This is a genomic window from uncultured Thiohalocapsa sp. (assembly GCF_913063425.1).
GTDB lineage: Bacteria > Pseudomonadota > Gammaproteobacteria > Chromatiales > Chromatiaceae > Thiohalocapsa.
Window position 1 is genome coordinate 1 of sequence record NZ_CAJXYK010000028.1, and the last position, 57,671, is coordinate 57,671.

General features: G+C 69.7%; 20 protein-coding genes (1 of these 20 running past the window's edge). 7 read left to right on the top strand and 13 right to left on the bottom strand.

Annotated elements, in window-relative coordinates; genetic code table 11:
- Positions 1-337 precede the first annotated feature (337 nt).
- A complete protein-coding gene (locus tag QZ607_RS15375; RefSeq protein WP_295884341.1) occupies positions 338-1,486 on the top strand; it encodes an integron integrase in 1,149 nt (382 codons plus the stop codon).
- A 374-nt stretch (positions 1,487-1,860) separates the two neighbouring features.
- Here the strand turns inward: QZ607_RS15375 and QZ607_RS15380 are convergent, their stop codons facing one another.
- Both QZ607_RS15380 and QZ607_RS15385 read right to left on the bottom strand, forming a co-directional pair.
- Positions 1,861-2,967, bottom strand: a complete 1,107-nt coding sequence (locus QZ607_RS15380) for an aminotransferase class V-fold PLP-dependent enzyme (protein ID WP_295884343.1) — start codon at positions 2,965-2,967, stop codon at positions 1,861-1,863.
- Complete coding sequence (locus tag QZ607_RS15385; RefSeq protein WP_295884345.1) at positions 2,951-3,508, bottom strand: twin-arginine translocation signal domain-containing protein; 558 nt, start codon at positions 3,506-3,508, stop codon at positions 2,951-2,953. Before QZ607_RS15385 ends, QZ607_RS15380 begins: the two co-directional genes overlap by 17 nt.
- 517 nt (positions 3,509-4,025) lie before the next feature.
- Between QZ607_RS15385 and QZ607_RS15390 the strand changes: the two genes are divergently transcribed.
- Both QZ607_RS15390 and QZ607_RS15395 read left to right on the top strand, forming a co-directional pair.
- Positions 4,026-41,780, top strand: coding sequence for a right-handed parallel beta-helix repeat-containing protein (locus QZ607_RS15390; protein WP_295884346.1), 37,755 nt, complete (start codon positions 4,026-4,028; stop codon positions 41,778-41,780).
- A gap of 59 nt (positions 41,781-41,839) precedes the next feature.
- A complete protein-coding gene (locus QZ607_RS15395; RefSeq protein WP_295884348.1) occupies positions 41,840-42,397 on the top strand; it encodes a cohesin domain-containing protein in 558 nt (185 codons plus the stop codon).
- A 129-nt stretch (positions 42,398-42,526) separates the two neighbouring features.
- On the opposite strand, the gene QZ607_RS15400 is transcribed toward QZ607_RS15395, so the two are convergent.
- The 7 genes from QZ607_RS15400 to QZ607_RS15430 form a co-directional block, all read right to left on the bottom strand.
- Positions 42,527-43,075, bottom strand: a complete 549-nt coding sequence (locus tag QZ607_RS15400) for a hypothetical protein (RefSeq protein ID WP_295884350.1) — start codon at positions 43,073-43,075, stop codon at positions 42,527-42,529.
- The gene (locus tag QZ607_RS15405) at positions 43,059-43,847 is read right to left on the bottom strand and encodes a DnaJ domain-containing protein (RefSeq protein WP_295884352.1); all 789 of its coding nucleotides are present in this window, start codon (positions 43,845-43,847) and stop codon (positions 43,059-43,061) included. Before QZ607_RS15405 ends, QZ607_RS15400 begins: the two co-directional genes overlap by 17 nt.
- Before the next feature lie 5 nt (positions 43,848-43,852).
- Positions 43,853-45,628 (bottom strand): hypothetical protein, encoded by a 1,776-nt coding sequence (locus QZ607_RS15410; protein WP_295884353.1) that lies wholly within the window; start codon positions 45,626-45,628, stop codon positions 43,853-43,855.
- 68 nt (positions 45,629-45,696) lie between these two features.
- Entirely contained in the window at positions 45,697-45,900 is a 204-nt protein-coding gene (locus tag QZ607_RS15415) for a hypothetical protein (RefSeq protein ID WP_295884355.1), read from the bottom strand.
- Positions 45,901-46,156: 256 nt separating this feature from the next.
- A complete protein-coding gene (locus tag QZ607_RS15420) occupies positions 46,157-48,379 on the bottom strand; it encodes an ABC transporter substrate-binding protein (RefSeq protein ID WP_295884358.1) in 2,223 nt (740 codons plus the stop codon).
- 2 nt (positions 48,380-48,381) lie between these two features.
- Positions 48,382-49,260, bottom strand: coding sequence for a prohibitin family protein (locus tag QZ607_RS15425; RefSeq protein ID WP_295884361.1), 879 nt, complete (start codon positions 49,258-49,260; stop codon positions 48,382-48,384).
- Between the two features lie 33 nt (positions 49,261-49,293).
- Positions 49,294-49,866 carry a YcjF family protein gene (locus QZ607_RS15430; protein ID WP_295884364.1) on the bottom strand — a complete coding sequence of 191 codons (573 nt, stop codon included), beginning with the start codon at positions 49,864-49,866 and terminating at the stop codon, positions 49,294-49,296.
- 575 nt (positions 49,867-50,441) lie between these two features.
- Between QZ607_RS15430 and QZ607_RS15435 the strand changes: the two genes are divergently transcribed.
- Entirely contained in the window at positions 50,442-51,404 is a 963-nt protein-coding gene (locus tag QZ607_RS15435; protein WP_295884366.1) for a DNA-binding response regulator, read from the top strand.
- Positions 51,405-51,517: 113 nt separating this feature from the next.
- A complete protein-coding gene (locus tag QZ607_RS15440; RefSeq protein ID WP_295884369.1) occupies positions 51,518-52,546 on the top strand; it encodes a prohibitin family protein in 1,029 nt (342 codons plus the stop codon).
- A gap of 102 nt (positions 52,547-52,648) precedes the next feature.
- Here the strand turns inward: QZ607_RS15440 and QZ607_RS15445 are convergent, their stop codons facing one another.
- Positions 52,649-54,130, bottom strand: coding sequence for a diguanylate cyclase (locus QZ607_RS15445; protein WP_295884372.1), 1,482 nt, complete (start codon positions 54,128-54,130; stop codon positions 52,649-52,651).
- A gap of 585 nt (positions 54,131-54,715) precedes the next feature.
- Between QZ607_RS15445 and QZ607_RS15450 the strand changes: the two genes are divergently transcribed.
- Together QZ607_RS15450 and QZ607_RS15455 are read left to right on the top strand one after the other, a co-directional pair.
- On the top strand, positions 54,716-55,036 hold the full coding sequence (locus tag QZ607_RS15450; RefSeq protein WP_295884373.1) for a type II toxin-antitoxin system Phd/YefM family antitoxin: 321 nt from the start codon (positions 54,716-54,718) through the stop codon (positions 55,034-55,036).
- Complete coding sequence (locus QZ607_RS15455; RefSeq protein WP_295884375.1) at positions 55,033-55,455, top strand: PIN domain-containing protein; 423 nt, start codon at positions 55,033-55,035, stop codon at positions 55,453-55,455. The genes QZ607_RS15450 and QZ607_RS15455 overlap by 4 nt, the downstream gene beginning before the upstream one ends.
- A 285-nt stretch (positions 55,456-55,740) precedes the next feature.
- Here the strand turns inward: QZ607_RS15455 and QZ607_RS15460 are convergent, their stop codons facing one another.
- From QZ607_RS15460 to QZ607_RS15465, 3 genes are all read right to left on the bottom strand, one after another.
- A complete protein-coding gene (locus tag QZ607_RS15460; RefSeq protein ID WP_295884378.1) occupies positions 55,741-55,899 on the bottom strand; it encodes a transposase in 159 nt (52 codons plus the stop codon).
- Between the two features lie 8 nt (positions 55,900-55,907).
- Positions 55,908-56,195 (bottom strand): transposase zinc-binding domain-containing protein, encoded by a 288-nt coding sequence (locus QZ607_RS25880; protein ID WP_367268203.1) that lies wholly within the window; start codon positions 56,193-56,195, stop codon positions 55,908-55,910.
- Between the two features lie 114 nt (positions 56,196-56,309).
- A protein-coding gene (locus QZ607_RS15465; protein ID WP_295884379.1) for an ATP-binding protein crosses the window boundary here: on the bottom strand, positions 56,310-57,671 show its 3' portion. 213 nt of this gene lie beyond the right edge of the window; the window shows 1,362 of its 1,575 coding nt (coding positions 214-1,575); its start codon lies beyond the right edge, outside the window; the stop codon is at positions 56,310-56,312.

Genomic DNA, 57,671 nt, shown 5'->3' on the forward strand with positions numbered 1-57,671 from the left:
CACAAAATGTGACAGGTGTCCAGTGACTTGCGTGTGACGCGGCGGCTGATGTTTTGGGGCTTAGTCGGCCGTTTGGCCGCCTAAGCGCCGCTGGGGCGTGTCGTTTGGCCGCATAAGCATTCGCCGAGTTGGGCTGGGCGTGACTGGCAACGGAGTCGCCAAGTCAACGGGTTGCAGCGGTTTCTCGGAGTCGGCCTGAGGGTGCTTAGGCGGCCATGGAGTGCGGTCGGGTGGCGTCTGTTCGGCGCATCGGCGTCGGCCGGGCGTTGACGGGGAGTTGCATCTTGCTGGCGAGCTGTCTATAAAGACAGCATTGGACCAAGCGGAGGCGGTTCTGATGCAGCAGAGCGAGATCACGAAGGGGCAGACAGGCGGCGGCCAGGCGCGACGGCCGAAGCGGCTGCTGGAGCAGGTCCGGGACAAGCTGCGGGCGATGCACTACAGCTATCGGACCGAGCAGGCGTATCTGGACTGGATCAAGCGGTTCATCCTGTTTCACGGCAAGCGGCATCCGCAGGAGATGGGCGCCGCGGAGATCGAGGCGTTCGTGTCGCACCTTGCGACGGACCGTGGGGTGTCGGCGTCGACGCAGACGCAGGCCCTGTCGGCGGTGCTGTACTTGTACAAGCACGTGCTCGAGGTGGAGATGGGTTGGATCGAGGGCATCACGCGGGCGAAGCGGCCCGAGCGGGTGCCGATCGTGTTGACGCGGGAGGAGGTGGCCGCGGTGCTGGCGCGGCTGGAGGGGCCCGAGCGGCTCATGGCGGCGCTGATGTATGGCACCGGGCTGCGGCTGATGGAGTGCGCGCGGCTGCGGGTGCAGTCGGTGGACTTTGGCTACCGGCAGATCACCGTGATCAATGGCAAGGGCGGCAAGGATCGGTTCGTGCCGTTGCCCCAGGCGTTGATCCCGGAGTTGAAGCAGTGCATCGAGGCCTCAGACCGGCTGCGGATGGCGGATAAGGCCGATGGCTTCGGTGAGGTTTCGATGCCCGAGTCGCTGGTGCGCAAGACGCCGTCGGCGCCGTTCGACCTGCGTTGGTGGTATGTCTTCCCGGCGTCGCACCGCTCGCGGGACCCGATCACCGGGCGCATCAAGCGACACCACATCGATGCGTCTGTCATGCAGAAGGCGATGAAGTCGGCGGTTCGCGCGGCCCGAATCGGCAAGCGGGCGACGCCGCACACCTTGCGTCACGCGTTCGCGACGTACCTGCTGGAGTCCGGCTACGACATCCGCACCGTGCAGCAGTTGCTTGGGCATCGGGATGTGAAGACGACAGAGATCTACACGCATGTGCTGCAGCGCGGCGGCGGCGCCGTGCGCAGTCCGGTGGATGCGCTGCTGGGCGGCTTGGGCGCTGTCGCCCTGCATGTCAACCCCAAGGGCGGCGGCGCTGCTGAGAGGCAGTCCGGTGGTTTTGGTCTTACGGGGTTGCCCGGCGCAAGGGTGGAGCCGGGCAGTGCAGGGGCGTTGCCGGGCTGAGGCGGGCAGGTCCCACAGAAGCCGTCGCGGTAGGGCAGCCGTCAGCCACCATGCACGTGAGGGCCGCCAGCCCGGCAGAGGGTCAGCGCTGGCCCAAGCGCTTACCGCCGCCCGCCTTGATCCCGGCGCGATGGATCGCAGAGCGCGCTCGTCGGGGCTGATTGGGCTGGATCATCGCCAGCGATGGCGGACGCATCCTTAGGCGGGCTTGATCTGCGGCTCGATCACGACGGCGAGCTCGCGGCGGCTCCTTCGGCGCTGTGTGAACCCCGAGCTTGCCTCCGAGGGGCCCCGCGCGCAGCAGCGCCCGGCAGCCCGGCCGCTCGCCGGACGAGGCGCGCTGCACGCGGAGCGGGTGACCGTCAGGGCGGTCGTCAGATGGTGGGCAGGCCAGTCTGCTGGATGTGGTAGACGAGTCGGTCGAACACGTAGTCCACTTCGTCGTAGCTGTTGTAAACGCCGTGGGTGGACACACGGAAGCCGACCCTGTCGTCCCCCGGTGCCGCGGTGCTTGACGGCCAGGTGACGAAGCGGATGTAGATCTTCGGGTCCTCCGCCGCGAGCGCATCCGCCACGCTGCTGATGGCCGAGCGCAGGGCACCGTAGCTCGCGGCGTCGTCCCGGCCGACGAAGGGGTTGAAGGAGGTCAGCGCCGTGGCGAAGGGGCTGTAGGCCGGACGCGGCTCCACCCACAGTGACCCCGGCCACTGGGCGTCGATCTTGGCCTTGAGGTCATTGCCGAGCTCCACGCCCCGCTGGTAGATGGCGTCGATGCCGATCTGCTCGAAGAAGGCCAGCGCGTCCGTCATGGCGTACAGCGCCGGGCGGTTGTTCTCGCCGCGCAGCTGCACCCAGGTGCTTGGGTCGTACTGGCGGTTGGCGATGTCCCCGGGGGAGAGGAAGGCGTAGAGGAAGAAATTGCCTAGATCGAATGGCGGCAGATTCCCACCCGTGTTGCGGATGTACAGGATGCCCGTGCCCGGGCCGCCGCAGAGCCATTTGTGGCCGGCGCCGGCGACGAAGTCTGCGCCGTAATTCTGGAAGTCGATGGGCAGCATGCCGAAGCCGTGGGCCGTGTCCACGATGCTGTAGGCGCCGTAGGCACGCGCCAGCGCGCACAGGTCCTCCACCGGCAGGCGCAGGCCGTTTTTGTAGAAGATGTCGGAGATGACGAGGTACTGCTTGGCGCCGGCCGGCAGCGGCGCCGCCAGCGCCGGCTCGAACAGGTCCAGCACGTCCTGCACCGTGATGCCGGCGGTGAAGGGCGAGATCAGGCCCATGTCGATCTCCACCACGTCGACGCCGCGCGTGGCCTTGGCCCAGGCCATGGGGCCCGTCAGCGCCGGGTGCTCGAAGCTGGTGGTGACAATGCGGTCCCCGGGCTGCCAGGGGGTGCCGGCGAAGATCAGATTGCAGCCGTCCGTGGTGTTGTAGCTCAGCACCACCTCGGAGGGGTCGGCGGCGTTATAGGCCGCGGCCACGCGACGACCCGGCTACCCTTGCGCGCGTCGCCACGCGGTCGGCGGCGTTATAGGCCGCGGCCACCTGCTGCTGGCGGGCGGCGAGGGCGGACGCGCCGAACAACGACGACCCAAGCGGGAAGAGATCCGGGTAGTCCCTATTCAGGTTGTCTTCCCAGTCCCTCGGGTCGTCGCCCTTGTAGAGGTTGTACACGCCGAGATTGTGCTGGGCGAAGCGTGGCAGGGAGCCGGTGGTGCCGGTGTTCATGTGGATGTAGTCGCGGTCGAGCACGAAGGCCCGGCGAACGCGGCGCCAGTAGGCCTCGGTGCCCGGATTGCCGCGGGGATCGGGCGCAGGCAGCAGCCGACGGGGCAGCCAGCCGTCGCTCAGATCCCGGCCGCGGCCGAAGGCATTGCCGTTGCCGGCGAGAGCCGCGCCGGGCCCCATCAAACCGCCGGCAGCAGTGGCCGTGGCGACCCCCGTCATGAAGGATCTACGGTCGAGCCCGGCGGGCGCGGCGGCGCTGTCGGCATGTGGATGCTTGCGGCTGTGCGTCGTCATCTGATGTCCCCTTGGGGGTTGCGAAAGGGTACGGTGCTGAGGGACAGCGGCGTGCCTGGTCGGCACCGGTTCGGCCGGGCACGCTCTGCGCATGGTGGAGCCCCCGGTGCGCCGCCAAGAGGCAGCGTCGAGCGAGCTCGGTTGTCCATGAGGCGGCACAGGGAGCGGGCTGCGCGACGACGATCACCCGTCTGTCCAAGCCTCGTCGCGGCGGTGAGCGACGCTCGCACACCGCCGGGGCCAGAGTAACGGAGCTGCTCGTCTGTGGCGGTGCGCTTTGTCACAGTAATGCCGCGGCATGTCGGCACGGGCTCCGGCGCTCGCGCGGGCGCAAGCGCCGATCCGCCGCGCTCGTCCACGCGCTGGCACGTTTTATCAGTATTTCCCCTGAGTATCGCATAGGCACATCTTGTGCCTGCGGAAGCAATAAATCAGTATTGCCCAGGCTGCTGCCCCGCGCGCCGGCCGACCTCGGCAGAGGCACCGCCGCCTAGGGCAGGCCAGCACCCCGAGAGTCATGCCAAGGCCCATCGCGGGCCCCGACAGGATCAAGCTGGCGAAGCACAAGATGGCCTATCCGTTCTCCAAGTCCTCCCCGTTCTCCCTCTTCGGCGGCCGGTTGGGCCGCCGGCGCCCCGCGCGACGACCCAACACCGCCGGCAGCGAGACCGCGCTGCACCGTGCCGCCGTCTATGATCGCCGCGCGAAGCTGGAGGAGCTGGAGCAACGCCTGCTGCTCTCGGCCGATCTCGCCCCATGGTCCGTGTCCATGGCGGATGCCGGCACCGAGCTGCGCCTGCGCATGGAGGGCGAGGCCGGTGCCGAGGTGCTGGTGCTGGAGACGGATGCCGAGACGCCCGCGGTCATCGACACGCGCCCGCTCGCGGACCTGAGCGGCATCGAGGTGACGGGCACCACCGGCGCCGACAGCCTCACGCTTGCGCTGCCCGCAACGGTGCTGCACGGGCTCGCCGATGGCCTGAACTTCTCGGATGCCACGGCAGGGGACGGCGACCGCCTGCTCCTGGCAGACCCGGCGGTGAGCATCTCGGGGCCGGACGGCGGCGGGCTGGTGCAGCTCACCGGCATCGAAGACGTCGGCCCCGCCCCGGACTGGGACTTCGCCACCACCCAGGCCGCGACTGTCACGCTCGACGTCGAGGCCGCCCCCATCAACGCGCCTGCCGGCGACGACGAGGTGCTGCTCACCGAGCATCCCAACGCCGGGCAGATGCAGCTGCGCAGCCTGAACGGCACCTTCGCCGATCACCCCTTCGACCTGCCCACGGACAGCCTCACCATCGACACCGGCGGCGGCGACGACCGCATCGAGATCGACCCGCTGGACCCGGGTCGCACCTGGACCCTGACGGTGGACGGCGGCGGCGGCCGCAACACCCTGCGCATCGAGCGCAATACCGATTTCGTGCTGACCGACACCACGGTGACGCTGGGCACCGAGAGCTGGACCATCGCCAACATCGACCACGTCGAATTCATCGGCGGCCCGGCGACCGCAAGCGTCAACACCACGGGCTTCTCGGGCAGCGTCGTGGTGCTGGAGCAGGGCTATCCCACCTGGCAGGAGGAGGGTCCCGGCGGCATCGCCGGCGGCGCGCTGTACAGCCCGGTCGCCGGCGCCATCAACGCCATCGCCGCACATCCCTTCGACGCGAATACACTCTTCGTCGGCAGCGTCAACGGCGGCATCTGGCGCAGCACCGACGGCGGTGGCAACTGGACGGCACTCACGGACGACAAGCCGTCGCTCGCCATCGGCGACATCGCCATCAGTCCCCTGGACAAGCACGGCGACGCGGTGGACGCCGCCACGCCCCTGTCCGACCTGGTGCTGATCGCCGGCACCGGCCAGTTCAGCAGCGGCTACGAGGGCGGCACCGCCGCCGGTCTGCTGGTGTCCAGCGACGGCGGCGACAGCTGGGTGGTGCTGGGCGAGTCGGCGCTCGCAAACCTGCGCATCACCGCCGTACAGCCCACCACCATCAAGGACGGCGCCGAGCACCGGCTCTGGGTGTCCACACTGGACCTGGACCGCGACGGCACCCCGGGGCCGGACGGCGTGGGCGGCCTGTTCCGACTGGACCTGGACATCGACGCCACCGCCGCGCACACCAAGATCGACGCCGCGGATTTCCAGCAGGAGAGCGTCGGCGGCGTGCTCGGCGCCCCCGTGGGCCATTACACGGACCTGGCCTTCGACCCCGGTGTCGGCGGCGCCAGCCCCAAGCCCGCGCACCTCTACGCCGCGGGCCCGCAGACGGGCGTCTGGGTGCTGCAGCCGGAGCTGGCGGGCTCGCCCTGGGTGCCGGAGGACACCAACATCGCCACCGGCACGGACACCGACGGCGACGGCATCGACGATTTCTTCGAGCCCCTGGCGCGGGCCAAGCTGGCGGTGACACCGAGCACCGCCGCGCAGAACGGCACCGTCTACGTGGCCTTCGTCGGGCCCAACACCCACGGCGGCAGCGGCACCGGGCTCACCAATATCTTCAAGAGCACGGACTTCGGCGGCACCTGGGCAGCGGTGCCGCTGCCGACCTCCACCGACGCCGTTTTCACGGATGCCGACGGCAACGGCGTCATCAATTTCGGCGAAGCTGCGGATGTGGTCACCGGGCTGCACCCGGGCGGGCAGGGCGATCTGCATTTCTCGCTGGCGGTGGACCCCACCGATCCGGATGTCATCTACGTCGGCGGTGACCGCCAGCCGAGCATCGACCAGTGGGACTGGAACGGCGATGGCGACCTGCTCGATGCGCGGGAGAACAACGCCGTCGGCCTCACCGACTGGGCCGGGCGCGTGTTCCGCTACACCGGCGCCGCCTGGGAGCAGATCGTCGGCAACAACGCCAACAACACCGCCCCCCATGCGGACTCCCGTGCCATCGTCTTCGACGCCACCGGCAATGCGCTCTACCAGGCGGACGACGGCGGCATCTACCGGCTGGACGACCCCCGCAACGACCAGGCCGCGGTCACCCGGCAGTGGACCTCCGTGGTGGGCAGCCTGCGCATTGCCGAGGCCTATGACGCCGAGCTGGACGGGCTGAACGGCCAGGTCTTCCTCGGCACCCAGGACAACGGCTCCGCGGTGCAGCCGGCCACCGCCGCCGACGGTGTGGACAACGACGCCGACGGCAGCGTCGACGAGCTGGACGAGCGCACCACCGGCTGGACCAGCATCCACAGCGGCGACGGTGCCCGACAGGCCGTGCAGGTCTACGACCAGGACGGCGACGGCGACGACGACCGGGTGGTGCGTTATTCCGTCTCCAACAACTTCCAGTTCCTCTACATCGAGGAATTCGACAACGGCGGCAATGTCACCCAGGCCCAGCAGCGGGCAACGCTCACCAACGGCCTGGCCGGGGCGGCCAATTACTCGGGCCTCACCAACGCCTTCGACAATCCCACCGCCCCCGGCGGCTTCACGGGCTTCTATCCCCTCGCCATCGAGCCCAACCGCTTCGACAGCACCCGCGTCGCCGTGGGCCTGTTCGGCCTGTACGAGAGCAGCGACCGGCTCGCCTCCGTGAGCCAGGTGCAGGCGGGGCCGACGGCCATGGTGGGCGGCGCCTATCCCTGGGGTCAGGTGGTCGCGGACATCGTCTTCGGCGGCATGCGCTTCGGCGCACAGAACCCGGACCTGCTGCTCGCCGCCCGCGGCAGCGACGTGGTGGTGCGCGATACCGCCGGCAATCCCGCTGTGGCCAAGACCGTGTCCGGCGCCGGGCGCCTGCGGGCCATCGCCGTGGACCCGGACGACTGGCGCGTCGTCTACGCCGCCGACGGCAGCAACATCTACCGCACCACCAACATCACCGCCGCGGCGCCGGTGTGGACGCAGATCAGCAACGACCTGGGTGACATCCGCTCCCTGGAGTACGTCAGAGACAACACCCAGGACCTGCTCCTGGCGGGCACCGCGCTCGGCGTCATGCGCCTCGCCAACCCCGCCGCCGTGGCCGGTGCCGCCGGCGCCGACTGGCGCGAGCTCGGCACCGGCATGGCCAACACCAGCGTGCAGGACATCGACTACCTCGACCTGGACGACACCGACGGCAACCCGGACCCGGAGGGCGACGGCACCATCAGCGCCGCCGACCGCATCCTGGTGGCCACCTTCGGCCGCGGCGGCTGGAGCCTGGACGGGCTGAGCGATCAGGTGGTCACAGCGCTGGTGCCCCAGTTCATCGGCACCAGCGGCGACGATCACTGGCGGGTGACCCGCGACGCCGGCAACCCCGGCATCGTGCAGATCTTCGACGAGAACGACGGCAGCGCCGACCCGGTCTTCAGCGCCGAGCTCTCGGCCCTGACCGGGCTCATCTTCCATGGTCGCGGCGGTGACGACCGGCTCACGGTGGAGCACGACAACGGCGCCGTCAGCCTGAGCGAGGGCATCGTCTTCGAGGGCGGCGCCGGCAGCGGCGACGTGCTGGAGCTGGCCGGCGAGGACATCGAGGACCTCTTCACCGACAGCATCGGCGGCTACGACAGCTACGACCTCTATGACGCCGACGGCGCGCGCCAGCTGGTGCTGCACCGCGATGTCGAGAGCGTCGACGACAGCGCCTTCCTCGGCTGGAGCAATCCGCTCAACTCGCTGAAGATCGGCTTCTACTGGCTCGGCGAGCTGCTCGGGCTCAAGGACGAGGTGCTGCCGGTGCTCGGCGACTCCCTGGAAGAGGCGCTGAAGGGCACAGAGGCCGCCCCGCGCCCACCCAAGGGCGACCCCACCCGCGCCCCGAGCGTGCCGCAGGTGCAGCAGGCGGGGGAGGAGACCAACACCGGCAACATCTTCGAGCGCCTCATCGAGACCGGCCCCGGCGGCTTTGCCATCGCCGACATCGGCAGCGCCATCGCCACCGGCGCCGACCTCGCCGCGGCCCTGGACGGGCTCGACGCCGTCGCCGGCAATGTCACCTTCCGCGACCACGCCGCAGACCTGGACCCCTACCTGGAATGGGACTTCGGCCTGGAGCGGACCCTCAGCGGCACCGCCGGCCTGGACATGGCCTTCGACGCCGGCCTCGGCGACATCGACCTGGACGGGCAGATCGATGTCTCCGCGGACCTGGTGCTGGACCTCACCTTCGGCGTCGATACCTCGGGCTTCTACCTCGCCACCCGCGACGGCACGCCCGGCGCCGCGCCGGAGCTGTCGGTGCGGAACATCGTCGTGGACCCGAGCGACGACGTCGGCGCGTCCGGGCGCTTCGGCTTCCTGAGCGTCGGCCTGGATGCCGTCGACCTCACAGTGGACGACGACGTGCTGCTGAGCGCGGACCTCACCGACGGCACAGGCGACGGCCGCCTGCGCCTGCCGGAGCTCTTCGGCAGCCCGCTGGATCTGCTCGACGTGGACCTCGCCGGCGACGGCGACGCGGCCACCGACGACCTCGCCCTCACCGGCACCTTCTCCGTGTCCGCACTACCGGGCGACGACGCCCCGGCCCTGGACATCGCCGACCTGCGCGTGGACATGACCTGGGCGGACATCGCCGACCCACTGGCGGTGGCCGTCTCCGCCACCCCGGGCTTCGCCGGCGGCGACCTGCTGCTGCGCTTTCTGGACCTGCGCCCGGCGGACCTGCTGGGGCAGCTCGAAGACCTGCGCGACGAGCTGGATGCCATCCGCCAGCTCGCGGCGGACAATCCCTTCGACGTCCAGGTGCCGTTCCTGGACAACGGCCTGGACCAGCTCATCGCCTTCACGGACGCCTTCGACGCGGGGCTGCTCGCACCCCTGCGCAACGCCAACACCGGCGGCGACCCCGGCTTCCGCTCGGTGCAGGAGCTGGCCTATCGCCTGAGCAGCGAGCTGGACACCGGGCTCGCGGACCTGAATCTCGATCTGGTCACGGACGCCGCCGACCCGCGCTTCGGCGAGCTCACCTGGGACTTCAGCTTCTCGCATGAGCTGCTGAGCGCGGGCGAAGACCTGGCGCTCGATTTCGATCTGTCGGAGGGGCTCTCGGACCTCAGCATCGACGCCCAAGCCGACGTCACCTCCGACGCCGGCCTGTCGCTGACCCTGGGTGCGGACCTCTTCGACCTCTCCGGCGGCGACCTCGCCGATGCCTTCTTCCTGCGCGATGCCTTCGTCGAGGCGGGCCTCGCCTTCAGCGTCGCGGACCTCGACGCCGCCGCGCGCTTCGGCTTCCTGGAAGTGCAGGTGGTGGACGGCAGCCTGAGCGCGGATGCCAGGGTGCGGCTCGGGCTCGCGGACCCGGAAGGGCCGGGCGGCGACGGGCGCATCGACATCGGCGAGATCGCGGATGCCGTCGCCGGCGGCAACCCGGGGGACCTCTTCGGCGCCACCGACATCAGCGGCACCGCCACGGCGGCCTTCCCGCTGGCGGCGCCCTTCCTCGGCATCACCGCCGGCCCCGACACCCTGCTCGGCATCGAGTTTCCGGACCTCGCCGATGCCTCCGACGTCATCCTGACCACGCCGGACACCAGCGCCTTCACGGACATCGCCAACTTCCAGAACCTGGACGCGGACGGCTTCCTGACCATGCTGAGCCAGCTCGCGAGCTGGCTCGACGACCTGCGCGACAGCGACACGGTCAACCAGCTTGAGATCCCCTTCGCCGACGTGGGCGTCGGCGACCTGCTGGCGCTGGCCGATGTCGTCGGCGACGCGCTGCTCTACGACGACGGTGCCGACGACACCCGCGACGGTGCCGACCGCCTGGTGACGGACCTGAACGATGCCCTGCGCGCAGCGGGGCTGGATCGGCAGCTGCTGTTCGAGGGGGGCGGTGGTGCCTCCGGCCACCGGCTGCGGCTGGTGGTGCTGGACCCCGCCATCGGCAGCGTCGGCATCCGCGTCAATGCCGCCGGCGCCCAGGCCGACCTCGGCCTCGCGGCGCTGGCCACCCTGGATGTCGGCACGGATGGACCGGTCTTCACCGCGCCCAACGCCGCCAACACCGGCGCCTTCGGCACCGATGCGCAGCTGGAGATCCAGCTCGACGGCGGCGACTGGGTCGCGCTCAGCATCACCGCCGCGGCCACCGCCGACAACACGGGGCTCGGCGACGACCGCGCCAAGCTCACCTTCGCCGACGACACGCCCACCTACAGCTCGGTGCAGGGGCTGGAGCACCGCATTGCCACCCTCTTCGGCGTCGACCTGCTGGACTACGACCCGGTGGCGGACGAGCTGCTGCTGCCGCTCGACCTCGCCGGCGGCGCCGTGTCCTTCGACGTGCCCATCGACTTCGATCTGGACCTGGGTCCACTCTTGGACATCGAGTCCGAGTCGCGCATCGCCCTCACCGGCGCCGCCGACATTGGGCTCACCCTGGGCGTGAGCCTCTCCGACGCCGAGCCGAGCCAGCTGCTGGACCGCGACTATCTGCTCGCGGACCTGAACGGCGGCGACGGTGCCCGCATCAAGACCGCAGCGGCCCTCACCGGCACCAGCGACGTGGTGGCCCCCGTGGGCCGGCTCGCCGAGGACGCCGTGGTGCAGCTTTCGGTCACCGCCGGCGGCGCCCCCACCAGCCACGAGATCCGCATCGCACGGGCGGACACCAACGCCAACCTCACCGCCGCCGACCTGGTGGCGGACCTGAACGCCGCGCTCGCCACCGCCGGCCTCGGCGCCGACATCGGCGCCGCGGTGCAGGACGGCCGCCTGGTGCTGACGGCATTGCACGGCGGCGTGACCCATTTTGCGCTGACGGCGGATGCAGGCGAGGAGCTTGGCTTCAGCACCGACAGCACCGCGGGCCAGCAGACCCTGCTCGCCGCGGGCGACGCCATCGCCACCGGCGTGCTCAGCGCCGATGCGGGCCTCGACCTCAGCATCACCACCGCCGACGGCACCGCCGAGGCGAGCCTGACCCTGCTCGCCGACGACACCGCCGACAACGCCGGCCTGGATGACCTGGTGGCGGACATCAACAGCGCACTCAACAGTGCCCGGGTGGCGACCATGGTCTGGGCCCAGCGCGACGGCAACCGCATTCGGCTGCTGGCGGCGAGCGACAGCGTCACCGGCTTCTCTCTGAGCGCGGCGGCGGCTGATCCCGCGGTGACCGAGCTCGGCTTCGCCAGCAGCCAGAGCGCCGCCGCCTCCGGCCTGCGGCTGCTCGCAGACGGCCTGCTCGCCCCGACCCCCGGCCGGCTCTCGGGCGAGCTCGCCTTCCAGGTGGACATCGGCGACGGTAACGGCGCGGTTGCCGTCAGCGTCGCGGCGGAGGACACCCGCGGCAACACCAAGCTGTTCGATCTCATTGTCGACATCAACCGCGCGCTGGACGATGCGGGGCTCGGCGGCGACGCCGCGGGGCAGGTGTACGCCCAGGCCGCCGGCGGGCGTATCGTGCTGAGCCAGGGGCAGGACCCGGCGGTGCTGGCGCTCGCCATCACCGCGGCCCCCGGCAGCCTCGCGGAAACGGAGCTGGGGCTGCCCGCCGGCACCACGGCGGCCGACGGCGACGACCTCGCCATCCAGGTGCACGACGGCAGCACCTACCGCGTCGCGCTGGATGGCCTCACCACCGCCGGCGCGGTGCTTGACGCCCTGAATACCGCCGGCGGCGGGGCCTTCACCGCGGCCATCAACGACGCCGGCGACGGCCTCAGGCTCACCGACAACACCAGCGGCGCCAGCCGCTTCCAGGTCACCGGCATCAACGGCTCGGGCGCGGCCATCGGGCTCGGCATCCTCGCCGGCGAGGAGACCGAAGACGCCAACGAGGACGGCAGCGTCGACGCCGACGACGGCTACGGCTTCATCGAGGGCGGGCAGATCGCCGGGCCCACCCTGGGCGACCGGCTGTTCGTGGAGGACGCCGTGATCACCGGCAGCCTCGGCCTCAGCACCCCGGACGTGCCGGACGCCGACGGCGACGATCTGCCGGTGCCGGAAGACGGCATCGACCTCAGCTCCCGCTTCGGCTTCGTCAGCATCACCGCCCACGGCGGCGGCTCGGCCAGCGCCGACCTGACCCTGGGCCTCAAGGACCCGACGCTGCCGGCGGGCGCCGCCGGCGGGCGCATCACCTTCACCGGGCTGGTGGACGCGCTGGCCAATGACCCCACCGCGTTGCTGGCACCGCCGGACTTCACCGGCAGCGGCGGCTTCGAGCTGGTGGTGGACGTGGACCCGGATATCGGCTCGCTGATCTCGCTGGATGCGGACCCGCGCATCAGCCTGGACATCGCCAAGCTGGGCAATCCCTTCCGCGCCGGGCTGGTGACGGGCGAGCTGCCGGCCTTCGACCTGAGCGGGCTCGGCGGCGACATCGGCTTCGACCTGACGCTGGCCAGCAGCGAACTGCCGGGCCTGGACGGGCGCAGCCTCAGCGTCACGCTGGACATCGCCGACACCCTGGGCAACCTCAGCATCGGCGACCTCGCCGCGGACCTGCAGCTGGCGCTCGACGCCGCTCTGGATGCGGCGCTGGCGGCGGACTTCCCGGGCGGCGTGCCGGACCTCATCGATGTCGGCTTCGACGGCGGCCGGCTCACCTTCGACGTGCATCCGGGCGGCGGGCTCGACGGCTTCACCATCGACGTGCCCGAGGGCAGCCTCGGCGCGCTGCATCTCGGCTTCGACCCCGGCGGCCACATCGCCGATCTGCTCCCGGACATCGATCTCGGCTTCCAGGACCTGGGCGACCTGCTGAGCTTCGAGAACCCGGACTTCGGCTTCACCGAGATCCTGGACGGGCTCATCGCCATCGCCGACTTCCTGGGCCAGTTCGAGTCCTTCGGCTTCCTGGACTCGGACCTGCCGCTCATCGATGTCAGCATCAACGACATCCTCAACTTCGCCGACGACCTGGACGCCTCCATCCAGGCGGCCCTGGCGGACCCGGCGGGCACCATCCAGACCCTGGAGCTGAAGCTTGAGGAGGCGCTCGGCATCAGCGGGGACGCCTTCGCGCTGTCGCTGCCGGATGCGGATACCCTGCAGGTGCATCTGGAGCTGGTCACCGGCTTCAACGAGGGTATGAGCCTCGCCATCCCGGACCTGAACATCCCGGAGCTCGCGGGCCTGCTGGACCTCACCGGCGCCGCGGGCCTTCAGGCCGTGGGCGAGCTGGCGCTGAACCTGGACTTCGGCATCGACCTGACGGACCCCACCAACGTCTTCCTGATGCGCCCCACGGGCCCGGCCGCAGAGGACGGCCACGACGGCTGCGCCGACGACGGCGACACGCCGCCGGACAATGTACTGCTCACGGGCGCGCTGGATGTCACCGGCAGCGACATCAACTTCCGCTCCGCGCTGGCGCAGCTCGGCATCTACGTGGACGGCGGCAGCGCCGACCTGGGCGCCGCCTTCTGGGTGGGGCTTGCGGACACGCTCTTCGCCAACAGCCTGCCGTTGCAGCTGGACCGGGCGCTGCTGTCCGACCTGCTGGCGGACCTCGGCACCCACGTGGACGCGGACATCGACGGCTGTGTGGACGTGACCCTGCCGGTGTACGCGCCCACCGAGTCCTTCTACGTCGGCGACCTCGGGCTCGACATCCCGGATCTGACCGCCATCACCGCGCCCGGCTTCGACCTCGCGAGCCATGTCTCGCTGCCGGATTTCAGCAGCATCGATTTCGACGACCTCGGGCTGTTCGATCAGGTGCTGCTCGCCATCGACGGGCTCGACGCCATGTTCGCGGCCCTCCAGGGCGGGCTCCAGCTCGCCGAGGACGTGCCCATCGTCGGCGACGGGCTCGGCAAGGGCGCGCGGGTGTTCGCGGACCTGCGCGAGGACTTCATCGAGCCCCTGCGCGACACCGTCAGCGAGACCAAAGACATCGCCCGGGATTTCGCCGACCCGCGCCTGAACCAGCTCTCCAACATCCTCTACGACCTGCTCGGGCCCGGCACCGGCGGGCTCGACCTGCTGCGCCGGCTGGACCCGGACGTGGCCGACCCGGACAACCCGGACGGCCCGCCCATCGGCGTCGAGGACTACATCGACCTGGAAACCGACGAGGAGACCTTCGTCGAATGGGCCTTCACCATCGGCGGGCTCTACGACGCCGGTACCGACATCGGCTTCGACCTCGGCATCCCGGGGCTCAGCCTGGAGACCCAGGGCGAGCTCGGCGTCGCCTTCGACTGGTCCCTGGATCTGGGCTTCGGCCTGAGCCAGGACGAGGGCTTCTACATCCTCATCGACGACCCGAACGAGGTCGTCTTCGACGTGGACGTGACCCTGCCGGCGAGCATCACCGGCGAGCTCGGCTTCCTGCAGCTCACCGCCGCCGACGACCCGGACGTGTATGCCGCGCACGCCGGCGGCACCGCCTTCAGCGCTGCCATGGCCGTCAACCTGCGCAACGGCGCCACCCCCGGCGACCGGCGCTTCCAGTTCTCGGAATTCGGCGATCTGGACCTGGACGTGGGTTTCGCCGGTCGGGCCGTCGCCGAGCTGATGCTGGAGCTGAGCCTCGCCGAGGACGTGGTGGGCGGCGGTGCGGCCAAGGCCTTCCCGCGCATCACGTCCGGGTTCATCTTCGACTGGGAGCTCGGCGACTACGATGCCGCGGACGCGGAGAACAGCACCTTCGTGCTGTTCGAGGACCTGTCCGTCTCGGCGCTGGAAGAAGGGCTCAAGGTCGTCAAGTTCGACGCCGTGTCGCTGGACCTGGGCTCCTTCCTCGGCGATGTCATGGGCCCGATCGTGGACCGCATCCAGGACTTCACGGAGCCGGTCCAGCCCATCATCGACATCATCACCACGCCCATCCCGGTGATCTCGGACCTCGCCGGGCCCACCACGCTGCTCGATATCGCCGAGCTCATGGGCGATGTCGATGCGGGGATGATCTACTCCATCGCCGAGATCATCGAGCTCATCAACACCATCCCGGACCCGAGCTCGGCGGGCGCGCTGCTGATTCCCTTCGGCGACCTGGTGATCTACGAGGAGCAGGGCCCGGACGGGCTGCCCTTCGGCATCGACGCGCTCTTCGGCGACAGCATCGACCCGCGCCGGATTGCCGAAGACATCATGAACAACGAGGCGCTCAGGGAGCTGAGCTTCGATGACGTGGAGGGCTTCCTCGACGACCTGAGCAACCTGGACGGCCCCGGCGACACCAAGAGCACCACCACCAGCCTGGTGGGCGGCGACGGCGAGTTCAGCTTCCCGATCTTCGAAGACCCGCAGGAGATCTTCGGCCTGCTCCTCGGCGAGCCGGCGGACATCGTCCGCTACGACATGAGCCCGCTGATCTTCGAGTTCGAGTACTACCAGTTCTTCTCGATCTTCGGGCCGCTCGGCGTCTCCCTCACCGGTACCTTCGGCGCCGACATCGACTTCGACTTCGGCTACGACACCCTGGGCATCACCCGCTTCGCGGAGTCCAAGTTCCGCAGTCCCGCGGCGCTGTTCGAGGGCTTCTTCATCGACGACCTGGATGCCGAGGGCAATGACAAGCCGGAGCTGACCCTGGACGGCAGCCTGCGCGCCGCGGCGGAGCTGAACCTGGTGGTGGCCCGCGGCGGCGCCGAGGGCGGGATCTTCGCCAACATCTGGTTCGACCTCTACGACAATAACGACGACGGCAAGATTCGCATCACCGAGCTCGGCAACAACTTCATCAACCAGACCCGGGCGCCGAATGAGGCCGAGCGGCTGTTGGCGCCGCTGGCCATTTTCGATGTCTCCGGCGAGGTGTACGCCCGGCTCTATGCCTTCGTCGAGGTGGACTACCTCATCGACAGCTGGCGCAAGGAGTTCGACATCCTGCCGCCGACGACGCTGGTGGAGTTCGACATCGACTTCTACCGTCCGCCGAAGCTGGCGACGGCGCTCGACAACGGCGACCTTCAGCTCAACATCGGCCGCTTCGCCGAGCAGCGCCTGAACGGCAACAACACCGACATCGCCGAGCACATCGTCGTCGAGAGCACGGGCACGCCGGGCCAGGTACGGGTCTACGGCGGCAACAGCGCCATGGGCGAGGACGGTGCCGGGCTCGTCAACGCGCAGACTTATGACGTCACCGGCAACATCATCGCCTTCGGCGACGCCGGCGACGACATCATCGACCTCTCCGGCGTCACCGACCCGAGCATCGGCTTCATCATCGAGGGCGGGGCGGGCGCCGACACCATCACCGCCGGCGCCGGCGCGGCGCTGATCCGCGGCAACGCCGGCAACGACAGCATCACCACCGGCGACAGCGCCGATGTCGTCTACGGCGACGACGGCGACGACAGCATCAGCACCGGCGGCGGCGACGATCTCGTCTTCGGCGACGGCGGCGAGGTGACGGACCGCGCCGCGGTCTCTGAAGTCTCACTCCTCGGCGGCAATGACACCGTCGATGCCGGCAGCGGGCTCGATGTCATCTTCGGTGGCGGCGGTCTCGACACCCTGCGCGGCGGCGCCGGCAGCGACGTCGTCATCGGCGACCAGGGCACCGCCTACTTCGTGCAGGTGCCGGCGGCGGGGGATCTCAACAGCCGCATCAGCGGCGTGCGCGACACCGAGAGCCTGGGCTTAGGCGCCGCCGATCAGCTCTTCGGCGATGCGGGCGCCGACTTCATCTTCGGCGGCAGCGGTGATGACAACATCCAGGGCGGCGACGGCGACGACCGCATCCGCGGCCATGCCGGCTTCGATGTCATCAGCGGCGGGGCCGGCAACGACTGGATCCGCGGCGATCAGGACGCCGACACCATCGACGGCGACGCCGGCGACGATCAGCTCTTCGGCAACGCCGGCAACGATGCCCTCAACGGCGGCGCCGGCCTCGACCTGCTGCGCGGCGGCACCGGCAACGACGCCCTGGACGGCGGCGCCGATGCCGACGAGCTCTACGGCGACAACGACCAGGACGTGCTCATCGGCGGCCTCGGCGAGGACCTGCTGAACGGCGGCCTCGGCGACGATCAGCTCTTCGGCGACCTCGGTGCCGGGCTCACCGGCGACCCGGACGAGGGCCGCGACCGGCTCTACGGCGGCTTCGGCAGCGACACCCTGGACGGTCAGGGGCGCGACGACAGCTATGTGGTGACCTTCCGCGGCGGCAGTGCCACCAATGTCACCGTGGTGGACGACTCGGGCGGCCCGGCGGACGGCATCGACCGGCTGCGGGTGCAGGGCACCGTGGTGGCGGACCGGATCCTGATGCGCGCGAGCGGCACCGACACCAGCCTCGACCCGAGCGACGACCGGGCCTTCGTGGCACTGCTGAAGGCGGGCGAGCGGGTGGAGCGGGTGAATTACTTCCGCAACCTGGAGTCCCTGTCCGTCTTCGCCGGCCCCGGCGACGACCATGTGGCGCTGGACGACAACCTGGCCGTCACCACCATCGACGGCGGCTCCGGCGACGACAGCTTCCAGATCGGCCAGATGTACAACGCCGAGCGCAACGCCGCCGCCGGCGTCGCGCCGGACGAGTTCTACGCCACCATTGAGACCACCCGCGGCTGGCTCAGCAACGGCATCTCGGAGGCCACGACCATCCTCGGCAACACCGGTGACGACAGCTTCACGGTGTTCCGCAACCAGGCGGTGCTGACGCTCTCCGGCGACGCCGGCGACGACAGCTTCATCGTCCGCGCCTTCGCGCTGGCGGGCTCCGAGGAGCGCAAGCAGGACCGGATGGACCTCTCCGGCGGTGCCGGCGCGGACTTCATCGAGTATGCCGTCAACGCGCCGGTGAACATCGACGGCGGCGACGGGCTCGATACCGTCATCGTCGTCGGCACCGAGTTTGGCGACGACTTCGTGGTGACGGAAGACGGCATCTTCGGCGCGGGCCTCAACGTCAGCTACGTCAACATCGAGGTGCTGAACGTGGACGCCGCCGAGGGCGACGACCGCATCTTCGTGCTCGGCACCGACGACCAGGTCTGGACCCAGGTGAACGGCGGGCTGGGCGCCGACACCATCAACCTCGGCGGCGACACGCCGCCGGTGGTCAGCAACGACCTGCGCGGCCACAGCGGCTTGATCCTGCACAGCGTCGCGAGCAGCGACCCGGACTACGACGGCCTCGCCGTGGACGGCATCTCCGCCAATGTCGCCGACGACGAGGAGGCGGCCATGGTGGTGCTGCCGAGCGTCGCGGGGGCGCTGGAATTCACCGAGGGTGGGCCTGAGCTCAGCTACGACATCGTCCTCGCCCGCCAGCCCACCGACGACGTGGTGGTCACCGCCGTGCTGCCGCAGCCGTCCCAGGAGGAGCTGCTGCGCGGCGCGCTGCTGCTGGACTTCGTCGGCGGCGACGGCCAGCTCACCTTCACGCCCGCCAACTGGTCCACGCCGCAGACGGTGCGGGTGCGCGCGCTGGACGACGAGGCCGTGGAGGGCCTGCGCAAGGGCGTGATCCAGCACACCATCGCGAGCCCCGGCGAGGCGGACGAGCCGCCTGCCGCCACCAGCGAGACCTTCAACCTGTCCGCGGCGCCGGCTCAGGGCGTGCGCCTCGACCATGTGCCCCTGGACGGTGAGGCAACGGTGCGCATCGGCGGCGTCCTGCTGGCCGAGAGCCGCTGGAAGGTGGTCTCCAGCCGCGTGCTCTTCCTGGACCCCGTGGGCCAGCCCCAGGAGCGTGCGGACGCCGACATCCAGGTGGACTACCAGTACATCAACCAGCGCTACGACGGCATCGCCATGCCCGCCGTGGACGTGAGCATCTTTGATGCCGATGCCCCCGGCGTGCGGGTAATCCCGGTTGACGAACAGCCCTTTGCGCAGGAGGGCGGCGCCGGCGCCGCGCTGGACGTGGTGCTGACCCATGCCCCGACCAGCGTGGTGACGGTCCAGCTCTTCGGCGGCGAGGAGCTGAGCCTGTCGCACACCGAGCTCACCTTCCGGCCGGACAACTGGGACAGCGCCCAGCGCGTCGTCGTCAACGCCTTCGACGACGACGACCGCGAGGGCGGTCAGAGCGCGTTCGTCACCTTCGCGGTGGTGAGCGAAGAGCGGGACCAAGTGGCCACCGCGAGCCAGACCATCGCCATCAGCGATGACGAGCCCACCGCACTCGTGGTGCCGGACTTCACGCCGCTGCAGGTCGAGGGCGGCGTGTCCTCCGCCGCCGGCAACACGCTGGCCGACGTGGAGGCGAGCTTCGTCACCGCGGGCGGCGGGCTCGCGGGCTTCACGGTGACCATCACCGAGGGCGCCGGCGTCGGCCAGAGCCGGACCATCGTCTCCAACACCGCTTCGGTGCTGACCCTGGACAGCCCCTGGGCCACGGCGCTGGACGACACCAGCCGCTATCGCATCGAGCCGCAGGTGAGCCTGACCCTCAATGGCGAGGCGACGGACTTCATCGTCGACGGCGCTGCCGTCGTCTTCACCGACGCCGCCGGCGCCGCCCGGGAGGTGTCGGGCAGCGTCGAGATCGCCAGCTACAGCTATGTCGTTCCCGGCTACGACGCCATACCGGTGCAGCGCATCGGCGTCGCCATCGGCGATGACGACGTGCCGGGGGTGCGGGTCATCGAGTCGCTGGGCTCCACCGATGTCATCGAGGGCGCCGGGGCCATGGGCAGCGATACCTACGACGTCGTCCTGACCAGCCGGCCCGCGTCCAACGTCGTCATCGACGTGTCGCCGCAGAACACCAAGACCTCGCGCAGTGGCGTCGTGCCCGTGGCCTTTCCCTTCGCGGAGCAGGTGGCCGTGGACCAGACCCGGCTGGTGTTCACCCCGGACAACTGGGACACGCCGCAGACGGTCAGGGTCACCGCCATCGACGACGCCGTCGTGGACGGGCAGGACACCCAGGTGTTTGCGCCCACCGCCTCCGGACTCGAGCGCATCCAGGGGCCACTCCTGGTGGATGGCGCCGCCGGCGAGGGCAGCGCCGGCGGCATCGGCGAGCCGCTGATGCTGCCGGGCGAGACCAACATCCGCGCCTCCACCGGCAACATCGTCTCTGCCACCGCCACCACGCTGACGGTGGCGAGTGCGGACCTGGCCGGCTTCCCGCCGCTGGAGGGCCGCACCGTGGAGATCACCGCCGGCGCGGCGCTGGGGCAGTTCCGGCAGATCCTGGATGTGCAGGAATCCGGCGCGAGCACCATCCTGTCCATCAACGCCGCCTTCGAGCTCGCCCCGGGCGAGCAGCTGACGGACCTGCTGGAGTACGCCATCACCAACCAGAGTCCGACCTTCTTCGTCGACGAGACGGAGCAGGTGGACCTGCTCACCATCGACAACTCGGGCAGCCTGGCGGACACCGAGGGCGCCATCAGCGCGGATCGCATCACCGGCTTCGGCACTGGCCCGGACACCGTCATCGGCGGCGAGCAGATCCGCGGCGGCATCGGCTATGCCAACCTGGAGGTGCTGGACCTGGAATTCGGCCCGGGCGAGGACCGCATCGAGGTCACCGGCATCACCGGTCGGCCGGACTTCCGCACCGTCACGCGCATCGCCACCGGCGCCGGCGCCGACAGCATCACCGCCGCGCTGCCGGCCTACGGCGAGAACGCCGTCGCAGGCACGGCCACCGCCGCCACCACCAACACCCTGGAGGACGCCACCGCCGCCTTCCCGGCGCTGGAGGAAGACAACCTCGCCCACTACAGGCTCCAGATCACCGCCGGCACCGGCGCCGGCCAGCAGCGGGTCATCACCGCCAACACGGAAACCACGCTCACCGTCGCCACGGACTGGGACGTGCTGCCGGACGCCACCAGCAGCTACCGCATTCTGGACACCCGCTACGGACTCTTCATGCTGGACGCGGGTGTCGGCGACGACCGCATCGACGCCGCCGACGTGGGCCAGCCGCTGGTGCTCATCGGCGGCTCGGGCTCCGACGAGATCATCGGCGGTCGCCGCGAAGACGCCATCTTTGCCGACAACGGCCGGGTCGACTTCACCGATGAAGACGGCGCCTTGGTCACCCGCTTCGGGCAGACCTTCACGACCCTCAAGGGCCGGGTCAGCAGCGCCGCAAACTCCGGAACGACGGCGACGCTGACGGACACCGGCGCGCCCTTCCCGACCTATGGGCCGAGCATCGTCGGCCAGCGCCTTGAGATCACCGGCGGCACCGGCGCCGGGCAGGTGCGCAGCATCCTGGGCAACTCCAGCACCGAGCTGACCCTCGACGCCCCCTGGGACGTGGTGCCGGATGCCACGAGCTTCTTCACCATCGGCGCCGGTGCGCGCACCTTCGCCTTCGAGCAGCTGCGCGGACGGGTGGCCGCGGCCACCGCGACCACGCTCACCGACGACCGCCAGCCCTTCCCGACCCAGGCGGAAGACCTGGCAGGGCTTCAGGTGCGCATCACCGAGGGCCTGGGTCTGGGCCAGGTGCGGCTCATCGCGAGCAACACCGCAGACACCCTGACGCTGGCGGAGCCCTGGTCCGTGGTGCCGGACGCCACCAGCCGCTTCCTCATCGTCGCCGTGCCCTCGGATCACACCGACGGCGTCTTCCGCGATCCGGCGCTGGTGCAGAGCTTCGCGGACCTGCGCCCGGGGGATGACCACATCGAGGGCCGCGCCGGCACGGACCTGCTGTTCGGCGGCGATGGCGCCGATCTGATCCGCGGCGGTGCGGGCGATGATCTCATTGCCGGCGAGCACGCGCGGGTGGTGTTCCAGCCCGCGGGCGGGCTGGGCTTCACTCAACCACAAGATCCGGAGGCCCAGGATCTCGGCAGCGGCGGCGATGACCGCCTCTTCGGCGGGCTCGGCGACGACCAGATCCTCGGCAGCTGGGGCGATGACTATGCCGACGGCGGCCTGGGCGTGGACCTGATCGCCGGCGATGCCGGCGACGACGAGCTCCATGCCGGCGGCAACGGCGGCCGCATCGACGGCGGCGTGGGCGCCGACATCATCCACGGCTCCGATGACGCCGCGGACGATCTCACCGGCGGCGACGGCGACGACCGCATCTTCGGCTACGCCGGCAACGACAGCATCCAGGCCGGACTCGGCGACGACATCGTGGAGGCGGGCGCCGGCGACGACACCGTGCAGGGCGACGCCGGCGCCGATCTCATCGTCGGCGGCGATGACCACGACCTGCTCTACGGCCACCTCGTGGGCAGCGATGCCGCGGACATCGACATCCTCTACGGCGACGCGGCGGTGGAAGGCCCCGGCGACGGCAACGACCAGCTCTTCGGCAGCCTGGGCAACGATCTGCTCTTCGGCGGCGGCGGCGACGATTTCATCCAGGTGGACGGTCCGGGCACAGACACCTTCAATCTCGGCAGCGGCGATGATCCGGACCCGACCGACTTCACGCCGGCGCCAGCCACACCGGACCCGGCCCTGGACCTGAGCCTGCCGGTGCTGGATGCGGCGGCAGCGACCCTGCCGGCGGCACCCATGGGCCTCGGGCGCTGGGGTGAGCTGTCCGGCTCCGCGACCGGCTTGGGGCTCGGCTCAGCGCACGGCCAGGCGGTGGCGCCCGCGGTGGCGGTGGCCGCCGACGGCACCCGCTGGCTCGCCTGGGCGGACGAGCGCAGCGGCGAGTACCAGATCTATGTCGCCCGCCACGACGGCGGCGGCTGGCAGCAGCTCGGCGGCAGCGCGGCGCAGGGCGGCATCACGGCCCTGCCCGGTGGCGCCAACCGCCCGGCAATCCTCACCGACGCCGGCGGCAGTCCCATGGTCGCCTGGACGCGCTTCGGCGCCCACGGCGCCGACATCCAGCTCGCGCGCTGGAACGGCGCCGGCTGGCTGGCCCTTGGCGATTCGCTCAGCGACGGTGGCCTGTCGGGCACCAATGCGGCGGATCATGTGCAGCTCGCCATGACCACGGCCGGGCCCGTGGCGGCCTGGCTGGACGCGAGCAGCGGCGTGCCGCAGGTGCATCTCAAGCGCTTCGACGGCAGCGCCTGGGTGGGGCTGGACGGCTCCGATACGGCGGGCGGCGTCACCGGCGCCGCGGCCGGGGTGGCGGACTTCGCACTCGCCACCAGCGGCGATCGCATCGCCATCGCCTGGAGCGAGCAGGTGGCGGGCGTGAGCCGGGTCTATCTGCGTGAGCTCGTCGGCGGCACCTGGTCCGAGCGCGACGCCTCGGCGTCCGGGCAGGGCCTGAGCGGCTCCAGCTTCGATGCGCTGACACCCACCGTCGCCTACCAGGGCACGGACCTCTTCGTGGCCTGGAGCCAGGTCACGGAGGAAAGCGGCACGGCGCGCACCATCCAGGCGGCACGGCACGCCGGCGCCTGGCAGGACCTCGGTGCTGTTTCGCCCAGCGGCAGCATCGCCCGCCTGCCGCAGCTCGCCGCCGGCGGTGGTGCCGTGCATCTGGTGTGGCAGGGCAGCAGCAGCGCCGGCCATGGGCTTTTCGCCAGCCGCGTCGAGGGCGGGGCGTTTTCGCCGGCGCTGCCCGGCGATGCCGCTGGGCTCGGCATCACGCCCTCGGGCGGTGCGGCCACCGACCTGGCCCTCACGGTGGACGCAAGCGGCCGGCCCTTCGCGGCCTGGCAGGACTGGCGCGCCGACCAGCCGGGCGGCAACGGCCTCGCCGGCGTCGACCCCGGCATCACGGACTATGCGTCCGCGGTGCTGGCGCAGGCACCGTCAGGCTACTGGCGCCTGGACGGCGATGCGACGGACAGCTCCGGCAACGGCCATGACGGCAGCTTCGTCAACGGCGTCACGCTGAATGCCCCGGCGGGCATCGTCGCCGACGCCGGCAGCGCCGTGACCCTGGACGGCAGCGACGACCGCATCGACCTGCCCGCGGCCGTGCTGGACGGCGCCGGGGACCTCACCGCGGTCTTCTGGATGCGCGGTGGCGACACGCCGGCATCGTTCCTGAGTGCCGCCAATGCCGCCAACAACAACGAGTTTCTGATCTACCGCACCGGCGCCACCAGCATCGACGTGTACTACGGCGCCACCACCGGCAGCCGCGTCACCTTCAGCGGCCTCGACCAGCTGGACGACGCCCAATGGCACATGCTGGCGGTGGTGCGCGACCAGGGCGCCGAGCAGATCAGGCTCTACATCGACGGCGCGCCAGCCGGCACCCGGGGTGTGAGCCTCGACACCCTGGCGGTGGACCCGAACGGGCTCGTGTTCGGCCAGGATCAGGACAGCGTCGGCGGCGGCTTCAGTGCCTCCCAGGCCTTTGCCGGCGATGTGGACGAGCTGGCGCTGTTCCGCCGCGCACTGGATGGCGAAGTCATTGCGGACCTCTACGCGGCGGGTGCCGAGGGCGTGGGCCAGGCCGGCGCCGGTGGTATCGACAGGGGGCAGGGCACGGCGACGATTCTGGCCCGTGCCGACACCGCCACCATCGGGCGGGTGTTCACGGCGGACGCCGAGACGGGCATCCAGGAGATTCTGGATGCGCAGGACCTGGCACCGGGGGATGTCCTCGTCCTCGCCGGCGGCATCCAGCACATCGAGTCTGTCACCATCGGTGCTGAAGACGCCGGGGTGACGCTCGCGGGCGGCGGGCTCGGCGCCCGCATCTGGGGCGATGTCACCATCGACGGCGCCGCGGATGTGGTGATCCGGGGGCTCAGTATCCACGGCGATGTGAGCGCCACGGGCACGGACCGCCTCACGCTGGTGGGCAACGCCATCGACGGTGATGTCAGCGTCAGCGACGCCCAGGACATCGACATCCGCCACAACCGGATCGAGCACGGCCTGGTGCTCGGCGACGCCGCGGCACCGGAAGGCACGCCGGCGGACGCGGGATTCGTGGGCGGCAACGACCTCTCCGGCGGCAATGCGCTGCACCTGGCGCACGCCTTCGACGGCCTCATCGCCCACAACCGCATGCACGATGCGAGCGTCGGCGTGCGCTACGACGCACCGGCGGCCTTCGCGGACAACAGCATCGACGCCAACAACATCGGCGTGCTGGCGACGGTCGGCGGTGACGAGGGCTTCGGCTTCGTCGGTGCGTCCGGCGAGAACGCCATCTTCGGCAACACCACGGGCGTGGTGCTCACAGGCGGCAGCATCCAGGGTCAGGCCATCCACGACAACAGCACGGGTGTGTCCGGCTCCGGCCAGCTGGGCGGCGCGTCGCTGGATGTCGCCAACCGCATCCACGGCAATGTCACGGGCGTGTCGGGCTTCAGCGGCAGTGTGCAGTTCAACCGCATCTTCGAGAACACCACCGGCATCGCCGCCGGCAGTGAGCTCGACGTGCTGCACAACCTGCTCTACCGCAATGAGACGGTCAGCCTGCACATCGACGGCGCGGACCGGGTGCGGGTGCAGCACAACACCATGCAGACGGCCACCGGCGACAACATCCGCCTCACCGGCGGGGCGTCGGAGGTGGAGATCCTGAACAACATCCTGTGGGTGTCCGCGGGGCACGATATCTTCGTCGCCAACGACAGCCGCGTTGGCTTCGCGAGCGACTACAACCTGCTGCATGCCGATGGCACAGGCCAGCTGGTGGGCTGGATCCAGAATCCGGACCTGGGCGATGTCACCTTCGACGACATTCTGGATTGGCAGGCGGATGTCGCCCTGCACGACCTCAACTCCCTGGGCCGCACTGACCTGGCACCCATCTGGTCGCAGCCGGACTTCCTGAGCCCACTCAATGATGACTTCGGGTTGTTCGCGCCGAGCGCCGGACTGCGGGCCGCGAGCCCGGCCGTCGGCAGCGCGGACGCGCGCGTGGACCTGGCGCGGGCACCGGCGCTCACCAATCTGCTCAGCAACCCGGGCTTCGAGGACGGCCTTGCCGGCTGGAGCACCAACGCCGCCGCCGGCACGCGCAGCGCGAGCCCGGAGGCCTTCACCGGCAGCGACTATTTCTTCGCCGGCGCCACCGGGCTCGGCCATGCCGAGCAGACCCTGGACCTGGTGAGCCTGGGCTATGACCCGGCGGACCTGGATGCGCAGACCCTCGAAGTCGTCTTCGGCGGGCGCTCCCGCGGCTTTGACCGGTCGCCGGTGGATTCGGGCCTGATCGAGGTGCGCTTCTTCGACGCCGTGGGCGGTCCGATCCGTACCGTGGATGCCACCTCAGACGACCCGACGGACCGCTGGGCGCTCATCGGCGACCGGGTGCAGCTGCCCACGGGCACCCGCAGCATCCTGTTCCGCTTCGAGGCCAACCGCGCCGCCGGCACCAACAACGATGCCTACCTGGACGACGCCTTCCTGTTCCTGGTGGACGAGGGCTATGCGCCGGACCTGGGCGCCCTCGGCGGCATCGACAGCGAGGTGGCCGCCGAGGCGGGCATCCCGGCGCCGCGGCTCGCACTGCGCTCGCCGGACCTCTACACCGATTGGGAATTCCTGGAGCGGGGCGTCATCGCCTGGGACAGCTTCGGCAACAGCACCAACGCCCAGGTGCGCATCGACCTGTATCAGGACGGCGCGGCCGGCCCCGCCTACGTGACCACGCTCGCCGCGGCAGCACCGGACACCGGCGAGTTTCTGTGGAGCCCCGAGGACGATTTCCTGGAGGACGTCATCGACTACGGCACCCACGGCTGGCGCGTGCACATCTCCCTGGTGGGCGCCCCCGCGGTGTTCGACCGATCCAGCGAGCCCTTCAGCATCCCGGAGGACGGCATCGATTTTTATGTCGATGACAAGTCGGACACGGCCGACCAGTACACCCCGGGCGCGGTGGGCGACAACCGCAACACCGGCAAGACCGCCGATGCGCCCAAGCCGAGCCCCATCAACCTGCTGCGCGCCTACGAGCTGACGGCGGGCGATGTGCTGCACATCGACACCGGCCTCTATCCGCTGCTGTCGGACCTGCGCATCTCCGGCGCCACCGACGCGGGGCTCGGGCTGGACGAGGGCTTCTCCTTCGTCGGACCCGATGCCGACCCGGCCACCACCGCGCACCTGCTGCCGGTGATGCCGGGCTACCGGCCCGCCGGCGTGCTGGAGCTGGACAACGCGGACAACATGACCGTCCGCGATCTGACCCTTCAGACCGGTCAGCGCGGCCTCTATGTGCATGCGGGCTCAGACAACCTGGCGCTGGCGCGCATCACCGCCTTCGACCACACCGAAGACGCCATCTTTGTGCAGACCAGCTCGCCCTTCGCGACCTTCACCGGGCTCACCGGGTACGGCGCGGGCGACGACGGCATCGAGATCGACGGGCGCATCGCCGGGCTCACGGACTCGCTGGCCCGCGACAACGCCGACGACGGCATTGTGCTGACGGGCACGGGCGATGCCCTGGTGCAGCGCAACGTCGCCCACGGCAATACCATGGGCATCCGGGTCAACAACGGCGTCGCCGGCACCCGGACCCTCATCGGCGACGACGACCCGGCACTGAGCGCGGGCCTCGGCAACCTGGTCTACGACAACAGCGACCGCGGCATCTACAGCCAGGCCCGGGCCCTGGTGGCCGGGAACCTGATCCGCGGCAGCGGCCAAGAGGGCATCTACCTGCAGGGCGGCGATGCGCTGCGCAATGTGCTGCAGGGCAACGGCACCGGCATTGTGGTGGCGGTCACCGGCGCCACGGTGTCGGAGAACCGCATCGAAGGCGGCAGCACCGGCATCCGGGCCGTCAGTGACAGCAGCATCACCCGTAATGTCATCGACGGTGCGCAGACGGGGTTGTCCGCCGCCGATTACTTCACAGACACCATCACGGCCACCAACAACCTCATCACCGGCACCAGCCTCTACGGCATCCTGCTGACCCAGGGTGACGACCATGCCATCGTCAACAACAGCATCGTCACCAGCGCCGGCGAGGGCGTGCGGGTGCAGGGCAGCTCGGACAATGTGCGCCTTGCCAACAACATCCTGAGCATCACCGGCAGCTGGGGCATCCGCGTCGCCAACGACTCGCAGATCGGCTTCGCGTCGGACTACAACCTGTTCCACCTCGCCCCCGGCGCAGCGGTGGGCCATTGGCAGGGGAGTGCGCGCACGGACCTGCGTGCCTGGCAGTCGGCGGCCTTTACGGATGCCTCCAGCAGCGTCGGCGACCCGCTGTTCGTGGACCCGGCGGGCGGCGATTATCACGTGCAGAGCCGGTACGGCAGCTTCCACGGCGGCTCCCTGGCGCCGGACGTGGACGGCACCGATCAGCTGTTCCGGCCGGTGGCGGTGGAGACCGTCGATGCCGGTCAGTCGCCGGCCATCGACCGCGGCGACGCGGCGAGCGACTTCGCCGCCGAGCCCGCGGACAACGGCGGCTACGTGAACATCGGCGCCTACGGCAACACAGCGCAGGCGTCCCGGAGCCCGGCGCAGTACATCCTGCTGTTCGATCCACGCGGCGGGGAGGTCATCCCGCAGGACACCAGCTTCCAGGTGCGCTGGCGCTCCGACGGCTTCGCCGGCGACGTGGACATCCTCTACGCCCCGGACGGCATCGATGGCGCCTACCAGCCCATCGCCACGGGCGAGGCCAACGACGGCAGCTTCGACTGGCTCGTGGACCAGGCGCAGTTCCCGGTGTCTGCGGACTATGCGCTGCGGGTGCAGGCAAGCGACGACGCCACCATCGCCGCCACCACCGACAGCGTCTTCGAGGTCTCGGCGCCCATCACCGCGTTCTACGTGAACGATGCGGCCACCGACGGCGACGAGTACAGCACCGCCGCCGGCGACCCCGGCAATGACGGCCTGGCACCGGGCCGGCCCATGGCCTCGCTTCAGGCGCTGCTCGCGGCCTATGACCTCGGCCCCGGCGACACCGTGTACGTGGACACCGGCAGCTACGAGGTCACCACAGACATTGTCATCGGCGCCGAGGACGCCGGCGTGACCATCCGCGGGCCCGCACTGCCGGGCAATGCTGCGCTGCTGGACCGCGGCAACACGGCCGCGGGCTCCGATGTCTTCCAGCTCGAGGACGCTGACGGCGTGCTGCTCGAGAACCTGACCCTCACCGGCGGCGTGCGCGGCGTCTTCGCAAGCTCCAGCTCCGACAGCGACGGCGTGGTGCTGCGCAACCTGGACATCCAAGGCTTCACCGACTACGGCGTCTGGCTCCAGGCCGGCAACGACGACGCGCGCTTCGAAGAGCTCACCGTGCATGACAACGCCGACCACGGCGTCTATGTGCAGTCGAGCGGCCTCGTCGTGCAGGGCGGGCAGTACTATGCCAACAGCCGCTACGGCCTGCTCCTGTCCGGCAGCAATTCGGCGGTGGAAGGCGTGGACGTGTTCGCGAACCTCGGCAGCTACGGGGTCTTTGTCTCCGGCAGCGGCAGCAGCCTCACCGGCAGCGAGGTGCACGACAACCGCAACACCGGTGTCTACGCAGGCAGCGGCGTCACCGTCAGCGGCAACCGTGTCTGGGGCCATGCCGGCAGCAACGACAGCGGTATCCAGGCGGCCGGGGCGGTGATCCGGGACAACGCCGTCTGGGGCAACCACCACGGCATCAATGCGAGCACCAACGCGCTCATTGCCGACAACCGCGTCTACGCCAACACCAGCATCGGCATCGTCATCGGCGGCAGCAACGGCGAGATCGTCGGCAACCAAGTCTTCGACAACGCCATCGGCATCCACACCGACCTCTATTTCGCCTGGAACAGCACGGTCGCCAACAATCTCCTCTACAACAACAGCGCCCGCGGCATCGACGTCTTCGGCGGCAATGTCCAGCGCATCCACAACAACACGGTCCTCCAGGACGGCGGCATCGCCATCAATGTCGCCGACAGCGCCGATGACGCGAGCCTGCGCAACAACATCCTGAGCGTCACCGACGGCACCGCCATCAGCGTCGCCGCCGACAGCCAGGCCAACCTCGACAGTGACTACAACCTGTTCGATCTCGCCGGCAGCTCGGTGCTCGCCGACTGGGGCGGCCTTGCCTTCGACAACAAGGCGGACTGGTTCTTCGAGGTGGGCTTCGACCGCCACAGCCTGCTCGGGGACCCGGGCCTGGTGGACCCGGCGGGCGCCGACGGCGTGCTGGGCTACGGGCTCGGCTACACCGGTGAGATCCAGATCATCGACGATGAAGACCCGGGCTTCAGCACCACCGGCACCTGGGTGGAGCGCAGCGACGGCGGCTTCGACGGCGGCGACGGCGGCGATTACCTGCGCGCCGTCGGTGACGGCGACAGCGATACCGCGACCTGGACTTTCACGGGCCTCGCCGCCGGCACTTTCGATGTCGCCACCACCTGGTTCACGTCGTCGTTTTGGGACCACGACAACGATGTGCGCTATCGCTTCCACGACGGCGACGCCCTGGTGGGAGAAGTCCGTGTGGATCAGCGCAACAATGCAGACGGCGCCTGGCAGGCGCTGGGTCAGGTGGAAGTGGACAGCGGCACGCTCAGGGTCACCGTAGACGATTTCGGCGTCGCCGGCTCCGATTACGTCGCTGCGGACGCCGTGCGCATCGAGCGCCTGACGCTGAGCACGGGCGCGGACGACGACCTGCACCTCGCCGCCGGCTCCATCGCCATCGACAAGGGCGACCCGGCGAGCGTCTTCATCGCCGAGCCCGGCCCCAACGGCGGGCGCGTCAACATCGGCGCCTACGGCAACACGGCCGAGGCCGCGCCCAGTGCCGCCGGCGAGCTGGTGCAGATCCTCACGCCGAACGGCCTGGAGAAGATCGAGCAGGGTCAGACGCTCAGGATCGACTGGCAGAGCAGCGGCCTGTGGGCTGAGCAGCCCATTCTGCTCATGAACGCCGGCGGCGGCGCCACTGACGGCGGTGTCGCGGGCTGGTGGGTCGCCGACGACTATGCCGAGGGCGGCAACAGCACCGCCAGAAGCGACAGCATCGACATCAGCGGTGTCACCGACGCGGCGCCCGAGTCCGTGTACCGGAGCTACCGCTACGCCGCCAACGGCGTCGGCAACGGCTTCGGCTACCGGCTGCCGGTGGCCGACGGCGACTACCGGCTGCGCCTGCACTTCTACGAGCCCTTCTACGGTGCCGGCACCCGCAGCTTCGACGTGGCGCTTCAGGGCAGCGTGGTGGATGCGGCGCTGGACATCAGCGACCTCGCCGGCGGACAGGACCGGGCGCTGACGCGCAGCTACGACGTGACGGCCGCCGCCGGCGGCGGCATCGCACTGACGCTGACCAACCTCACCAGCACGCCCGCCATCCTGAGCGCCATGGAGCTGATCGCGCTCAACCCGGGCGCCGGTGCGGACCCGCTCGCCACGCTGTCCATCTCCACCGACGGCGGCGGCAGCTGGAGCCCCGTCGCGACGGATCTGGCCTTCGACCGCTTCGGCGGCGGCCGCTTCGACTGGACGGTGGACGCCGCAGAGACCGACAACGCCCTGATCCGCATCGAGACGCAGGGCGGGGCGCTGTCGGATGTCTCAGACGCGCCCTTCCTCATCACCAACACGGGCACCGACTACTACATCAACGTCCCGGACGATGCGGACCTGACGGACAACGAGTACACGACGGTGGCCGGCGACAACGCCAATTCCGGCAAGCGCCCGGATGCGCCCATGGCGAGCCTGGCGGCACTGCTGCGGGCCTATGACCTGGGCCCCGGCGACACCGTCCACATCGACACCGGCACCTATCGGCTGAACAGCGACATCGTCATCGACGCCGCCGACGCGGGCCTGGTGCTGCAAGGCCCGCAGCAGCCGGGCAACACGGCGACGCTGGACCGCGGCAACACCACCAACGGCGCCGATGTCATCGAGCTGGTGGACGCCGATGGGACGCAGCTCAACGACCTCACCCTCACCGGCGGCTATCGGGGTCTCTTCGCCGGCACGACGTCGGACAGCGACGACATCGTGCTGCGGCGCGTGGAGGCCACCGGCAACACGAACACCGGCATCCAGATCAGCAGGAGCAACGACCGCCCGGCGCTGTACGACCTGAACCTGCACGCCAACGGCGACTATGGCCTCAGCGCAGGCGCCGACGGGCTGCTGCTTCAGGGCGGTCAGTTCCATGACAACGCCGACTATGGCGTGACCCTATCCGGCGACAACGCCCAGGTGGACGGCGTGGCCGTCTTCGGTAATCGCGGCAGCTACGGGCTCTCCGTGAACGGCAGCGGCAGCGTCGTCACCGACAGCGACGTCTACGACAACACCAACACCGGCCTCAACCTCGGCACCGGTGTGAGCGCCACCGGCAACCGGATCTGGGGCCATACGGGCAGCAACGACTACGGCATCCGCACGGCCGGATCGCTGGTGCAGGACAACGAGGTCTGGGGCAACTATCACGGCGTCTACGCCAGCACCAACGCCGAGGTTCTGGGCAACCGGGTCCACGACAACCTCGGCATCGGCATCGTCAACGCCGGCAGCGACGGCGAGATCCGCGGCAACCGGGTCCATGCCAACAACGTCGGCATCCGCAGCGACATCTACTTCGCCTGGGACAGCGACATCGCCAACAACGTCGTCTTCGGCAACACGAGCCGCGGCATCGATGTCTTCGACGGCACCAACCAGCGGGTCATCAACAATACCGTGGTCCAGTCCGGCGGCATCGCCCTCTATGTCGCCGACAGCGCCGACACGGCCATCCTGACCAACAACATCGTCCGCATCACCGACGGCGTCGGCATCCAGGTGACCGCGGACAGCCAGCACGGGTTCACCAGCAATTACAACCTGCTGGATCTCAACGGCAGCGCGGTGCTCGGGCACTGGCAGGGAGTGGACTATGCCGACCGGGCCAGCTGGCTCTATGCCACGGGTCAGGACCAGGACAGCAGCACGCCTGCGCCCGGTGCACTCCAGTTCGTCGACACCGCGGCCGACGATTACCGGCTCGCCCCCGGCTCCGCCGGCATCGACGGCGGCGCCCCGGACAGCCTGTACTTCGCGGAGCCGGCCCCGAACGGCGGGCGCATCAACCAGGGCGCCTACGGCAACACCGCAGACGCGGCGCTGAGCGCGGCTGCGACGCAGATGCACCTGATCACGCCCAACGGGCTCGACAAGCTGGAGCAGGGCCAGTCCGTCGCCGTGGAATGGACCAGCAGCGGCCTGCTTGCGGCGCAGACCACGGCGCCGCTGAACCTGGGCGGCGGCGCGGTCGACGGCGGGGCGCTCGGCTTCTGGCAGGCCGGGCGTGACTACGCCCGTGGCGGCAATACCAGCTCCACCAACAATGCCATCGACACCAGTGCTGTCGCTGTCCCCGCGCCGGAGGCGGTCTACCGCAGCTGGCGCGAGGCGGCCTGGGGCATCGGCAACAGCATCGCCGTTACCATCCCCGTCCTCGACGGGGACTACCGCATCCGGCTGCACTTCGTGGAGACGTCTTATGGCACCGCCGGCTCCCGGGTGTTCGACGTCGAGCTGCAGGGCGCGGTGGCGGAAGCCGGCTTGGACATTGTCGCCGAGACCGGCGCCCGCGACCGGGCGCTGACGCGAAGCTACGACGTCAGCGCCGTGGACGGTGGCGGCATCGACCTGCGATTGGTGAGCCAAACCAATCCTGGGGCACGGCTCAGCGCCGTGGAAGTCATCGCCCTGAACCCGTCCGGCGCGGCGGACCCGCGCGCCACCGTCGCGGTCTCCACCGACGCCGGCACCAGCTGGTCGCCGGTGGCCGCCGGTGTCAGCTTCGACCGCTTCGGCCGCGGCCGGGTGGACTGGAGCGTCGATGCGCCCTTGAGTGACCAGGCGCTGCTGCGGGTCACCGCCAACACGGCCGACAGCCCAAGCGACAGCTCGGACGCCGCCTTCACCATCGCCAACGCCGGCACCGACTACTACGTCAACATCGCGGGCGACGCAGACCTGTCCGACAACGAGTACACCACGGCACCCGGCGACGATGCCGAGAGCGGCAAAACGCCGGATGCGCCCATGGCCAATCTCGCGGCGCTGCTGCGTGCGTACGATCTGGACCCGGGCGATACCGTGCACATCGACACCGGTACCTATGTGCTGCCCACGGACGCCTGGATCACCGCCCAGGATGCGGGCGTCACCCTCCAGGGGCCGCAGCAGCAAGGCCACAGGGCCACGCTCGACCGCGGCAACACCGGCAACGGCTTCGAGACCATCGAGCTGATCGACGCCGACGGCAGCACCATCCAGGACCTGGTTATCACCGGTGGCTATCGCGGCATCTACGCCGGCACCGGCGCCGACGCCGACAGCGTGGTGCTGCGGCGGGTGGAGGTGCACGGCATCGACCGCAGCGGCATCGAATTCGCCTCCGGCAACGATGATGCCCGCTTCGAGGACCTGGTGGTCCGCGACAACGGTGATTACGGCCTCTACAGTCTTGCCAACCGCACCACGGTCATCGGCGGGCAGTTCCACGACAACGCCGACTACGGCATCTACACCACAGGCAGCGACAGCCGGGTGGAGGGTGCGGAGATCTTCGCCAACCGGGGCAGCTACGGGCTGGCGATGAACGGCGGCGGCAGCGTTGCCACCGGCAATGTCGTGCATGACAACGAGAACGACGGCATCAACGCCGGGGGCAGCGTCTCGATCGTCGGCAACCGCGTCTACGGCCACGACGGCAGCGGCGACTACGGCATCCGTGCCGGCGCCTCCCTGGTGCAGGACAACGATGTCTACGGCAACACCAATGGCATATTAGCCGGCACCAACGCCGACATTGTCGGCAACCGGGTCTATGCCAACACGGGCATCGGCATCTACGGCAACGGCAGCGACATGGAGCTGCGCCGCAACATCGCCTATTCCAACGCCGTCGGCATCCGCAGCGACATCTACTTCGCCTGGGACGGCGACATCGCCAACAACCTGGTTTACGCCAACACCGAAACCGGCATCGACGTACTGGACGGCAACAACCAGCGCGTGGTGAGCAACACTGTGCTTCAGCCCGTGGGCGATGCGGTGCGGGTGCGCGACGGCGCCGACAACGTGCTGCTCGCCAACAATGTGCTGGCCGCCAACGAGGGCACGCTGGTGCATGTCGCCAGCGACGCCACCAACGGCTTCACGTCCCGCTACAACCTGTTCCACCGCGGTGAGCTGGGGCTTGCGGACCTGGGCATCTGGGCCGACACGCAACAGATGCTGCTCGCCGACTGGCAGGCCGCGAGCGGGCAGGATGCCGCGCCCTTCAGCGCGGAGGACGACCCGCTGTTCCTGGACATCGACGGCGCCGACAACATCTTCGGCGGACCGGGCGTGGCCGAGGGCAGCGGTGCCGACGACAACTTCGGCCTGGACCGCTTTTCGCCGGCCATCGACAGCGCCGATGCCTATGTCGCACCGGGCCAGGACCTGTTCGAGCGCCCGCGCCACGACGACCCCACCACGCCGAACACCGGCGACGGGCTGGACCTGTTCGTCGAGAGCGACGTGGCGGCGGGCTTCGACCCCGCCGGCGGCGTCGCCCAGAACTGGCGCTCCAGCGGCTGGCGCTGGGAGTACGATCTGCCCTTCGGCTTCGACTTCTACGGCAGCGTCTACAACGCCGTCTGGGTGAGCAGCGAGGGCTTCCTTCAGTTCGGCTCCCCGGACAACGCCAACGACGGCGGCAACAGCATCGAAGCGCTGACGCAACAGGTACGCATCGCCCCGCTCTGGGACAACCTGCGCACCGACCGCAGCGGCGACGACATCTTCATCGACGAGTCCACGCCGGGGCAGGTGACCATCCGCTGGGCCGCCGAGCTTCAGGACACCGGCGGCGAAGTCAACTTCTCCGTCACCCTGTTCGCCGACGGCACCTTCCGCTTCGACTACGGCGCCAGCAACGACGGCCTCACGCCGACGGTGGGCATCTCCGCCGGCAACGGCGACACCTTCGTCATCTCTGACCACAGCGGCGCCGCCAGCCTGGCCTCCGCCCAGAGCAAGGCCTGGGCGCCGACGCCGGGGCTGGTGTACTTCGACAAGGGCGCCTTCGAGTTCCAGGGGGACTCCGGCGATGTGACGCCGCCGCAGGTGACGACCGTCAGCCCGCTGCCCGCCGACGGCGGCACCACAGACCTCGCCTTCACCAGCATCCAGGTGGACTTCAGCGAGTCCCTGGACCTGGTCTCGGCCCGCAGCCCGGCCAACTACCGCCTGGTGGGGGCGGGTGCCGACGGCATCCTGGACACCGTGGACGACCTGACCATCGACCTGGCGCCGGCCTACTCCTTCCCGGAGACCAATCTGGTGCTGGACCTGGCGGACGGCGTGCTGGCGGATGGGCTGTATCGGCTGACCCTGTCCGGCACGCTCGCCATCTACGACACCGCCGGCCTGCCGCTGGACGGCGACGGCGACGGCAGCGGCGGCGACGACTATGTGCACCTGTTCAGCATCGACCGCAGCGCCAACCAGGACCCGGTGGCGGACGCCCAGACAGTGAGTGTTGACGAAGACGGCAGTATCCTCATCACGCTGACGGGCGACGACCCGGATGGTGACGCGCTGCGCTTCGGCATCCTGTCCTCGCCGGCGCACGGCACCCTCTCCGCGCTGGACCCGGTGACGCGCCAGGTCACCTACACACCCGACGCAGACTTCAACGGCAGCGACAGCTTCGGCTTCCAGGTGGACGACGGCCGCACCGGCACCGGGGATGCGCTCATCACCATCGATGTGCGGCCGGTGAACGACGCACCGGCGGCGCTGGACCAGACCACCTCCGTGCCCCAGGACGCCCCGCAGGTGATCGTGCTGTCCGGCACCGACCTGGAGACGGCGGCCTCGGCGTTGACCTACACCATCCTGGACGCACCGGCCCAGGGCTCGCTCACGCCGGTGGCGGGGCAGCCCAACGCCTTCACCTATGATCCGGTGGACGGGTACATCGGCGCCGACAGCTTCAGCTTCACGGTCACCGACGGCGGCGACCCGGACGGCACACCCGACAACCAGCGCACCAGCCCCGCGGCGACGGTGACCCTGGACGTGGTCAAGCGCAACCTGGCGCCGGTACTCATGGACCCGGGCCCCGTCAGCGTCGATGAATACGCGAGCCTGACGCTGGATCTTGCGGCCAATGACCCGAACCCGTCCGACACCCTCAGCTTCAGCCTGGTGAGCGGTCCGGCGGGTGCCGCCATCGACCCCGACAGCGGTCGCCTCACCTGGACCGCCGGCGACGGGCCGGACACCGCGCGCTTTACGGTGCGGGCCACCGACGACGACGACACACCGCTCAGTGCCGATCTCAGCTTCGACGTGACCGTGACCAACGTCGCGCCGACCATCGCCCTGACCGGTGCTGCGAGCGTCGCGGAGGGCGCGACCTATGCGCTGACCCTCGGCGCTGTCACCGACCCCGGTGATGACACGGTGAGCACCTACCGCGTGGACTGGGGCGACGGCAGCGTCGAGGACTTCGGCAGCGCCGGCGAGGTGACGCACGTCTACAGCGACGGCGACGCCAACCGGCAGATCAGCGTCACGCTCATCGACGAGGATGGCAGCCATGCCGATGCCGGCACGCTCGATGTCGCCGTGACCAATGTCGCCCCCACCATCGCGCTGTCGGGTGCGGCGAGCGTGGAAGAGGGCGCAGAGTACGCGCTGACCCTCGGTGCCGTCACCGATCCCGGCGACGACACGGTAAGCACCTACCGCGTGGACTGGGGCGACGGCAGCGTCGAGGACTTCGGCAGCGCCGGCGAGGTAACGCACGTCTACAGCGACGGCGACGCCAACCGCCGGATCAGCGTCACGCTCATCGACGAGGACGGCAGCCATGCCGACGCGGGCACGCTCGATGTCGCCGTCACCGATGTTGCGCCGACTATTGCCCTGTCCGGTGCTGCGACCGTGGCGGAAGGCGCGACCTATGCGCTGACCCTCGGCGCCGTCACCGATCCCGGTGATGACACGGTCAGCATCTACCGCGTGGACTGGGGCGACGGCAGCGTCCAGGACTTCGGTGCCGCCGGCGCGGTGACCCATGTCTACAGCGACGGCGACGCCAACCGGCAGATCAGTGTCACGCTCATCGACGAGGACGGCAGCCATGCCGACGCCGGCGCGCTGGATGTGGCCGTCACCAACGTCGCACCCACCATCGCCCTGAGCGGCCCGGACACTGTCGCCGCCGGTGCCACCTATGCGCTCACCCTGGGTGCGGTCACCGACCCGGGCGACGACACGGTAAGCACCTACCGCGTGGATTGGGGCGACGGCAACGTCTCGGACTTCGCCAGCGCCGGCGTCAGGCAGCACATCTACGCCGACGGCGATGTCACCCGCCGGATCAGCGTCACCCTGGTGGACGAGGACGGCACCCACGCCGATGCCGGCACCCGCAGCGTCGATGTCGGCTTCACGCCGCCCAGCATCGCCCTGGACGGCGCGGTCTCAGTGGACGAGGGCGCCGTCTACGCGCTGACCCTGGGCCCCGTCAGCAATGCCGGCCCGGACCCCATCCAGACCTATCGGGTGCATTGGGGCGACGGCACCAGCAGCGACTACGCCGGCACCGGGGTCGTGCAGCACACCTATGCCGACGGCGCTGCCGTCTACGACATCAGCGTCGACCTCATCGACGCGACCCGCACCTACGCCGACGCCGGCAGCCTGTCGGTGACGGTCGACAATGTGGCGCCCACCATCGCCCTGTCCGGTGCCGCGAGCGTGGCAGAGGGCGCAGCGTATTCGCTGACCCTCGGCCCCGTCACCGATCCCGGCGACGACACGGTGAGCACCTACCGCGTGGACTGGGGCGACGGCAGCGTCGAGGACTTCGGCGCCGCCGGCGAGGTAACGCACGTTTACAGCGACGGCGACGCCAACCGGCAGATCAGTGTCACGCTCATCGACGAGGACGGCAGCCATGCTGACGCCGGCACGCTCGATGTCGCCGTCACCGATGTTGCGCCGACTATTGCCCTGTCCGGTGCCGCGACCGTGGCAGAGGGCGCAGAGTACGCGCTGACCCTCGGCGCCGTCACCGATCCCGGCGACGACACGGTCAGCACCTACCGCGTGGACTGGGGCGACGGCAGCGTCGAGGACTTCGGCAGCGCCGGCGAGGTGACGCACGTCTACAGCGACGGCGACGCCAACCGCCGGATCAGCGTCACGCTCCTCGACGAGGATGGCGAGCACGACGACGCCGGCACGCTCGATGTGGCCGTCACCAACGTCGCACCCACCATCGACGGCCTGACCGTCACGCCCATCGTCGACGAGGGCGGCACAGCAACGCTCACCGGCAGCATCGTCGACCCCGGCAGTCAGGATGCCTTCACGCTGGACGTGGACTGGGGCGACGGCACCATCGAGCGGTTCACTTATGCCGCCGGCACCGCGGCATTCAGCGAAACCCATGTCTACGCAGACGATCCGGCCGGCACGCCGGACAGCGTCCAGGTGCAGGTGACGCTCACGGACAGCGACGGCGCCGGCGACAGCCAGAGCACGGCGCTCAGGGTGCGCAACCTGATCCCGCAGCTCGGCGACCTCGCGGTGACGCCGGCGGAGGAGGGGCAGTCGAGCACCCTCACCGGCACCATCGCTGACGCCGGCGCGGACGACGGCTTCACGCTGCTGGTGGAGTGGGGCGACGGCAGCTCGGACCTGTTCAGCTACGCCGCCGGCACCGCCGCCTTCAGCGAGCGCCACGCCTACGCCGACGACGGCGACTACGATGTCACCCTGACCCTCACCGACACGGACCTCGGCCAGAGCCGGGAGACGGTGAGTGCGACGGTGGCCAACACGGCGCCGACGCTCACCATCAGCGGCGCCCCGGACACCACCACAGGCCAGCCCTACACGCTGAGCCTGTCCAGCTTCGACCCGGGCGACGACACCATCACCGGCTGGGCCATCGACTGGGGCGACGGCTCGGCCGTCCAGATGGTCGTTGGCGATCCGGATGCGGTGGCGCACGTCTTCGACGCCGCCGGCGACTGGACCATCCTCGCCGCCGCCATGGACGAGGACGGCCAGTTCGCCGCCAATCCCCTGGCGGTGACCGTCAGCGCCGCGGCGCCGGACTGGTTGGAAGTCGATCAGCTGGTGGTCACCGCCTCGGGCGTCCGCCTCGCCTTCAGCGATGCCTTCGACCCCGCCGCGCTGAACCTCTACGAGACCCGCGCCGGCGGCGAGGGCGCCGCGGATCTCAGGTTGGTGGGCCGCAGCACCGGGCCGGTGCAGGGCAGCTTGATCCTGGACCCCGCCGACGGCCTGCTCCAGTTCGTCAAGACCGGCGGCCCGTTGTTGCCCGACACCTATGACCTGTGGCTGCGCGGCGGCCCGGCCGGTGTCATGGACACCAGCGGCAACGCCCTGGACGGCGATGCGGACGGCGTCGCCGGCGGCCATTACGCCGCCAGCTTCAGCGTCGCGCCCACCACGGGCGCCACGCTCAGCCTGCCGGACATCGCCCGCGGGCCGGGGCAGGGCATCGACATCCCGGCCACCGGTGCCGGGCTGCCGCTGCGCATCGACGCCGCCGCCGGGCTCCAGCGGGCCGTCTTCCGCATCGACTACGACCCGGCGCTGCTCCGCATCGACGGCGCCGCGCTGGCCGCCGGACTGCCGGCGGGCGCCGGCCTGGCCTTCGGCGGTGAGCCCGGCGCCCGCACCCTGGAGCTCACGGGTCTCGGCGGCCTGCCCGCCGGCGCCCGCGAGCTGGTGGTGCTCGATGCCAGCGTGCCGGACGACGCCCCCTACATGGCCCAGCAGGCGGTGCACATCAGCGCGGTCACGCTGGAAGACACCGCGGGCAACGCACTCGCCGGCCGCGGCGAGGAGGCCATCCAGCTGGTGGGCTACCTCGGCGATATGAACGGCGACGGCCGCTATACGCCGGCGGATGTCCAGGCGCTGCTCGACCACATGGTGGGTCTGGACCGGGGCATCGCCGCCAACAACCGCGCGGACCCGAGGCTGCTCGGGGACATCAATGCCGACGGCGATGTCAGCATCATCGACGGCATGCTGCTGCTGCGGGAGGTGTTTGCGCAGATCCTCGGCAACCCGGCCCTGGACCGGCCGGAGATCCCGGACCGGCCGACGGGCATCGCCCTGAGCCATGGCGGCGGCGATGGTGACCTGAGCCGCCACCACGGCGGCGCCGATGCCCCCGCAGCGGGTACGGCGCTCCCCGCCGCCACCACCAGCAGTGACGCGCCGGCGGCTGAGGTCGGCACACGGTCTCTCACGGACATCTCCGCCACCGCATCACCCGGGCCGGAGCAGAGCAGCCTGCAGCTGCGCCTGAAGCGGCTCAAAGGTGAGCTCGCGGACACGCGCGACCAGCAGCGCGAGCAGCTCATCGAGCGCCTGGATGCCCAGCGTGCGCAGCAGGAGGCTGTCGCCGCCGCAGCGGCGGCCGCGGAGCCCAAGACAGCGCAAAGCGACTGGCGCCGCGCCTTCGTCAGCGACTATCGCAGCCTGACGCCGGCGGCCGAGCCCAACCGCGACATCGCCATCCATGTCGAGGCCGAGCCACAGGACGCCGTGCGACAGCCGGCCTGACACACCGACAGGATTCCCAAGAGCACATCAACCAGCGAGACCATCTCATGCGCAAGCCCATGCCTCTGTTCCTCCTGGTGTTGCCACTGGCCCTCTGGGGCAGTGCCCAGGCAGCGCCGATCCTCAGCATTGCCGGCCCGACGACGGTCACCCAGGGCCAGAGCAACGTCGTCTACGACATCGACGTCGCCGACGACGGCGGCGGCATCGACATCGGCGGGGCCGATCTGTACGTGACCTACGACCCGAGTGTCTTCGCCTACGTGAGCGCCGCCGCCGGCAGCCTCATCGGCGGCGTCGACACTTTCAGCGCGAATGACCTCGGTACGGAGATCAATTTAAGCGTCGCCTCCCTGTTCGGCATCTCCAGTGCCGGCAATCTCGGGCAGATCACCTTCGACGTGCTGTCGGATGCACCGCTGCCGGGCACAAGCCTGACCTTCGACACGGGCCAGTCCAGCCTTCTCGACAGCGGGTTCCAGCCGGTGGTGCCGGACTACGCGGGACTCGACGTCGCCGTCACCGGCGCAGTGCCGGCGCCGGGCGCGGCGCTGCTGCTGCCGCTGGGATTGTTGGCGATGCGGGCGGCGCGGATGAAGGCCGTGGGGCAGAGCTGACGAGAGCCTCGGGGTTGGTCTTTTGGTCGATGTCTTGTGCACGGCTTGGAACGACGCGCGACGGCATGGGGCCCTGCCGTCGCTGCCCGCACCGGTCGCTGACCCTGCGCCGGGTGCGGGGCGCCCCGCTCAGGCCGGCCGCCCCGCCAGCAGTGCCTGCATGCCGGGTCGTCCCTCGCGCAGCGCGTGGCGGATGCGCACGCGGAAGGCGCGTGTCGTGAGGTCCTCCAGGGTGCCGCCGGCCTCGAAATGCTCCATCAGTACCTTGCCGGTGGCATAGCTCACCAGGCCCGCCAGCGTGGAGAGGGTGCCGGCGGCGCCCAGCGTCCCGAAGCCGGGCCACAGCTTGAGCCCGGAGAGCCCGAGCCCCGCCGCCAGCACCGGCAAGGCACCGGTCAGCAGGGAAGCGGCGATGCCCCGGTAGACCTGATCGAAGGGCAGCCCATAGTGGTCCGCCAGGCGCCCGATGAGATTGAGCTGGAGGTTGAACAGCAGGATGCCGTCGATGACCGGCAGTGGGGCCATGCTCAGCGTGCTGCCGAGGATGACATGGTCGCGAATGATGCTTTCCGCCTCCGCACGGGTGAGGCGCGCCTGCGCCACCGCCAGCCGCACCTCCGGGCTCAGCACGTGCCGGACACCGCCATCGGGCCCCCCGGGCTCAGTCGGTCCACTCACGGGATAACCTCCTGTAGGCCTTGCGGATCTGATCGGTGCGGTGGGTCGCCTCGGCCAGTGCCTCGGGCGACGGGTTGCGATGGGCGAGCTTGTCCGGGTGATGGCGGCTCAGCAGGGTCCGATAGGCGCGGGTGACCTCATCCCGCGGGGCATTGGCTGCCACGCCCAGCACCTTCGCCGCTTCACGCTTGGAGAGCCCGCCATCGCGCGGGGGCGTGCCGTGCCGTTGCGCCCCCCAGGCGGCCTCGAAGCGGCCCAGCCGACGCGGGCTGATGCCGAGGCGGGTCGCGAGATCGCGCAGCAGCATCCGCGCCGGCGCGGCCTCGTCGAGGTCCTCCACGAGCGGCATCAGCGCGGCGATCAAGGCCAGCGTAATGTCCGGTCGGCGCTGGAAGGTGCGACGGAACTGGCTCACGACGGCCGTCAGCGGAAAGTCCGCGCGCTGACCGTCGCGGAACAGCGCCGTCGCCCGCGCGCGCCCGGCGGCATCCAGTCCCGCGTCCGCCAGCAGCGCCTCCAGCAGCGCAGCCCGGCGTGCAGGCGGTCGCCCCGCTGCGCGCACCAGCGCGCCGGCCAGGCAGAACAGGGCCGTGCGCCTGCGCCAGAGGAGCCGCTCGCGCCGTTCAGGGTCCCGCACCGGCGCGTAGGCGCGGAGCAGTCCGCCCAGGTCGCGGTCCATCTGATGGCCGACGCCCACTGCGGCGAAGGCAGCGATGGGGCCGCCGATGAGTCCGGCGAGTCCCACCGCGAACAGCTTGCCCCACCAGAGCATCTGCGTCAGGCCGCCGGCGCTGCGGCCGCAGGCGAGGGCTCGCGGCGCGCGTCCAGGCGGGGCCGCACCAACAGCCCGGGCAGCAGCCGCAGCAGCAGCCCGAGACACAGGCCGCCGCCGCCGCCCAGCACCAGGGCCACGGCCGCGCCCAGCAGCTGTATGGGCAGGTCCTCCGCCACGGGTACGAACAAGAAGCCGTCGGGTCCCACCAGCGCCGGCGCCAGCGCCGCTGCGAGGCCGCCGATGGCGAAGGCCGCCGCCAGCTCCCGGCGGCCATCGCCACGCTCCAGGGCCCGGGCGATGAGCCCGTGCAGCAGCCCGACCAGGGCGCCGAAGATCAGGGGGACAGCCATGCCCGACGGCGCCGCACCCGCGGGCGCTGCAACGATGCCCGCGAGCAGGGCGGCCGTCACCGCCTCCAGCCGATCAGAGCCGGCGCGAAAGAGGGCGTAGAAGAGCGCGGCCGCCGCCAGTGCGCCGGCCGCGGCGGCCCAGCTCGCCAGCACCAGCGCGATGGCGTCGTCCGGCGCGGCGGCGAGCCGCGGCTCCAGCCAGCCGACCCAGATGAGCAGCACTGCCACCACCAGGAGCGCGGGCTCATGGCCGGTGTCGCCGGCGGACTTCTCCGGGGGTCGGACGACGCGCTCCCGGCCGAGACCCAGGGCGAGCCCGAGCGCGGCAGCACCGCCCACCAGCGCACTGCCCACCACCCCACCGGTATCGCTGAAACCGAGCCCGGCGAGCCAGCCGGCGCCCGGGCTGCCGGGCGCTGCGGCGGCACCGCTCCAGTGGCCGAACAGGGGCAGCAGCAATGCGCCGATGCCGAGGCCCAACAGCAGCCCGCCGGGGCCCGTGAGCCGGGTGCCGGCGGTCACCGCCGCGAGTGCGGCCATGGCCACCACCAGCGGGAGCTGTGCGAGCAGCGGCCCGGCGACGGCGGGGAGCGGGGCGTCCGGTGACAGGGCGAAGAGCTCCGGCAGGAAGCTGAAGGGCATGCCCATGATGCCGCCGAGGCTCGTCCCGTTACGGATGCCGATGCCCACCAGCGCGAAGCCGAGTATCGCGCCGACCAGCGCGAGCAGCAGACCGGCGGCCGACGGCCCGCCCAACGCGGAAGCCGACACCGAAGCCCGGCGCGCCCCCAGCGAGCGCCCCAGCGGATAGAGGAGGATGCCGGCGGGCAGCAGCAGGCCCAGCGCCAAGGGCAGCAGCGACATGCCCGTATCGGCCCGCTCGCCTGCGGCCTCCGGGGCGACTTCCCCCTGCGATTGCCCCTGCGCGGGTTCTGTCGTCGCCGGCCCTGTCGCCGCGGGCTGTGGTGCAGCCGCCTGACGCTGCAAGCGCGCGCTCAGTTCCGTCAGCGACTGCTGGATGTCGTCAATGCCCATCAAGGTCTCGTAGAGCTGCACCGAGTTGTCCTCGATGCGGGTCTCGTGCTTCTCCAGCAGTTCCTGGGCCTGTTCCAGCTGCTGGGACAGCGAGTCGAGCCGGAGTGCGATGGGGTCCATGCGCTTGAGCTCCGCATCCAGGCGCTCCGACTGCCCGGCGATCTCCTCCCGGTTGAGCTCCGCCTGCTCCTGCAGCGTCTTGATGCTCTGGTCCAGGCCGTCCAGCTGCTGGCGCAGTGCCGCCAGCACTGCCGCCGGCGACTCAGACTCGCCGTCGCCTGCGCTCTCCGTGGCAGCGTTGTCGGTGTCTGCGGCAGCGTCCTCAGCGTCCGCGGGCGCCTGAGCGAGCGCCATCGGGAGCGGCAGCAAAGCCGCCAGCAGCGCATAGGTCACGAGCGCTCGCGCCCGCAGCTTGTATCCCCCGTGACGGCGGCAGGCGGGCTGTCTCGCAGCGCAATCCGTCATTGTGACTTCTCCTGGGCGCGCCGCTTTTTCGGCGGTGGATCGGCGGCGAGCACGAACAGGAAGCCGAGCAGCGGTGTGAACAGAATCGATGACCAAAGGTATCCCCAATAGCCCCATTTGCGCCGGCGCCCGAGCAAGGCCACCAGCACCGCGGCGCTGAGGTAGATCCCGATTGCAAGTATGGTGTGTAGGGGGTGCATTATCCTAGAAGGAGCGGTTGGACGGTCGTCAGGGTGCGTCCCGCGGGGTGCCTGGCAAGGCACAACGACGAGGAATAGTTGTTCTATTCCGAGGAGTTGTAACGCTGCCAGGCGCCGCGCGGGGCGTGCCATGGCGGCCGTAGCGGCGTTCACCCGGATGGTGGCGCGAAAAGTACTTCCGACGTCCGCGAGGCTCAGGCATTTGCATGTGCTTTGAAGCGGTCAACTGCTCTTTCTAGGATTGTTGTCGTCGGGCTCAGTCGTTTGCGCCGGCTTCGGCCGCTGAAGCGCCAGCGTCGTCGGTGTCGACATCCGCGGCGGGCGACATGGGCGGCTGAGCGGCCGGGACACCGGGCTCGATCACACGGGAGACCAGGGTCAGCAGCCTGGGATCGGGCCGGATGCCGAGCTCCGCGAAGGCGTCCAGGTCCGCGCCCACCGCCGGCAGGTTGTTCAGCTTGCGATTGAGTGCATTCACCCGCAGGCCCCGCAGCACACCATTGAAGCGCAGTGCCACTTGCGGGTCGTCGAGATCGACGCCGGAGGGTATCAGCGCCAGGGTCAGGCCAAGGTCGGTGTCGAGGGTTTGTGTCAGGGCAAAGGCCGGCACGCCGAAGCGCCGCAGCGTCCGGTTCAGCCGCCGCACCAGCTCCGGGCGCAGGCCCGAGTCCGGTACCACGAGCAGCGTGTCGGTGCTGCGGGCCAGGCGGGTCCAGCAGCGCACCGCGGCCTGCTCCAGGGGGGCGGCCGCGGCGACTCCGGCCAGCTCCCGGCGGGTCAGCTCGACGGCGTTGAGCGGCTCCGCCGCAGGCGCATCGGGCGCCGGCAGCTCGCAGATGTCCACCTGGAAGTCGCGCGCTTCGCCCAGGGTGCGGGCGAGCCCCACTGCGGCGCTGCCGGCGCCCGTCTGCGGCGCCACCAGCCCGAGGCGCTCGAAGCCCAGGATCTCGTGCGCCAGCGTCAGCCAGATTCGGGCGCGCTCAGCGGCGCTGAGACGGGCGTCGGTGAGCGCCTCGAAATCGAGCTCGGCGTCGGCAGAGGGCTCGCCCGCTGCGCCTGCGGTGTCGGCGGGCGCCTGCCCGGGGCCGGCGCCTGCGGTGACGCCCCCACCTGCTGGTGCAGCCGGCGCGGCGGCTGCGCCGGTGTCCGCATCCGGGCTGTCGGGCGCTGCCTGTGACAGCCCCGGCTGCGGACCGGCGGCAGCGGCCGGCGGCTGTGCCTGCTGCGCCTGCTCCCGTGCCATCTCCTGCCGCGCGGCGCGGAAGTTGGCGAGCCGGTAAGGCGCCGTGACCCCCGGCAGCGGCCACCAGCGCCCGAAGCGCAGCACCCGAAACCCGAAGAGCTTGCCGTAGACGTTGCCCTGCGGGTCGTAGGCGAAGATACCGGTGACGCCGGCCCGTGGCGGCGAGTAGCGGGCGGTGGTGGCGAGCACGCGGGGCTCGGTGCTGCCGGCGGTGCGCACGATGTCCGCGAACAAGCGCGCCGTGTCGTAGCCCTGGGCAGCGGCCTGGTCCGGGTCGGTGCCATAGGTCTCGCGGAAGGCGTCGACGAAGGCGCGGTTGCGCGGGCCCGGGGTGTCGATGTCGTAGATGCCGGGGGCGATGGTGCGGTCGCCGGCCGCCCCGACCAGTGCATCGAAGGGGCCGTAGGCGAGGCGGTCGGAGCCGAACACCGGCTGCGCAAAGCCGAGCTCGCGCAGTTGGCGCACCAGCCGCGCCCCGGCTGCATGCTCGGTGGACAGATAGACGGCATCGAAATCCACGGCATTCAACTGTCCGAGCAGACCGCGGTGGTTGGTCTCGGCGGCAAAGAAGGAGGCGCCGAAGACAATGCGCAGGCCGCGTGCCCGCGCCTCGTCCTCGAACAGGAAGGCCAGCTCCCGGGCATAGTCGTCGCGGCTGTGCAGTACGGCGATGCGGGCATGCCCGAAGAGGTCCACCAGGCTCGCGGTCTGCGCCGCCATGGCGGCGTTGTCGGGCAGGGTGCGCAGCACGAAGTCGAAGCCGTGCCGGGTCAGCTGCTCGGCGGTGGCGAACGACGGCATGAAGAGCACCCGGGCCCGCTCGTAGATCACCGAGAGCGGCACCGCCAGCTCGGACCTGCGGTGCCCGAGCACCACCGAAATGCGCGGGTCCTCGGCAACGGCGATGGCGGTGCGGCGCCCCTGGCGCGGATCGGGACCGCCTCTGAAACGGCGGATCTGCACGGGTCGCCCGAGCAGGCCGCCGCCGGCGTCGATCTCCCGCACGGCGAGCTCGATCCCCTGCACGAAGCCGGGCCCGAGCGGGTCCTCCACCGCGGCGACAACAATGGGCCCCAGGCCATTGCGGGCATAGGCCGCGCGGGCGTCGCCCATGCTCGGGTATTGGCGCCCGCAGGCCGCCAGCAGGAGCGCGGCGCAGCACAGCGCCAGCACACCGAGGCCCCCGGCAGCGCGGGCGCGCGCCGTACCTGCGGTTGCGCGGCGGCGTGCGGACACCCTCAGCGCCCGCCCGGCACCAGCGGCAGACCGCCCTCATCGGCGCCGATGATGACGACCTCGGCATTGTCGGACGTGGCGAGATCCCGGGCTGCGCGGATGCCCTCGTGACGGAGCAGTTCCGGTGTCAGCGATGCGTCCACCGCCGCCTGGAAGTCGCGGATGCCCGTGGCCTCGGTGCGCTTGCGCTCGGCCTCGCGGCGGGCGGTATCCAGGCGGAAATCGTAGGAGGCCAGCAGCTGGCGCTGCTTCAGCTTGTCCTCGATGGCGGTCTTGACCCGCTGCGGCAGACTGAGGCTGCGGATGACGATGTCCTCGGCGTCGACGAAATTGCGGCCCAGCTCGTCCCGGGCCAGCAGCACCGCGGTGCCGAGCAGGCCGTTGTCGTTGGTGTAGATCTGCTCCGCCGAGAACTGTGAGAGCTCGCGACGCAGCACGGACTCGGTCTGCGGTACCACCACACGATCTGCGTAGTCCGGACCGATACGCTGGTGCAGCAGGCCGAGCAGCTCCACCTGCGGCTGATAACGGATGGCCAGCTCCAGGTGCACCGGCAGGCCGCGCACCGAGAGCACGTCGAGCTCGTGCATGACCACCTGGCGGCGGGTCTCGTAGTGCACCATGGTGTCCCAGGGCGGAATGATGTGAAGCCCCTCCGGATAGACGCGGTGGGTCACGGTGCCTGTGAAGAATCGATACAGGACGCCGGTCTCGCCGGGCTCGATGGAAATGAAGATGCGCCGCCACAGCAGGACGGAAATCAGTGTCAGCAGCAGCGTGAGCACCAGCAGCAGCGGCAGCCGCCGGCGCAGCCAGCGCGAGAGGGGAGGGCGCTCGTCCACCGGGGCGGCGGGCGCGGCCTGAATCTGGGGGTCCGTCATGTCAGCGGCGGGGGACAGCGCGCGTGGGCCAGGTCACTGCGCGCCCTTCGCCTGCCCGGCGGCTTCGGCCCGGGCCTCGGCGGCAACCGCCTCGCCCTCCTTGACCTTGCGCGCAAACAGCCGGCGCATGCGGGCCGGATCGACGTTGAAGAGATTACCGCCGCCTTCGAAATGCTGCACGAAGACCTGGCCCACCGCGTAGGTCAGCGCCCCGCCGCCCACTGCGACACTGCCGCTGCCGAGCAGTGAGCCGATGCCCGGCATCAGCTTGGCGCCGGAGCTGAGCCCCACCACGGCCAGTACCGGCGCGCCACCGGCCAGCAGTGACGTGATGATGGCGCGGGTGCGGACCTCGTCGAAGTCCACCGCATAGAGCTGCGAGAGACCGCGCACCATCGCGACCTGGTTGCCCACCAACAGGGCCAGGTCGAACAGGGGCAGGGGTACCAGCCCAAGCGTGGTGGCGACCAGCACATGGTTCTTGATCCGAATATCCGCCTGCCGACGCAGGGTCGCGGCCTCGGCGGCGTCGATCTCCTGCTCCACCTGGTCTTCCGGGTTGGCTTCGGCAGCGGTCGCCGAGGCTGTTGCTTGTTGCTGGGTCATCTGCGTGAGCTCCTGTGGGTATCCGGTTGCCGCAGGTAAAACGGCACCGCGGCATGCGCAGCAGCACAGCGGCGTGCGTCGTTGGCAAGTCTGGTCGTGTCGCCCTGGTGTGGGCGGTCCCCAGAGCACTGTAGGAGGTGGTCTCGGTCGCCACAATCGACCCTTGCTCGACGACACAGCCCCCACCCCGCAGCCGAAGCCCCGGCTCCTCATTCCAGCAATCGGGCTGAATCAATGGCTTATGCTTGAGCGACGCAGGCGCAGTACAGGGAGCTGCGCCGGGGAGCCGCTTGCGCAGCGCAACGAAAACTCTTGCTGGGCAAACCGCGCCGGCGCCTGTCCTCTGTCGTCTGATAGTGAGGTCTTGCGGGAAGCTCCATAATGGTGGTGAGTGGGGGGCTGCCTGACCTGGCGTTTGCAGAGCCTCCGCGGCTGGGTCCGCCGACCCGCCGAGCGCCGTCCGGGCCATATTGCCAGCGTCGCCACTGCCACCGGCGCGCCGGTCCAGCGCGGACGCCCGGGACCACCGCCATGGTCTGGACGTTGACTCCAAGCGAGAAACAGAGACACGAAGCATGATGACTCAAGTTGCAGCCCCTGCGTTGGAGGGGCGCGCCGTCGCCAAGCCCCAGCGAGCCGTCGCGACAGCCACGCCTGCGATCAGCGATCACGGCGCATTCATCGGGTCCGACCCGGATGCCGCAAAGCAGGACCTCGGGCGCGCGGACGGCCCTGCCCACCTGCTGGTGGTCGACGACGAGCCCGATGGCCTCGAGCTCGTCATCGCCCATCTGCGCGACTACGATTTCGCCGTCAGCACTGCGCTGAGCGGCACCGAGGCCCTTGCGGCCGCCGGGGATGCGCTGCCGGATCTGATCCTGCTGGACGTGACCCTGCCCGGTCTCGACGGCTTCGAAGTCCTGCGCCGCCTGAAGCAGGCGCCTGCCACCGCGACGATTCCCGTGCTCATGGTGACCGGTCACCGCGATACCGAGCACAAGGTGCGTTGCTTCGAGCTCGGTGCCGCTGACTACCTGGTCAAGCCGGTGGCGGAGGCAGAGCTCAAGGCGCGCGTGACGACGCAGCTGCGCCAGCACCGCTTGCGCCAAGCACTGTCGACGCGGCTGCGCAGCTACGAGGAGCGCTTCGGCCCCTTGGACGAGGCCGCAGCGGGCGCCGCCGGCGAGTTGGGGTCGCGCACGGACGTCGAGCTGCTGCTGCGCGCCCGGCAGATCCTGCGCGAACGGCTTGCCGATCCACCCTCGTTGACGGAGCTCGCACGCCTCATCGGCACCAATCAGCCCCGCCTGTCGAAGGGCTTTCGCAACCTGTTCGGCACCACCGTTTACGGCTTCGTGCGCGAGTCGCGACTGCGGCGCGCGCGCGCGCTGCTCGCCGAGACGAACCTGCCCGTCAAGAGCATTGCGCTGGACGTGGGCTACCGTGGCACCAGCGATCTGACGCGTGCCGTCAAGGGTCACTGGGGCCTCACCCCCACCGCGCTGCGTCAGCGGCTGAAAGCAGCGCCGGAGCGTTGACCATGTGCGGAGCGCAGCCGCGCGTCCGTGCGCGTCTCTGATGTGCCGCATGCCATGCGCGCAGCGTCCCCGGCACCGATCCGGCTGATGCCCCCGATGCACCGCCCGCACCCATGAGCCCGGACGCCGACGCCCGGGTCACCGACGGCCTTGACGACGAGGACCCGGCTGCCGGCCGGCGCCGGCGGCTGCGGCGCTGGCTCGGGGCGCGGATGCCCTTCGTGTCCATTGCGCTGCAAGTGCTGCTGCTGCTGGTGATCCTGTTCGCGGACCGGATCTTCATCCGCATCAAGGCCGGCGAGGCCGGGGTGCATTGGAACCGCTTCACCGGTACGCAGGTGGACAAGGTCTACGGCGAGGGCCTGCACATCATCAGCCCGCTGGACACAATGACCCACTACGAGGTCCGCAAGCAGGTGGCGCGACACAGCCTGGAGGTGCTCTCCAACGAGGGACTGACGCTGACATTGGACCTCGCCATCCGCTACCAGCCGGAGTACGCCCTGCTCGGCATGCTGCACGAGCGCGTCGGCCCCGAGTACCTGACCCGCGTGGTGGTGCCGCAAACCGAGTCCGTGCTGCGCAAGCACCTGGGCAACGCCAGCGCGGAGGCCATCTACACCAACCAGGACGGCCTGCTCACCCGCGCCATGCTCGCAGCCATGGAAGAGATCGGCCGCAACTTCGTCGCCGTCGAGGACATCATCATCCGTCGCATCCAGCTGCCGGACAGCGTGCGTGTCGCCATCGAGGACAAGATCACGCAGCAGCAGCTCCTGTTGTCGTATGCATTCCGCCAGCGCACGGCCGAGCGCGAAGCGGAGCGCAAGCGCATCGAGGCCGGCGGCATTGCCGACTACCAGCGCATCGTCAACGAGACCCTGAGCGAGGACCTGCTGGACTACCAGGGCATCCGCGCCACCCGGGAGCTCGCGGCGTCCGCCAACGGCAAGACCGTCGTCATCGGTGCCCGCGGCGACCTGGCCCTGCCGATTTTCCTCAATGACAGCAACGCCGCGAAGGCGTCCTCGGCGGCGGGCGCAGCGCCAGCCGCAACCGGTGATGCACCCCCTGGCGTGGACCAGGTGCCCGCGGGCGCTTACGAGACCCTCCAGGACCCGAGCGATCCGAGCGTGCGGTGAGATGCGGCCCAACCGCCGCAGCGTCGGGATGATCGAGCCAGCGTCACGACTGAAAGACCCGGACACGCTCCGGCGGCGGCAGCCCGGTTGCCGCCGCGAGCGCTAGCGCTCCTCGCCGACAACGCGATTGCGTCCCGCCGACTTGGCGCGATACAGCTGCCGATCGGCTGCCATGATGATCGTCTCACTCCAATGCGGTGGATTCTGTGCGTAGAACAGATAGCCGATTGACACCCGATATGAAACAAGCTCCCCGGATGGAAGCGCTACGGGCCCTGTGTCAGCCTGTATTCGACAGGCTTCCAACGCGGCTCTGAAGTCTTCTGCGCATACGCCCGCGCAAACCACCAAAAACTCCTCGCCGCCATAGCGGATGAGCCAATCGCTCTCGCGTTTGAAGTTGGAGCGCAGGACATCAGCAAAGGTCGCGAGACAGCGATCCCCGGCTGCGTGACCGTAACGGTCGTTGATCAGCTTGAAGTGGTCGAGATCAATCAGCGCGACTCCGAGTCCGCGCCGTTGGCGTGATGGGAGTGTCACCAGGTCAGGGAGAACGTTATCGAGAAAGTAGCGATTCCTGAGCTTTGTCAATGGATCCGTTTTCGTCAGTCGCTTGAGCTCGGCGTTGGCTTCATCAAGCTTTTGGTTGGCTCGCTTCAGGCGAGCGTTGGAATACAGAAAATACGAACCGAAAAGCAGAAAAAGAACAACAAAGGGGCGAATCTCTCGCCAATCAACCTTGACGTCATACTCGACGTGAAGCCACTTCACCAACAGCTCGTTGAGCGTACGCTCATCAATTGTCGACAGCGCGTAATTCATGATCCGGAATAATTCAGGCTTGTCTGCACGAACAGCCATACTGGTTGGAAACGAGACGTCGAGATGGCCGGCAACCTTTAAATTACTCAGTCCAAGCCTGCTGATCGCGTAGCTGCAAACCGGCAGAAAATCCGTAAATGCATAGATCTCTCCCTTGGAGACACGGATCAGTCCGTCATCCACAGTAGCGACTTCCACGATATTGACATCGCCATAGGTTTGGCGAATCAGAGGAATGGTTGGATAACCGGACGGGATCGCGATTGTCCGGTGTTTGATGTCACGAAAACTGAGCTGCATCGGCTCATCGTTGCGCGTGATGTAGACGTTTCTCAAATCCAAAAACGAGGGTGATGTCCTGCGCAGATGGCTGGGCCTCTCACCCTCGACCGTATCGGATGTGAGCACGTCGCACTCACCGGCTGCAATCGCCGCCAGCGATTGGCTGTAATCCTGCGTTGGCACAAGCTCGAAATGTACGCTCAGGCGCTCGGCGATGATCGCAAGAATGTCGGCGATGACACCGACATGCTGACCAGACCGATCGATTCCCTCCAGCGGCATCCAATGCGGATCGACGCATATTCTGATGGTCCTATTCTGCGCCAGATAGACACGATCGGCGCCTGACAGCTCATTGGCGTCGATCACCGGCGCCGCCTTGCCGTAATCTGCGGTTGATGACAGCAGGACCGGTAAGCAGCACAGGATCATGACAGCGGCTCCGGCAGCTATGCCATGCATCTGCAACAGTTTCTGCATCGCTCGAAACCCGCGAAGGTCGAAAGCTGCGGATGAGCATTCTATTACGCATGGGAAATCCAAGCCACGCGCTGCGCCGAGGTTGGCGCGGGAGAGGACAACAGCGGGGTAGGATGTGTGGTTAACGCCGAGCAGCGAGGCTGACGGGCGTCGGGGGCGGTGCGCGAACGGGTGCAGCGGGCGCGGCGGAGGCGCTCGGGTCGTCGGTCAGGTCAGGGCCCAAGACGACGGCCGCCGCCCACAGGGGCGAGGTTGGGGCGTGCACTCCGAGACCATGACCCCGTTGATGGGCTCACAGGGGTAGCTGGGCCACCAGCCGATGACGCAAAGGTCGCTCCTTCGGAACCAACCCGCTGTTTTTACTTGTTCTGATGCGATGCCCCCGCATCGCCACCGACATATCCTGCGACTTGGCCGTCGGTGGCCGAGGCGCGCTCGCGCGAGCTGTTCATGCTTGAGCGCGAAGGCCGGTACCGGCGCATCGATCCGGTAAAGCGGAGCGATTTGCAGTCGCAGGTGTCCCGGGCTGTACTTGTGCTAGGCTGTCGGTACTGTTTTCGGTACCATCGGCCTCGGGGGCAGACGATGAAGACGATACCTGCGCAAGAGATAAAGCGCCGTGGCATCTCCGCGGTGGACGAGCTGCTGCAGGAGGGACCGGTTGCAGTGATCAAGCAAAACCGGCCCCGTTATGTGGTGATGACGGTCGATGGCTACCGGCGCCTGGCCCGCGGCCAGACCCAAGCCGCGGCCGCCGCCAGCGCCTGGGACTGGCTCGACAAGCCCACCGCCGACCGCGCCCATGCTGCGCGAACCAAGGCGGACATCGACGCCGCGTTGGCGCGTGAGCGCGAGGCTTGGGACTGCAACGGCGACGGGAACGGCGCCGGGGACACCGACGGGTGATCCTGTTCCTCGACGCCTGCGCGGTCATATACCTGATCGAATCCGAGGCCACCTTCCACGCCCGCGTCGTGACAACCCTGCGCGACCTGCGCCAGCGCTTCCCCGACGCACGCCTGGCCGTCTCGCGGTTGAGCCTGCTGGAATGCCTGGTCAAGCCGATGCGCGACGGCGCCACCGAGCTGATCGCCGAGTACCGCGCGTTCTTCGCGGCCGGTGACCTGCTGGTCGTGGAGCTGGACGCCGGGGTCTTGGAACTGGCCCTGACGCTGCGCGCCCGCGACGGGCTGCGCACGCCGGATGCATTGCAGGCCGCCAGTGCCTTGACGCTGCCGGCGGCTGGGCATCGGTTCCTCACCAACGACCGGCGCTTCGCGCGGGTTCCGGCACTGACGGTCATCGATCTCGGCGAGGTGCCATGACCCAGAGGCAGCGCACCGGGGAGCGAGCGCTCGGGGCGGTGCGCGAGGGGGGTGCAGGGAGCGCGGCGGAGGCGCTCGGGTCGTCGGTCAGGTCAGGCCCCAAGACCACGGCCGCCGCCCGCGGGGGCGAGTCGGGGGCGAGCACGCGAGGGCAGCGACGGCGATGCCGCCTGGGCGGCGGGATCAGCCCCGGGAGATGGGCAATCAGCTCCAGTGGCGGGCGCGCACAGTCGGCGGGGCAACAAAGGACGGATTGCGGAAGATCACCGGCATCCTGCCCCGGCGCTAACCCCCGTCGATGATGCAGCAGCGGCAGTGGATATGGCGGTTGAGGGACGCACCGAAGCGGTGGATAGAGCTCACCGCCCGGAAGCGAGCCTGCGCACCGGCAGCGCTGCCCTTGCGCAGACGGGCCGCGATGACGCGCAGCAGGATGTGCAGCACGGCGCCGATCACCGACGGCTCGCGCGCCCCCTGATCTCAACAGGGCCAGCGCAGCCGTTTGGGCACCGAGAGGCCCTGCCGGCGCACCGGCGACGGCGGGAAGACGTGATCGACCCGGTGCGCCGCGCTCTCCGCCATCCACCGGGCGTTGCACGATGGGCACAGCCACGCCCCTTGCACGAGAACGCAACCGGCAAGCCGTGCCCGCAGTCCGGACATCTGCCACGGGCCACGCCATAGGCGAGGATGCCGCACTCGGGGTAACGACGACATTCGCGCTCGACATAGGCCGACACGCGCTGCGCATCCCAGTCGTTTTCAGCCGCGAGTGCGAGATAGGTCTCCAGCTGCTGCTGGACCGGGCAACCAATTCCTCAGTGCGGGCGCGCTTGTCTACGCGCCCCAGGGGCTCAGCTGATCGACGTCCAGTCCGCCTGCACCAGGTTGCGCGCGCGCCGATCAAAGATCAGCCCCAGCTCGATCAGCCCCTTGCTCGGCAGGCCGCGGTACTTTTCGCTGTAGCCGCGGGCCTTGATCTGCGCCAGCGCGGGGTTTTCGCCGGGCTCGGCGTCGGACGCCGAGCCGGCCGCGTCGACCTTGATCTCGATGCAGTAAACGTAGCCCGCGAGCTTGACGGTCAGGTCCACCTGGCCGCGGTTGGAGGTGTCTTCGGGGATGACCTCGGCGTTGAGGCTGGCGAAGAAGGCGTAGAGGACGCTGGCGTAGTAGCCCTCGGTCTCAGGCAGATCGGCGTGGATGAAGTTGCGCCAGGTCACGCCCGCGAACAGGCGCTCGATGGCGGCGATCAGGCCGGGCAGGTCGCCCTGGCTCATGACATCGTAGAGGCCGTCCTGCAGGGCATCGCGCCCGGCGGGCAGGGTGCCGATATAGCCGTCGATGAGGTGATCGGCCAGGGCCATGCGCACCTCCTGGTTCGGCAGGCGCAGGCGGTAGCGGATGCGCGAGCGATGCCAGCGGGTGCTGTCGATGGTCAGATAGCCGGTCTGGAACAGGAGCGTGATGGGGTCGATGCGCTCGATGTCGAAGGAGTCGAGGATCTCCTCGCTGGCCTCGATGCCCTCCAGGTCCGGCAGGAAGGTGGCGCGCCGCGGCAGCAGCTCGACCAGGAAGCGCGGGTTGCCGGTCTCGAACCAGTAGTTGCGGTACTCCTGTCCCTCGCCGATGAACAACAGGATGTCGAACGGGTTGTAGACCGGTTCGCCCAGGAAGCCGTAGCCGTTGTACCAGGCCTTGAGCCGGTCCCAATCGACGCCCTTGAGGTGATCGCCGAAGGCGGTCTCCAGGTCGCGCTGGGTGTAGCCGCAGATGGTCCCGAAGCCCTTCGACAAGGTGATGTCGCGCAGCTGGTTGAGCCCGGAGAAGAGGCTGACCTTGCTGAATTTCGATACCCCGGTCATGAACACCAGCCGGATATGGGCATCCTGCCCCTTGATCGCCGAGTAGAGGTTCTTCAGGCCCTCGCGCAGCGCGGCGGCCTGGTCGACGTCGGTGATGTTGTCGAGGATCGGCTTGTCGTATTCGTCGACCAGCACGACGACGCGCTCGCCGGCTGCTTGGTGGGCGCGGCCGATGAGCTCGGCGAAGCAGCCGGCGATGCTCTTGGCCTCGCAGCGCACGCCGAGGCGGTCTTGATTCTCTGCCAGGCGCTCGCGGATCGCCTCGTCCAGCGCCGCGCGGCTGTCGAGCACGCCGCCGGAGAAGTCGAGCCGGATGACCGGGTGGCGGCGCGACCAGTCCCACTGGTCATGGAC

Coding starts and splice junctions, on each gene's coding strand:
- QZ607_RS15375 (WP_295884341.1), top strand. CDS start 338: ATGCAGCAGAGCGAGATCACGAAGGGGCAGACAGGCGGCGGCCAGGCG.
- QZ607_RS15385 (WP_295884345.1), bottom strand. CDS start 3,508: ATGACGACGCACAGCCGCAAGCATCCACATGCCGACAGCGCCGCCGCG.
- QZ607_RS15390 (WP_295884346.1), top strand. CDS start 4,026: ATGCCAAGGCCCATCGCGGGCCCCGACAGGATCAAGCTGGCGAAGCAC.
- QZ607_RS15395 (WP_295884348.1), top strand. CDS start 41,840: ATGCCTCTGTTCCTCCTGGTGTTGCCACTGGCCCTCTGGGGCAGTGCC.
- QZ607_RS15405 (WP_295884352.1), bottom strand. CDS start 43,847: ATGCTCTGGTGGGGCAAGCTGTTCGCGGTGGGACTCGCCGGACTCATC.
- QZ607_RS15415 (WP_295884355.1), bottom strand. CDS start 45,900: ATGCACCCCCTACACACCATACTTGCAATCGGGATCTACCTCAGCGCC.
- QZ607_RS15425 (WP_295884361.1), bottom strand. CDS start 49,260: ATGACGGACCCCCAGATTCAGGCCGCGCCCGCCGCCCCGGTGGACGAG.
- QZ607_RS15430 (WP_295884364.1), bottom strand. CDS start 49,866: ATGACCCAGCAACAAGCAACAGCCTCGGCGACCGCTGCCGAAGCCAAC.
- QZ607_RS15435 (WP_295884366.1), top strand. CDS start 50,442: ATGATGACTCAAGTTGCAGCCCCTGCGTTGGAGGGGCGCGCCGTCGCC.
- QZ607_RS15440 (WP_295884369.1), top strand. CDS start 51,518: ATGAGCCCGGACGCCGACGCCCGGGTCACCGACGGCCTTGACGACGAG.
- QZ607_RS15445 (WP_295884372.1), bottom strand. CDS start 54,130: ATGCAGAAACTGTTGCAGATGCATGGCATAGCTGCCGGAGCCGCTGTC.
- QZ607_RS15450 (WP_295884373.1), top strand. CDS start 54,716: ATGAAGACGATACCTGCGCAAGAGATAAAGCGCCGTGGCATCTCCGCG.